At 60.6% G+C, this 53,684-nt stretch carries 61 protein-coding genes and 1 pseudogene; 34 read left to right on the top strand and 28 right to left on the bottom strand.

The window, feature by feature from the left end; all coding sequences use genetic code 11:
* Positions 1-696: 3-deoxy-7-phosphoheptulonate synthase (locus Q1V60_RS13255; protein ID WP_300631014.1), on the bottom strand; the 696-nt coding region annotated here is incomplete at its 3' end.
* A gap of 132 nt (positions 697-828) precedes the next feature.
* On the bottom strand, positions 829-1,263 hold the full coding sequence (locus Q1V60_RS13260) for a PilZ domain-containing protein (protein ID WP_300631016.1): 435 nt from the start codon (positions 1,261-1,263) through the stop codon (positions 829-831).
* Between Q1V60_RS13260 and Q1V60_RS13265 the strand changes: the two genes are divergently transcribed.
* From Q1V60_RS13265 to cysB, 5 genes are all read left to right on the top strand, one after another.
* A complete protein-coding gene (locus Q1V60_RS13265) occupies positions 1,262-1,648 on the top strand; it encodes a thioredoxin (RefSeq protein ID WP_300631018.1) in 387 nt (128 codons plus the stop codon). The genes Q1V60_RS13260 and Q1V60_RS13265 overlap by 2 nt on opposite strands.
* A complete protein-coding gene (locus tag Q1V60_RS13270; protein ID WP_300631020.1) occupies positions 1,645-2,607 on the top strand; it encodes a putative 2-dehydropantoate 2-reductase in 963 nt (320 codons plus the stop codon). Before Q1V60_RS13265 ends, Q1V60_RS13270 begins: the two co-directional genes overlap by 4 nt.
* A gap of 15 nt (positions 2,608-2,622) precedes the next feature.
* The gene (locus Q1V60_RS13275) at positions 2,623-3,540 is read left to right on the top strand and encodes a 5'-nucleotidase (protein WP_300631022.1); all 918 of its coding nucleotides are present in this window, start codon (positions 2,623-2,625) and stop codon (positions 3,538-3,540) included.
* Positions 3,541-3,606: 66 nt separating this feature from the next.
* Positions 3,607-4,113, top strand: coding sequence for a universal stress protein (locus Q1V60_RS13280; protein ID WP_300631024.1), 507 nt, complete (start codon positions 3,607-3,609; stop codon positions 4,111-4,113).
* A 96-nt stretch (positions 4,114-4,209) separates the two neighbouring features.
* On the top strand, positions 4,210-5,184 hold the full coding sequence (gene cysB, locus Q1V60_RS13285) for an HTH-type transcriptional regulator CysB (protein WP_300631026.1): 975 nt from the start codon (positions 4,210-4,212) through the stop codon (positions 5,182-5,184).
* A 104-nt stretch (positions 5,185-5,288) separates the two neighbouring features.
* Here the strand turns inward: cysB and Q1V60_RS13290 are convergent.
* The 3 genes and pseudogenes from Q1V60_RS13290 to Q1V60_RS13300 all read right to left on the bottom strand — a co-directional run.
* A pseudogene (locus Q1V60_RS13290) lies at positions 5,289-5,477 on the bottom strand (GreA/GreB family elongation factor); the annotation flags it as partial.
* 207 nt (positions 5,478-5,684) lie between these two features.
* Entirely contained in the window at positions 5,685-6,167 is a 483-nt protein-coding gene (locus Q1V60_RS13295) for a GreA/GreB family elongation factor (RefSeq protein ID WP_300631028.1), read from the bottom strand.
* 5 nt (positions 6,168-6,172) lie between these two features.
* Entirely contained in the window at positions 6,173-6,547 is a 375-nt protein-coding gene (locus Q1V60_RS13300) for a hypothetical protein (RefSeq protein WP_300631030.1), read from the bottom strand.
* Between the two features lie 133 nt (positions 6,548-6,680).
* On the opposite strand from Q1V60_RS13300, the gene earP reads away from it, so the two are divergent.
* Positions 6,681-7,814, top strand: coding sequence for an elongation factor P maturation arginine rhamnosyltransferase EarP (gene earP / locus Q1V60_RS13305; RefSeq protein ID WP_300631032.1), 1,134 nt, complete (start codon positions 6,681-6,683; stop codon positions 7,812-7,814).
* A gap of 49 nt (positions 7,815-7,863) precedes the next feature.
* A complete protein-coding gene (locus Q1V60_RS13310) occupies positions 7,864-8,436 on the top strand; it encodes an elongation factor P (protein ID WP_300631034.1) in 573 nt (190 codons plus the stop codon).
* A gap of 63 nt (positions 8,437-8,499) precedes the next feature.
* Here Q1V60_RS13310 and Q1V60_RS13315 read toward each other — a convergent pair whose 3' ends face one another.
* From Q1V60_RS13315 to Q1V60_RS13330, 4 genes are all read right to left on the bottom strand, one after another.
* Positions 8,500-9,516: an alpha/beta hydrolase gene (locus Q1V60_RS13315; RefSeq protein WP_300631036.1), complete on the bottom strand. Its 1,017-nt coding sequence runs from the start codon at positions 9,514-9,516 to the stop codon at positions 8,500-8,502.
* A 27-nt stretch (positions 9,517-9,543) separates the two neighbouring features.
* Positions 9,544-9,963, bottom strand: a complete 420-nt coding sequence (locus Q1V60_RS13320; RefSeq protein WP_300631038.1) for an organic hydroperoxide resistance protein — start codon at positions 9,961-9,963, stop codon at positions 9,544-9,546.
* Positions 9,964-10,214: 251 nt separating this feature from the next.
* Positions 10,215-10,667 carry a MarR family transcriptional regulator gene (locus tag Q1V60_RS13325; RefSeq protein WP_300631040.1) on the bottom strand — a complete coding sequence of 151 codons (453 nt, stop codon included), beginning with the start codon at positions 10,665-10,667 and terminating at the stop codon, positions 10,215-10,217.
* A 79-nt stretch (positions 10,668-10,746) separates the two neighbouring features.
* Positions 10,747-11,697 carry a LysR family transcriptional regulator gene (locus Q1V60_RS13330; RefSeq protein WP_300631042.1) on the bottom strand — a complete coding sequence of 317 codons (951 nt, stop codon included), beginning with the start codon at positions 11,695-11,697 and terminating at the stop codon, positions 10,747-10,749.
* 108 nt (positions 11,698-11,805) lie between these two features.
* Here Q1V60_RS13330 and Q1V60_RS13335 point away from each other — a divergent pair, with 108 nt between their 5' ends.
* On the top strand, positions 11,806-12,555 hold the full coding sequence (locus Q1V60_RS13335) for a sulfite exporter TauE/SafE family protein (RefSeq protein WP_300631044.1): 750 nt from the start codon (positions 11,806-11,808) through the stop codon (positions 12,553-12,555).
* Here the strand turns inward: Q1V60_RS13335 and Q1V60_RS13340 are convergent.
* Positions 12,545-13,426, bottom strand: a complete 882-nt coding sequence (locus Q1V60_RS13340; protein WP_300631046.1) for a LysR family transcriptional regulator — start codon at positions 13,424-13,426, stop codon at positions 12,545-12,547. The genes Q1V60_RS13335 and Q1V60_RS13340 overlap by 11 nt on opposite strands.
* A gap of 70 nt (positions 13,427-13,496) precedes the next feature.
* Between Q1V60_RS13340 and Q1V60_RS13345 the strand changes: the two genes are divergently transcribed.
* Together Q1V60_RS13345 and Q1V60_RS13350 are read left to right on the top strand one after the other, a co-directional pair.
* Positions 13,497-13,703 carry a DUF1127 domain-containing protein gene (locus Q1V60_RS13345; protein WP_300631048.1) on the top strand — a complete coding sequence of 69 codons (207 nt, stop codon included), beginning with the start codon at positions 13,497-13,499 and terminating at the stop codon, positions 13,701-13,703.
* 45 nt (positions 13,704-13,748) lie between these two features.
* The gene (locus tag Q1V60_RS13350) at positions 13,749-14,981 is read left to right on the top strand and encodes a winged helix-turn-helix domain-containing protein (protein ID WP_300631050.1); all 1,233 of its coding nucleotides are present in this window, start codon (positions 13,749-13,751) and stop codon (positions 14,979-14,981) included.
* Positions 14,982-15,108: 127 nt separating this feature from the next.
* Here Q1V60_RS13350 and Q1V60_RS13355 read toward each other — a convergent pair whose 3' ends face one another.
* The gene (locus tag Q1V60_RS13355; RefSeq protein ID WP_300631052.1) at positions 15,109-16,455 is read right to left on the bottom strand and encodes a class II 3-deoxy-7-phosphoheptulonate synthase; all 1,347 of its coding nucleotides are present in this window, start codon (positions 16,453-16,455) and stop codon (positions 15,109-15,111) included.
* 125 nt (positions 16,456-16,580) lie between these two features.
* Between Q1V60_RS13355 and Q1V60_RS13360 the strand changes: the two genes are divergently transcribed.
* Positions 16,581-17,336 (top strand): spermidine synthase, encoded by a 756-nt coding sequence (locus Q1V60_RS13360; protein WP_300631054.1) that lies wholly within the window; start codon positions 16,581-16,583, stop codon positions 17,334-17,336.
* On the opposite strand, the gene Q1V60_RS13365 is transcribed toward Q1V60_RS13360, so the two are convergent.
* The gene (locus Q1V60_RS13365; protein WP_300631056.1) at positions 17,311-17,523 is read right to left on the bottom strand and encodes a hypothetical protein; all 213 of its coding nucleotides are present in this window, start codon (positions 17,521-17,523) and stop codon (positions 17,311-17,313) included. The two genes, Q1V60_RS13360 and Q1V60_RS13365, sit on opposite strands and share 26 nt — an antisense overlap.
* Before the next feature lie 422 nt (positions 17,524-17,945).
* Between Q1V60_RS13365 and Q1V60_RS13370 the strand changes: the two genes are divergently transcribed.
* Positions 17,946-19,619 (top strand): DEAD/DEAH box helicase, encoded by a 1,674-nt coding sequence (locus tag Q1V60_RS13370; protein WP_065872724.1) that lies wholly within the window; start codon positions 17,946-17,948, stop codon positions 19,617-19,619.
* A gap of 194 nt (positions 19,620-19,813) precedes the next feature.
* Here Q1V60_RS13370 and Q1V60_RS13375 read toward each other — a convergent pair whose 3' ends face one another.
* Positions 19,814-20,581 (bottom strand): class III extradiol ring-cleavage dioxygenase, encoded by a 768-nt coding sequence (locus tag Q1V60_RS13375; RefSeq protein WP_300631061.1) that lies wholly within the window; start codon positions 20,579-20,581, stop codon positions 19,814-19,816.
* A 102-nt stretch (positions 20,582-20,683) separates the two neighbouring features.
* Here Q1V60_RS13375 and Q1V60_RS13380 point away from each other — a divergent pair, with 102 nt between their 5' ends.
* The gene (locus Q1V60_RS13380; RefSeq protein ID WP_300631063.1) at positions 20,684-21,340 is read left to right on the top strand and encodes a thiopurine S-methyltransferase; all 657 of its coding nucleotides are present in this window, start codon (positions 20,684-20,686) and stop codon (positions 21,338-21,340) included.
* Between the two features lie 58 nt (positions 21,341-21,398).
* On the opposite strand, the gene htpX is transcribed toward Q1V60_RS13380, so the two are convergent.
* Both htpX and Q1V60_RS13390 read right to left on the bottom strand, forming a co-directional pair.
* A complete protein-coding gene (gene htpX, locus Q1V60_RS13385) occupies positions 21,399-22,286 on the bottom strand; it encodes a protease HtpX (RefSeq protein ID WP_065885152.1) in 888 nt (295 codons plus the stop codon).
* Between the two features lie 303 nt (positions 22,287-22,589).
* A complete protein-coding gene (locus Q1V60_RS13390) occupies positions 22,590-23,801 on the bottom strand; it encodes a pyridoxal phosphate-dependent aminotransferase (RefSeq protein WP_057722784.1) in 1,212 nt (403 codons plus the stop codon).
* Positions 23,802-24,003: 202 nt separating this feature from the next.
* Here Q1V60_RS13390 and msrB point away from each other — a divergent pair, with 202 nt between their 5' ends.
* The 3 genes from msrB (at position 24,004) to Q1V60_RS13405 (ending at position 25,511) form a co-directional block, all read left to right on the top strand.
* Positions 24,004-24,396 carry a peptide-methionine (R)-S-oxide reductase MsrB gene (gene msrB / locus Q1V60_RS13395; protein ID WP_300631068.1) on the top strand — a complete coding sequence of 131 codons (393 nt, stop codon included), beginning with the start codon at positions 24,004-24,006 and terminating at the stop codon, positions 24,394-24,396.
* 144 nt (positions 24,397-24,540) lie between these two features.
* Positions 24,541-25,026, top strand: a complete 486-nt coding sequence (locus Q1V60_RS13400) for a glutathione peroxidase (RefSeq protein ID WP_300631070.1) — start codon at positions 24,541-24,543, stop codon at positions 25,024-25,026.
* Complete coding sequence (locus Q1V60_RS13405) at positions 25,023-25,511, top strand: MarR family transcriptional regulator (protein ID WP_300631072.1); 489 nt, start codon at positions 25,023-25,025, stop codon at positions 25,509-25,511. Before Q1V60_RS13400 ends, Q1V60_RS13405 begins: the two co-directional genes overlap by 4 nt.
* On the opposite strand, the gene Q1V60_RS13410 is transcribed toward Q1V60_RS13405, so the two are convergent.
* Positions 25,465-27,774: a response regulator gene (locus Q1V60_RS13410; RefSeq protein WP_300631074.1), complete on the bottom strand. Its 2,310-nt coding sequence runs from the start codon at positions 27,772-27,774 to the stop codon at positions 25,465-25,467. The two genes, Q1V60_RS13405 and Q1V60_RS13410, sit on opposite strands and share 47 nt — an antisense overlap.
* A gap of 165 nt (positions 27,775-27,939) precedes the next feature.
* Between Q1V60_RS13410 and Q1V60_RS13415 the strand changes: the two genes are divergently transcribed.
* Together Q1V60_RS13415 and Q1V60_RS13420 are read left to right on the top strand one after the other, a co-directional pair.
* Positions 27,940-28,830 (top strand): ATP-binding protein, encoded by an 891-nt coding sequence (locus Q1V60_RS13415; protein ID WP_300631076.1) that lies wholly within the window; start codon positions 27,940-27,942, stop codon positions 28,828-28,830.
* Positions 28,827-29,309 (top strand): GAF domain-containing protein, encoded by a 483-nt coding sequence (locus Q1V60_RS13420; protein ID WP_300631078.1) that lies wholly within the window; start codon positions 28,827-28,829, stop codon positions 29,307-29,309. The genes Q1V60_RS13415 and Q1V60_RS13420 overlap by 4 nt, the downstream gene beginning before the upstream one ends.
* Positions 29,310-29,339: 30 nt before the next feature.
* Here the strand turns inward: Q1V60_RS13420 and Q1V60_RS13425 are convergent, their stop codons facing one another.
* From Q1V60_RS13425 to Q1V60_RS13455, 7 genes are all read right to left on the bottom strand, one after another.
* A complete protein-coding gene (locus tag Q1V60_RS13425) occupies positions 29,340-32,987 on the bottom strand; it encodes a transporter substrate-binding domain-containing protein (protein ID WP_300631080.1) in 3,648 nt (1,215 codons plus the stop codon).
* A gap of 8 nt (positions 32,988-32,995) precedes the next feature.
* A complete protein-coding gene (locus Q1V60_RS13430; protein WP_300631082.1) occupies positions 32,996-33,622 on the bottom strand; it encodes a response regulator transcription factor in 627 nt (208 codons plus the stop codon).
* Positions 33,623-33,871: 249 nt separating this feature from the next.
* Complete coding sequence (locus tag Q1V60_RS13435) at positions 33,872-34,273, bottom strand: response regulator (protein ID WP_300631084.1); 402 nt, start codon at positions 34,271-34,273, stop codon at positions 33,872-33,874.
* Between the two features lie 167 nt (positions 34,274-34,440).
* Positions 34,441-35,772, bottom strand: a complete 1,332-nt coding sequence (locus Q1V60_RS13440) for a deoxyguanosinetriphosphate triphosphohydrolase (protein ID WP_300631086.1) — start codon at positions 35,770-35,772, stop codon at positions 34,441-34,443.
* Positions 35,773-35,942: 170 nt separating this feature from the next.
* Complete coding sequence (locus tag Q1V60_RS13445) at positions 35,943-36,284, bottom strand: hypothetical protein (RefSeq protein WP_300631088.1); 342 nt, start codon at positions 36,282-36,284, stop codon at positions 35,943-35,945.
* Complete coding sequence (locus Q1V60_RS13450; protein ID WP_300631089.1) at positions 36,281-36,670, bottom strand: phage holin family protein; 390 nt, start codon at positions 36,668-36,670, stop codon at positions 36,281-36,283. Before Q1V60_RS13450 ends, Q1V60_RS13445 begins: the two co-directional genes overlap by 4 nt.
* A 4-nt stretch (positions 36,671-36,674) precedes the next feature.
* On the bottom strand, positions 36,675-36,989 hold the full coding sequence (locus Q1V60_RS13455) for a YqjD family protein (RefSeq protein ID WP_300631090.1): 315 nt from the start codon (positions 36,987-36,989) through the stop codon (positions 36,675-36,677).
* A 345-nt stretch (positions 36,990-37,334) separates the two neighbouring features.
* On the opposite strand from Q1V60_RS13455, the gene Q1V60_RS13460 reads away from it, so the two are divergent.
* The 4 genes from Q1V60_RS13460 to Q1V60_RS13475 all read left to right on the top strand — a co-directional run bounded on the left by Q1V60_RS13460 (position 37,335) and on the right by Q1V60_RS13475 (position 40,221).
* Positions 37,335-38,543 carry an ammonium transporter gene (locus tag Q1V60_RS13460; protein WP_300631091.1) on the top strand — a complete coding sequence of 403 codons (1,209 nt, stop codon included), beginning with the start codon at positions 37,335-37,337 and terminating at the stop codon, positions 38,541-38,543.
* Between the two features lie 67 nt (positions 38,544-38,610).
* Positions 38,611-38,847 carry a glutaredoxin family protein gene (locus Q1V60_RS13465; RefSeq protein ID WP_300631093.1) on the top strand — a complete coding sequence of 79 codons (237 nt, stop codon included), beginning with the start codon at positions 38,611-38,613 and terminating at the stop codon, positions 38,845-38,847.
* A gap of 74 nt (positions 38,848-38,921) precedes the next feature.
* Positions 38,922-39,257 (top strand): transcriptional regulator, encoded by a 336-nt coding sequence (locus tag Q1V60_RS13470; protein ID WP_300631095.1) that lies wholly within the window; start codon positions 38,922-38,924, stop codon positions 39,255-39,257.
* Positions 39,258-39,330: 73 nt separating this feature from the next.
* Positions 39,331-40,221 (top strand): pseudouridine synthase, encoded by an 891-nt coding sequence (locus Q1V60_RS13475; protein WP_300631097.1) that lies wholly within the window; start codon positions 39,331-39,333, stop codon positions 40,219-40,221.
* 53 nt (positions 40,222-40,274) lie between these two features.
* Here Q1V60_RS13475 and Q1V60_RS13480 read toward each other — a convergent pair whose 3' ends face one another.
* Both Q1V60_RS13480 and mobA read right to left on the bottom strand, forming a co-directional pair.
* Complete coding sequence (locus Q1V60_RS13480; RefSeq protein WP_300631099.1) at positions 40,275-40,496, bottom strand: YgdI/YgdR family lipoprotein; 222 nt, start codon at positions 40,494-40,496, stop codon at positions 40,275-40,277.
* A 79-nt stretch (positions 40,497-40,575) separates the two neighbouring features.
* Positions 40,576-41,178 carry a molybdenum cofactor guanylyltransferase MobA gene (gene mobA, locus Q1V60_RS13485; RefSeq protein WP_300631101.1) on the bottom strand — a complete coding sequence of 201 codons (603 nt, stop codon included), beginning with the start codon at positions 41,176-41,178 and terminating at the stop codon, positions 40,576-40,578.
* 76 nt (positions 41,179-41,254) lie between these two features.
* On the opposite strand from mobA, the gene moaB reads away from it, so the two are divergent.
* Complete coding sequence (gene moaB / locus Q1V60_RS13490) at positions 41,255-41,794, top strand: molybdenum cofactor biosynthesis protein B (RefSeq protein WP_056857153.1); 540 nt, start codon at positions 41,255-41,257, stop codon at positions 41,792-41,794.
* On the top strand, positions 41,778-43,004 hold the full coding sequence (glp, locus tag Q1V60_RS13495) for a gephyrin-like molybdotransferase Glp (protein WP_300631106.1): 1,227 nt from the start codon (positions 41,778-41,780) through the stop codon (positions 43,002-43,004). Before moaB ends, glp begins: the two co-directional genes overlap by 17 nt.
* A 162-nt stretch (positions 43,005-43,166) precedes the next feature.
* On the opposite strand, the gene Q1V60_RS13500 is transcribed toward glp, so the two are convergent.
* Both Q1V60_RS13500 and Q1V60_RS13505 read right to left on the bottom strand, forming a co-directional pair.
* A complete protein-coding gene (locus Q1V60_RS13500) occupies positions 43,167-43,496 on the bottom strand; it encodes an EscU/YscU/HrcU family type III secretion system export apparatus switch protein (protein WP_300631108.1) in 330 nt (109 codons plus the stop codon).
* Entirely contained in the window at positions 43,493-45,070 is a 1,578-nt protein-coding gene (locus Q1V60_RS13505; protein WP_300631110.1) for a flagellar hook-length control protein FliK, read from the bottom strand. Before Q1V60_RS13505 ends, Q1V60_RS13500 begins: the two co-directional genes overlap by 4 nt.
* Positions 45,071-45,269: 199 nt before the next feature.
* Here Q1V60_RS13505 and ccmA point away from each other — a divergent pair, with 199 nt between their 5' ends.
* The 10 genes from ccmA (at position 45,270) to Q1V60_RS13555 (ending at position 52,629) form a co-directional block, all read left to right on the top strand.
* A complete protein-coding gene (gene ccmA, locus Q1V60_RS13510) occupies positions 45,270-45,905 on the top strand; it encodes a cytochrome c biogenesis heme-transporting ATPase CcmA (RefSeq protein ID WP_300631112.1) in 636 nt (211 codons plus the stop codon).
* Entirely contained in the window at positions 45,902-46,570 is a 669-nt protein-coding gene (gene ccmB / locus Q1V60_RS13515; protein ID WP_300631114.1) for a heme exporter protein CcmB, read from the top strand. Before ccmA ends, ccmB begins: the two co-directional genes overlap by 4 nt.
* Positions 46,571-46,654: 84 nt before the next feature.
* Positions 46,655-47,410, top strand: a complete 756-nt coding sequence (locus tag Q1V60_RS13520; protein ID WP_300631116.1) for a heme ABC transporter permease — start codon at positions 46,655-46,657, stop codon at positions 47,408-47,410.
* Entirely contained in the window at positions 47,407-47,583 is a 177-nt protein-coding gene (gene ccmD, locus Q1V60_RS13525; RefSeq protein ID WP_300631118.1) for a heme exporter protein CcmD, read from the top strand. The genes Q1V60_RS13520 and ccmD overlap by 4 nt, the downstream gene beginning before the upstream one ends.
* On the top strand, positions 47,580-48,047 hold the full coding sequence (gene ccmE / locus Q1V60_RS13530) for a cytochrome c maturation protein CcmE (protein ID WP_300631120.1): 468 nt from the start codon (positions 47,580-47,582) through the stop codon (positions 48,045-48,047). Before ccmD ends, ccmE begins: the two co-directional genes overlap by 4 nt.
* Positions 48,048-48,050: 3 nt before the next feature.
* On the top strand, positions 48,051-50,036 hold the full coding sequence (locus tag Q1V60_RS13535; RefSeq protein ID WP_300631122.1) for a heme lyase CcmF/NrfE family subunit: 1,986 nt from the start codon (positions 48,051-48,053) through the stop codon (positions 50,034-50,036).
* On the top strand, positions 50,033-50,569 hold the full coding sequence (locus Q1V60_RS13540) for a DsbE family thiol:disulfide interchange protein (protein ID WP_300631124.1): 537 nt from the start codon (positions 50,033-50,035) through the stop codon (positions 50,567-50,569). Before Q1V60_RS13535 ends, Q1V60_RS13540 begins: the two co-directional genes overlap by 4 nt.
* Positions 50,566-51,039, top strand: a complete 474-nt coding sequence (locus Q1V60_RS13545; protein WP_300631126.1) for a cytochrome c-type biogenesis protein — start codon at positions 50,566-50,568, stop codon at positions 51,037-51,039. The genes Q1V60_RS13540 and Q1V60_RS13545 overlap by 4 nt, the downstream gene beginning before the upstream one ends.
* Positions 51,032-52,216: a c-type cytochrome biogenesis protein CcmI gene (gene ccmI / locus Q1V60_RS13550; protein ID WP_300631128.1), complete on the top strand. Its 1,185-nt coding sequence runs from the start codon at positions 51,032-51,034 to the stop codon at positions 52,214-52,216. The genes Q1V60_RS13545 and ccmI overlap by 8 nt, the downstream gene beginning before the upstream one ends.
* 17 nt (positions 52,217-52,233) lie before the next feature.
* Positions 52,234-52,629, top strand: coding sequence for a hypothetical protein (locus tag Q1V60_RS13555; RefSeq protein ID WP_300631130.1), 396 nt, complete (start codon positions 52,234-52,236; stop codon positions 52,627-52,629).
* A gap of 322 nt (positions 52,630-52,951) precedes the next feature.
* Here Q1V60_RS13555 and Q1V60_RS13560 read toward each other — a convergent pair whose 3' ends face one another.
* Positions 52,952-53,242, bottom strand: coding sequence for a DUF3077 domain-containing protein (locus Q1V60_RS13560; RefSeq protein ID WP_300631132.1), 291 nt, complete (start codon positions 53,240-53,242; stop codon positions 52,952-52,954).
* Between the last annotated feature and the right edge of the window lie 442 nt (positions 53,243-53,684).

The raw sequence follows: 53,684 nt of genomic DNA on the forward strand, positions 1-53,684 counted from the left end.
CACGTGACCGTAGGCGTTGCCTTTGGTCGTGACGATGGACACGCCGCCTTCCTGGTTGATGCCCAGGAAGCGGTGAGGGCTGGAAACCGATTGCAGTGCGTTGATCGCCACGGTCAGGCCGCCGTCGGTGCCGTTCTTGAAGCCCACGGCCGAGGACAGGCCGGACGCCATTTCGCGGTGCGTCTGGGACTCGGTGGTGCGGGCGCCGATGGCCGACCAGCTGATCAGGTCCTGCAGATACTGCGGGGAGATCGGGTCCAGCGCTTCGGTGGCGGTGGGCAGGCCCATTTCCGCCAGGTCCAGCAGCAGTTGACGGCCGATATGCAAGCCGTCCTGGATTTTGAACGAGTCATCCAGGTAGGGATCGTTGATCAAGCCTTTCCAGCCGACGGTTGTACGCGGCTTCTCGAAATAGACGCGCATCACCAGGTACAAGGTGTCGGACACTTCCGCCGCCAGCACCTTGAGGCGTTCGGCGTATTCGTGGGCGGCCTTGAGGTCGTGGATCGAGCAAGGCCCGATCACTACGAAGAGGCGGTGGTCGGTGCCGTCGAGAATGTCACGGATGACTTCGCGGCCCTTGGTGACGGTCTGCAGGGCAGCGTCGCTCAGAGGGATTTCGCGCTTGAGCTGATCGGGCGTGATCAGGGTCTCGTTGGATTCAACGTTAAGGTCATTGATCGGTAAATCAGCCATCGTGTTACTCGTCAGGGTCACGGGTGCCGGCCGCCAGCCATCCCCGTGCGGCGGAGCACAGCATGATTTGAATGCATGGGGGGAGGAACCTTAGCGCGTAACACGGGCCCGCGACAATGGGCAAAGCCCGCTTTAATCCAGCACGGGCCGCACGATTGCCTCATGGGAGAACTCGCCGGCGTGGCGCGATACCCAATCGCGGGCCAAGGCTTCGAGTTGCTGGGGTGTAGGCTCGGCGGTTTCGTGCAGGCGGCAGTAACGTTCGATCTGGCACACTTGCTCGCCCATGCGCGCGCCGAACAGGGCATGTTCATCGGTAAAACTGATGCCGATGCGATAGCCGGCCTCCACTTTGCGGCACCACGCGACATAGCCTGGATAGCGGGCGCTGGCGCCCAGGGAAGGTATATACAGGTCGACCGCCGTGCCGGCGCGCCAGGCACGCGGCCAGTTGCAGGCGATGCCACCGCGGCCGATAGTGCGCAGGCGTTGGCGGGGCAGGGCAGGAGAGGGACGTTGGATCAACTCGACAGCGATATCATCAGGGTGAGGTAAAAAACGACCCATGTACACGGACTCCGAACACCGTCCCAAGGACGGTAATGGCAGCAGTATAGTGAAGCAACTGGAATTGACCGACCTGGACATCGACCAGCAATTGCTGGGGTTGCCGGGGTATTCGCTGGTAGTGTTTACCAGTGTCGGTTGTTCCAGTTGCCGCTGGGCACGCCAGCAGTTGCCGGGCTGGCGCTTGCCGGTGGACCGGCTGTGTTGGGTGGATGCCGGGCACAACGGCGGCGCGGTCGAACGTTACCAGATCTTTCATTTGCCCGCGTTGTTCCTCGTGTGCGAGGGTCAATTCTACGGGCAATTACAGACACGGCTTACGCAACCTGACCTTATCGACGCCGTGAACCACGCACTGTCCCGCACTCCAGAGGATTTGCCATGACCGCAATTGCACACCCTTCGCCACGTATCGGCATCATTGGCACCGGCGCCATTGGCGGTTTCTACGGCCTGATGCTGGCGCGTGCCGGGTTCGATGTGCACTTTCTGTTGCGCAGCGAATACGCGGCAGTCAGCGAACGGGGGCTGCGCCTGAACAGTACCGTACATGGCAACCTGCACCTGCACCCGGTGCAGGCGTATGCCCAACCCGGCGATATGCCGCCCTGCGATTGGCTGTTGGTGGGAACCAAATCCACCGGCAATGCCGATCTGGCCCCGACCCTCGCCCAGGTTGCGGCGCCGGACGCCAAGGTGGTGCTGCTGCAAAATGGACTGGATGTGGAGGACAGTCTGCGCGAACACCTGCCGTCGTCGCTGCATTTGCTCGGTGGCCTGTGCTACATCGGCGTGCATCGCGCCGCGCCGGGCGTTGTCGAGCATCACGCGCTGGGGCGAGTCAATCTGGGTTATCACAGTGGCACGGCGGCCAACGATGAAGCGCGGCAGCAGGCGATTGTCGAGGAAGGGGCCGGGCTGTTTCATCAAGCGGGCATCGAATCCCAGGCCATGGCCAACGTGCATCAGGCCCGCTGGCATAAACTGGTGTGGAATGTGCCGTTCAATGGGCTCTCCGTGTTGCTGGGCACGGGGACCCGCGCGATGATGGCGGATGAGTCCAGCCGCGCGCTGATCCAGGCGCTGATGGCCGAAGTGATACAGGGCGCTTGCGCTTGCGGCCATGACATTGCCGCAAGCTACGCCGGGCAGATGTTCGCCATGACTGAAACCATGGACGACTATCTGCCCAGCATGTACCACGACCACGTGCATAAGCGCCCGTTGGAACTGGCGGCCATCTACGCCCGGCCATTGGCCGCCGCCAAAGCGGCCGGTTGCGAATTACCGCGCATGCAGGCGCTTTACCAGGCTTTGAGTTTTATTGATCGGCACAATCGCTGATTCGGGGGCAAGCACATGGTGAAGGGTTTGAGCGACAAACTGGTGCTGGCGATTTCATCGCGCGCCTTGTTCGATTTGAGCGAGAGCCACAAGGTCTACCTCGCCGAAGGGGTTGAGCCGTATCGCAAGTACCAGATCGAGCACGAAGAGGAAATCCTTGAGCCCGGCGATGCCTTCCCGCTGGTCAAGAAACTGCTGAGCCTTAACGCCAGTCTCGGGCGTGCCCGTGTCGAGGTGGTGTTGGTGTCGCGCAACAGTGCCGATACGGGCTTGCGGGTGTTCAATTCGATCCAGCATTACGGCCTGGATATTTCCCGCGCTGCTTTCGTCGGGGGGCGCAGTCCCTATCCGTATTTGGCTGCCTTTGGTTGCCATCTGTTTCTGTCGACCCATGCCGAGGATGTGCGCAGTGCCCTCGACGCCGGCTTTGCCGCGGCGACGATCTTGTCAGGTGGTGCACGCCGGGCATCGAGCGAGGAATTGCGAATCGCGTTCGACGGCGATGCGGTGCTGTTCTCCGACGAGTCCGAGCGCGTCTACCAGGCTGGCGGCCTTGAAGCGTTTCAGGCCAGTGAGCGAGAGTCGGCGCGCCAACCCTTACACGGTGGCCCGTTCAAAGGGTTCCTGGCGGCACTCAACCTGCTGCAACGTGAGTTCACCGATGAGGCGTGCCCGATTCGAACGGCACTGGTCACCGCGCGCTCGGCGCCGTCTCACGAGCGGGTCATCCGCACGTTGCGCGAATGGGATATCCGCCTGGATGAATCGCTGTTCCTGGGTGGCCTGGATAAATCCGCGTTTCTGGAAGCATTCGCCGCCGATGTGTTCTTCGATGACCAGGCCGGCCATTGTGAAAGAGCCAGGCAGGTGGTGGCCACCGGGCATGTGCCCCATGGCATCAGTAATGAGTTGAACATCCAGAGCGAGAGCTGAGCCGAACTCTTCAAGGCGCTGCTAAGCTCATTTAATCTCCGCCATCCTGGCAGTCCAGGGGGTTTTATGGTTCGTTCGATGCTGTACGCCACGGATCTTGGCCCGTATGCGCCGTATGTCATGCAGCATGCCTTGGCGTTGGCGCGAACGTTCAAGGCGGATTTGTATGTGGTTCATGTGGTGGAGCCCATCGGGCTGTTCGCTGAGTCGGTGTTGCAGAGCTACCTTGATGAAAAGGCCCTCAACGAATGGCAGAGCCGGGGGCTGACAACGCTTATGGCGACGATCGAGCAACGGGTGCTTGACAGCTTTCGCGAGGAACTGGGGGACGGGGAGCAGGACCTGAAGTTGATTCGTTCGGTACGGGTGATTCAGGGGGACCCATGCGAGGTGATTCTCGACCAACTGCATAAACTTTCCGTTGACCTGTTGATCGTAGGGAGTCAGAGCCATGCAAGCGCGGCGGCGACACCGCTTGGGCGCACCGCCGCACGGCTGCTGCAACTGGCGAACGTACCGGTTTATCTGGTGCCGTCGCTGCAACGTCAGAGCGGTGATGATACTGATCGGTAAAAACGATAAAAAGTTCTAGATTTATACATCTTACCTTTAATATAGTTATATACCGTCGCTGATACCCGTGGCGTCTATTTGCTTTGAGGGATTCATATGAAGCTTCAACAACTGCGCTACATCTGGGAAGTGGCGCACCACGACCTCAACGTTTCCGCTACTGCTCAAAGCCTTTACACCTCGCAACCCGGTATCAGCAAGCAGATCCGCCTGCTCGAAGACGAGCTGGGCGTTGAAGTGTTCGCGCGCAGCGGCAAACACTTGACCCGCGTAACCCCGGCGGGCGAACGCATCATCACCACCGCCGGTGAGATCCTGCGCAAGGTCGAGAGCATCAAGCAGATCGCCCAGGAATTCTCCAACGAGAAGAAGGGCACCCTGTCGATCGCCACCACTCACACCCAGGCACGCTACGCATTGCCGCCGGTGATCCGCGATTTCATCAAGCAATACCCAGACGTGGCGTTGCACATGCACCAGGGCTCGCCGATGCAGATCGCCGAGATGGCCGCTGATGGCACTGTCGATTTCGCCATCGCCACCGAAGCCCTGGAGCTGTTCGGTGATCTGGTCATGATGCCGTGCTACCGCTGGAACCGTTGCGTGGTCGTGCCTCAGGGGCACCCATTGGCCAAGCTGCCGAAGCTGACCCTCGAAGCCCTGGCGGAATACCCGATCGTCACCTACGTGTTTGGTTTTACCGGTCGCTCGAAGCTCGATGAAGCCTTCAGCCATCGCGGCCTCACGCCGAAAGTGGTGTTCACCGCGGCCGATGCCGACGTGATCAAGACTTACGTGCGCTTGGGCCTGGGCGTAGGGATCGTGGCCAAGATGGCGGTCGACACTCAACTCGATAAAGACCTGGTGGTGCTCGATGCCAGCGAGCTGTTCGAGTCCAGCGTGACCAAGATCGGCTTCCGTCGTGGCACGTTCCTGCGGGGGTTCATGTGCGATTTCATCGAGAAATTCGCACCCCATCTGACCCGCGAAGTGATGGCCAAGGCGGTCCAGTGCCACAACAAGCAAGAACTGGAAGAGCTGTTCGACGGTGTTGAACTGCCCGTCCACTGATCCGTGTGGCGAGGGAGCTTGCTCCCGCTCGGGTGCGCAGCGCCCGCAAGTTTTTCAGGGCCGCTGCGCAGCCCAGCGGGAGCAAGCTCCCTCGCCACAGTGATTTATCTGGCCTCGGTAACCGTGAAATGTTGCCGGGTGCCCGCCACCAGAATCTCTACTTCATCGTCGATACGCTTGCCCAGCAGGCTTTTGCCCAAGGGTGAGCGCGGGGTGAGGACGGTTACCGGTTGCCCGACCAAATCCACCTTCAACCCCGCTGCATCCGGCGCCAGGAACAGCCATTGCTGGCGATCGTTGCACCTGATCCGTGAAGTAATGGCCAAGGCGGTCCAGTGCCACAACAAGCAAGAACTGGAAGAGCCGTTCGACGGTGTTGAACTGCCCCTCCACTGATCCGTGTGGCAAGGGAGCTTGCTCCCGCTCGGGTGCGCAGCGCCCGCAAGTATTTCAGGGCCGCTTCGCAGCCCAGCGGGAGCAAGCTCACTCGCCACAGTGATTTATCTGGCCTCGGTAACCGTGAAATGTTGCCGGGCGCCCGCCACCAGAATCTCTACTTCATCGTCGATACGCTTGCCCAGCAGGCTTTTGCCCATGGGTGAGCGCGGGGTGATGACGGTTACCGGTTGCCCGACCACATCCACCTTCAACCCCGCTGCATCCGGCGCCAGGAACAGCCATTGCTGGCGATCGTTCTCGTCTTCCAGGCCCAGCAGCGTGCCGACTTCGATCCCGCGCCGATCATCGTAGGCGCGCAACTGCAGGTTCTGGCACAGGGCCAGCGACTGCTTAATCTCTTCGACCCGCCTGGCCTGGCCGGCCGCCAGGTAAGAAGCCTCCAGCCCCAGGGTGTCGTACTTGTTTTCTGCGATGTTCTCTTCGTGTGTCGCCGTCTCGTAGGCGGTCTGCGCGGCGCGTTGGGCGATGTCGAGGTCAGCGGTGAGTTTTTCCAGGATCAGCTGGAGAACGGCGTGTTTATTCATGATCTTCAGTCGCACAATTGCAGGACATTGGCTTTGGTCTTTTCACTCGGGGCGTTCTGGTCCTGTTGCAGCCAGAACTGGCATTTGGGGTTGGACAGGTTGCGCGCATTGCTTCGGGCCTGGTCCAGAGCCTGTTGCTGCTCCTGCTTGTGCAGGTTCTGTTGGTACTGCTCGAACATGCGGTTCGGCTCCTGCGGCTGCGGCGCAACGCTGGCCGGTGTGCCCAGCTGTTGAACCGCCTGGGCCACTGGCGCCAGGCTTTGTGCGAACAAGTAGCGCGATGCCAGCCAGGTGGTCAGCGCGATGGCGATAAACCCCAGCCACACGCCTGCGGCAATGGCAATGCAAAGCTTGAGCAGCGACAGCGGACGGTCAGGCATGACGGGCCTCCGGGTAGGCGTTGACGGCAGAGTGGCGATTGTCGCACAGCCACTGCACAGAATAATCGCGATCAAGCCTTCTGCACCGGCGTATTTATGCGGACAATCGAGCCTTTAAGCATTGGAGCCCGGAATGAAAGCCCGCTGGGATATTTTTTGCAGCGTCGTCGATAACTACGGCGACATTGGCGTGACCTGGCGACTGGCCCGGCAATTGGTAGCGGAGCACGCCTGTGATGTGCGCCTGTGGGTCGATGACCTGCGCGCCTTCGAGCGCATGTGCCCGCAGGTCGATGTAAGCCTGGAGCAGCAATGGCAAGAGGGCGTCGATGTGCGCCACTGGCCGCGCGAATGGTCGGCAACGCCCGCCGCTGATGTGGTGATTGCAGCGTTCGCTTGCCAACTGCCGGCTGACTACATGGAAGCCATGGCTGCGCGTGAACGAACGCCTTTGTGGATGAACCTGGATTACCTCAGCGCCGAGGACTGGGTGGTGGGCTGCCACCGCCTGCCGTCGGTGAAGTTCAAGGGAGTGCAGAAGTACTTCTTTTTTCCCGGCTTTCGCCCAGGCACTGGCGGGCTGTTGCGTGAGTCAGGGGTGCTGCAACAGCGTCAGGCTTTTCAGCAGGATCCCAATGCGCAGCGGCAATTTCTGCAAACCCTGGGCGTATATCCTGTTGCGGATGCGCGGCTGATCTCGCTGTTCGCTTACGAAAACACCGGGCTGAGCGGCTGGCTGGACGTATTGTCGACGGACGGGCGCGCCACTCATCTATTGGTGCCGGAAGGCCGCGTCCTGGGTGATGTGCAACGCTGGCTGGGCGAGGAGGGCTTGGCGGCGGGGGCCATTCATCAGCGCGGTGCCTTGACCGTGCAAGTGCTGCCGTTCGTGCGCCAGGCGCAGTACGACCAGTTGCTGTGGTGCTGTGAGCTCAATGCCGTGCGCGGAGAAGATTCGTTCGTGCGGGCCCAGTGGGCCGGGCGCCCGTTGCTGTGGCACATTTATCGTCAGGACGAAGACATTCACCTCGACAAGCTCGATGCGTTCCTTGAGCTGTACACCGCCGCGTTGTCACCGCCGGCCAAGGCGGCTCTGGTTGCGCTCTGGCAAGCCTGGAACACTGAGGGCGATGTGGGCCAACCGTGGAAAAGGCTGCTGGAGCACTGGCCGGAGCTCAACCAGCATGCGCAAAACTGGTGTCTGGAACAGGCCTTGCAGGCCGATCTTGCGACGGCGCTGGTAGAGTTTTATAAAAGTTGGATATGATACGCCACCTTGATTTTTGTAAATCCCATCCAAATTTCGGATATATGCAATGAAAACTGGTAAAGAACTGAAACCCGGTACAGTGATCCGTCTCGAAAACGACCCTTGGCTGGTTCAGAAAGCTGAGTTCACCAAGTCTGGTCGTAACAGCGCCATCATGAAGACCAAGCTGAAAAACCTGCTGACCGGTTACAAGACCGAGGTCGTCTACAGCGCCGATGACAAACTGGACGATGTGATCCTCGACCGCAAAGAAGCGACCCTGTCCTTCATCAGCGGCGACACCTACACGTTCATGGACACCACCGACTACACCATGTACGAGCTGAACGCTGAAGATATCGAAGCCGTTCTGCCATTCATCGAAGAAGGCATGGAAGACGTCTGCGAAGCTATTTTCTTCGAAGAGCGCCTGGTTTCCGTAGAGCTGCCGACCACTATCGTGCGTAAAGTTGCCTACACCGAAGGCTCCGCTCGCGGCGACACTTCGGGCAAGGTGATGAAGCCTGCCAAGCTGAGCAACGGTACCGAACTGCAAGTAGCCGATTTCATCGAAATCGACGACCTGATCGAGATCGACACCCGCGAAGGTGGTTCGTACAAAGGTCGCGCCAAGAAGTAATTCTTGCTGCGATACGAACTGAAAAGCCCGACCATGCGTCGGGCTTTTTTGTGCGTGCAGTGTTTACTTCAGGTGTTGCTTGAGTTCATCCGACGCTTGCAGCAGGGCAGAGCGTACAGCAGGCACCTGGCTGACCACGTTGAGCAGACCGTAGTCGTGGATCATGCCGTTGTAACGTACGGCAGTGACCGGCACACCGGCCTGATCGAGCTTGCGAGCGTAGGCTTCACCCTCGTCACGCAATACATCGGCACCGGCGGTTTGCACCATCGCAGGCGGCAAGCCCTTGAGTTGATCGGTGGTGGCCCGCAATGGCGAGGCGTAGATGTCGGCGCGCTGGTGGGCGTCGGTGGTGTAATTGTCCCAGAACCATTTCATCATGTTCCTGGTAAGGAAATGCCCTTCTGCGTACTGGTTGTAGGAACCCGTGTCGAAGTTGGCGTCGGTCACCGGCCACAGCAGCAACTGGAACTTGATCGCCGGCGTGCCCTTGTCCTTGGCCATCAGGCTGACCACCGCTGCCATGTTGCCGCCGACACTGTTGCCGGCGACCGCCAGGCGCGTGCCATCGACGTTGATTTCTTTACCGTGCTCCGCCACCCATTTTGTCGCGCCATACGCTTGGTTGATCGCCACTGGATAGTGCGCTTCCGGTGATGGCGTGTAGTTGACGAAGACCGCCACTGCCCCCGAACCCACCACCAGGTCCCGCACCAGGCGCTCATGGGTCGGGTAATCCCCCAGCACCCAGCCACCCCCGTGGAAGAACATGAACACCGGCAAAGTACCTTTGACCCCGGCCGGGCGCACAATGGTCAGGTCCAATGGCTGGCCATCGACCTGAATGGTCTTTTGGCTCACATCCGCCTTGGGCAGGGTCAACTTCACCCCGGCCTGGGCACCTGTCAGCACTGCGCGGGCTTGCTGGGGCGTCAATTGCTCAATCGGCTTGCCGGTGCCGGCGTTCAGCGCATCCAGGAACCCCTGGGTACTGTGCTCCACATCACCGCTAGCGGCGAAGGCGGTGCTGATGGACAGGGCAAGCAGGCTGCCGGTGAGTGCTTTGGCGAATGTGTTCATGTTCTTCTCCGATCAAGGCCGCGATGGTTAAACGGTGACGTGCAGACGCACATCCACGTTGCCACGGGTGGCGTTGGAGTACGGGCAGACCTGGTGAGCGGCCTCGACCAGGCTTTGCGCATCGTCCTGGGCCAGGCCTGGCAGGCTGATATGCAAGTCGATGTCCAGGCCGAAGCCGCCGGGGATCTGGCCGATGCCAACATGGGCGGTGATCGATGCGTCATCCGGAATTTTGCGTTTGGTCTGGCTGGCTACGAATTTCAGCGCGCCGATAAAGCAGGCCGAATACCCGGCCGCGAACAGTTGTTCAGGGTTGGTGGCTTGGCCGCCAGCACCGCCCAATTCCTTGGGGGTGGAGAGTTTAACGTCGAGGATATTGTCGCTGGAGACAGCGCGACCATCACGGCCGCCGGTGGCGGTGGCTACTGCGGTATAGAGTGTTTGCATGGTGTCGCCCTCTGAAATGTAGCGCTAAATGTTTGCGCGCTAAGTAGTTGGTGAGGTGAATGTATAGCGCTAATGTTTAGTGCGCAAGGTAAATTTATAAATATTTTTCGCTGAGGATTTTTGGATGCGCTAGAAACGCAATGTGGGAGCGGGCTGGATCGCGAAGGCAGTGTGGCAGTCACCTGATTCAGCGGCTGATACAGCGCATTCGCGAGCAAGCCTGCTCCCACATTTTTTTGCTTTATCGCTTGCTATACCGAGGTTTGCAGGTTGCTGCGCAGGGCAAGCAAATCCGCCTGCAGCTTGCGTAACTGCTCCAATTCCAGCCCGCTGGCGCCCAGGATGCAATGAGGAATCCCCATGGCCTTGTCCTGCAGCGCCCGTCCGGCATCGGTCAGTTCCACCACCACCACGCGCTCATCTTCGCGGCTGCGGGTGCGGCTCAACAGGCCTTCGGCTTCCAGGCGCTTGAGCAGGGGCGTCAGGGAGCCAGGATCGGTGAGCAGTCGATTGCTGATTTCACCGACGGTCAACCCGTCTTCTTCCCACAGCACCATCATGGCCAGGTACTGCGGATAGGTCAGGCCGAGGGCTTGAAGGAGCGGCTTGTAGACCTTGGTCATCAGCAGCGAGGTGGAATGCAGTGCGAAACACAACTGGTTATCCAGCATCAAGGATTCGCAGGGTGTAGGGTTCTTGCTCATGTCGGTGCCTCGAAAAGCCTGGATGAGCTGGAATCTAGCGGGCAAATCTTTAATGCGCCAGATAATTTTATCCGAGCGGTCAGACCATGCTGCTTTGCAGGGCCAGGTCCCAAGGTGGCACAGGGCCGAAACGGGACTTCAGGTATTCCAGCAGCAACCGGCTGCGGGCATTGGTTTGTTGCTCCAGGCGTAGCGCATAGATGCCGGCGGTTTCCGGGCTGGGCAAGCCGTTTTCACAAAACAGCGGCAAGAGTTCACCACGTACCAGATATTCGCTGGCCAGCCACGTCGGCAGGTGCGCAATACCAAGCCCTGCCAGGGCGCCGGAGAGCAGGGCCTCGGCGTTGTTGGCGCTCATGCGGATACGGCGAGGGCGGTAGATGGTGCGGCGCCCGTCCAGTTCGAAGCGCCAGGCGAACATCGGCGCCAACCCGTCCCAATCCAGGCCATCGTGTTCGCTCAACTCCCGCGGGTGCGTCGGCGTACCGCGGCTTTTCAGGTAGCCAGGGCTGGCGCAGGCAATGCGCACGATACTGGCGAGCGGCGTGGCGATCAGCCGGGTGTCGGCAATATGCCCGGCACGCAACACCAGGTCGACCTTGCCCAAATGCGCGCCCTGCATATCGACAAAACTGTCGATCAAATGCAGGTGCACATCCAGCCCTGGGTACACCTTCAGGAAATCGGCGATCACCGGCGCCAAGTGCCGTCGCCCGAAAGCCGCCGGTGCGTCCATGCGGATCAGGCCTTCCGGCGCATGGCTCAGGGACACGGCTTCGGCGCGAGCCAGCTGCAATTCACTGACAATCCGTCGCGCCCGCTCGGCAAAGGCCAAGCCGGCGGGGGTAGGTACCACGGCGTGGGTGCTTCGCTGGAACAGGCGGCTGCCGACCGAGTTTTCCAGGCTGTCGATTCGTCGCGCCACCGCCGAGGGAGTCAACGGATGGCGGCGCGCAGCGGCGGAAAAGCTGCCGGTTTCCAGTACATCGAGAAACAGGCTCAGTTGGTCGGTCAGCGTATTCGGATTCATCGGCCCATGCTTATGCGAGGTTGGCACAACCATTGTGCGTTGCTGTGCGTTTCCGTGCCAGAGCCGACTGCGTAGCATGCAAGGCTTGGGATTGCGGAGTAGCGAGCGGTGTGGGATTTAGTGATCTACCTGGTATTGGGTGCGGCCCTGGGCACAGTGGGCGGCTTGTTTGGCATTGGCGGCGGGCTGATTGCCATCCCCGTGCTGGGTGTGCTGTTCGGCCTGGATCAGCAGATCGCCCAAGGCACCGCGCTGGTCATGGTGGTGCCCAACGTGATGCTGGCCCTGTGGCGCTATCATCAGCGCAACCGCATTGAGCTGCGCCATGCCTTGCCGCTGGGTGTGATGGGCTTCAGCTTTGCCTGGCTGGGTTCGATCTGGGCGGTAGGGCTGGACGCCGAGACGATGCGGATTGGTTTCATCGTGTTTTTGGTGGTATTGGCAGCCTATAACCTGCTGCGCATGTTTACCCGTAACGCACCGCCGACTGCGCACATGCGCTACTCCTGGCCGTGGTTGGGCGTACTCGGCGCGGCGTCAGGGTCCATGGGCGGATTGTTTGGTGTCGGCGGCGCGGTGGTGGCCACGCCGGTGCTTACCAGTGTTTTCGGCACCAGCCAGGTAGTCGCCCAAGGCTTGTCCCTTGCGTTGGCGCTACCCAGCACCAGCGTGACGCTGGTCACTTACGCCTGGCACCGCGAAGTGGACTGGCTGATCGGCGTGCCTTTGGCGGTCGGCGGCCTGCTCAGTATCAGCTGGGGCGTGAAAGTCGCTCATGCGCTGCCCGAACGCGTGTTGCGTGGCCTGTTCTGCGGCTTTCTGGCGGTGTGCGCGGTGATGCTGACCTTTAAAGTCTGAACCCTTCATGGATGTATTCGGCCAGGCATTCGGTGATGGGCGAAGTCATTTGCGGGTTGCGCAGCAAGCGCAGGTGCATCGACGGCAAAGGTGGGAAGCCTTCGTCGCTGCCGAGTACGCGCAGGTCTTGGGGTACCAGGCTTTCCATGCTGATCATCGCCGCCAAGCCGGCACTGACTACCGCCAGGATCGCCGCGCCGTTGGAGCTGTGATAGGCCAGGCGATAATCGCGCCCGGACGCGTCCAACGCGGCCCGGGCCCATTGAGTGTAGACGCAGTCTTCGCCGGAAACCGCCAACGGCAGGGCGTCATGCTCGTCCACGCAGAAACACGGTGAGGCGGCCCACACAATGCGCTCAGTGCGCAAAAACTCACCGAGATCATTGCCGGGCTCGCGGCTGATGACGGTCAATGCCAGGTCTCGTCGTTGCATCAGCACCGTTGACGACTCGCAGTGCAGCTCGATCTGGATCAGCGGGTACGCTTTGGAGAACTGCTTGAGAATGCCCGGCAGGAAGCGCATTACGTAATCGTCCGGCGTGCCGATGCGCACCAACCCCACCATATGCGGCTCGCGCAGGGTGTTGAACACCTCGCTGTGCAATTTCAGAATGCGCCGCGCATACCCCAGCAACACTTGGCCCTCGGGCGTCAGCCGCACTTGGCGCCCATCGCGCTCGAACAGCTTGCGCTGCAGCACGTCCTCTTCCAGGCGTTTCATCTGCATGCTCACCGCCGATTGGGTGCGGTTGACCAACTCCCCGGCCCGAGTAAACCCGCCCTGATCGGCGATGGCGACGAAGGTGCGCAGCACTTCTGTGTCGATGCTCGGGTAAGTCGGCAATTGATCAATCTCCGAGATGTATTGCATAAGAAACATTCGTTGGATTGATCATAAGCCCAGGCACACACTGGCGTCATCCCCACTGGAGGACGAGAAGATGAAAGGTCAAAAAGAGTATGTGTTGGCGCCGAAGTGGCCGCTGTTCGGGCTTTTTCAGAGGGTTTCGCGTTGGCAGGCCTTGCACCGCGAACGCCGGATGCTGGCGGGCATGAGCGATGACGCGCTCAAGGATATCGGTCTCAACCGTATTGACGTGGAGCAGGAGATCCATCGGCATTTCTGGGAAGACCCGCTGCGAAAGTAACCCGCAATGCAGTAGGGTAGGACGCGCGCATTCAAGGAGCTAACCATGCCCGCCGTCGTCCTCTCCTTTTCCCTCAAGCAAGCACGACGCATGGCGCTGGCAGCCCAGGGGTTTTCCGGGCGCCAGCCGCCGGCACAGGTAAAAGCTGCGCACCTCAACCGTTTGATCGAGCGCCTCGGTGTGCTGCAGATCGACTCGGTCAACGCCGTGGTCCGGTCCCATTACCTGCCGCTGTTTTCTCGGCTGGGCAATTACTGCCCCCTGATTCTCGAGCAGGCCGCCTGGAGCCAGGGGCGACGGCGTTCGTTGTTTGAATATTGGGGGCACGAAGCCTCGTTGCTGCCCATGGCGATGTACCCCTTGATGCGCTGGCGCATGGAGCGGGCCAAACAGGGTCAGGGGATTTACGCGCAGATGGCGCGATTCGGGCGTGAGCGGCAGGATACTGTCCGGCGCGTTCTGCGGGCCGTCGAAGAGCAGGGCGCATTGGGCGCGGGCAGCCTGTCGACCCGTGAGGAGCGTGCCGGGCCCTGGTGGGATTGGAGCGAGGAGAAACATGCGCTGGAATGGTTGTTCGCTGCCGGCCTGGTCACTGTGGCGGGGCGGCGTGGGTTTGAACGCCTCTATGATTTGCCCGAACGGGTGCTCCCAGCCGAGATCCTTCAAGCCAACGTGGGCGAAGCCGAGGCCCAGCGGGGCTTGTTGTTGCACAGCGCAACTGCGTTAGGCGTGGCCACTGAAAAAGACCTGCGCGATTACTTCCGCCTCGATCCCGTCGACAGTCGCCAGCGCCTGGCCGAATTGGTCGAGGATGGGCGATTGCTGGGCTGCCAGGTGCAAGGCTGGAAGCATCTGGCATATTGCCTGCCGGAACCCAAGGTGCCACGCAACGTGCCGGCCAGCGCATTGCTGTCGCCCTTTGATTCGTTGATCTGGGAACGTGCCCGTACCGAGCGCCTGTTCGACTTCCGTTATCGGCTGGAAATTTACACCCCACAACACAAGCGCGTGTATGGCTACTACGTGCTGCCGTTTTTGCACAATGAGCGCATCGCTGCGCGCATTGATTTGCGCGCCGAGCGGGCCAACGGCTGCCTGGCCGTGCATGCGGTGCACGAGGAAGAGCCGGGCCTGGATGAACAAGGGATGTTGGCGCTGGCGCTTAATCTGCGGCAGATGGCCGACTGGTTGGGGCTGCAACAGATCCAGCTTAATTGCCAGCGGCCGAGTGCCGCGCGGTTACGGTTGGCGATGCTGCATGTGGATGCGGGTTTTTAGAGCGCCATCGGGCATCGGTATCTACACCACTCCGGGGCGGCGTTGAACTGTGGCGAGGGAGCTTGCTTGCATGGCGCCTGCCAGGCCGTCTCGCAGGCAAGCCAGCCCCCCACATTAGGCAACAACCTCAGCGCTTGACCTGTTTCAAGGTTTCGGCAATCAGAAACGCCAGTTCCAGCGACTGATCGGCGTTCATCCGCGGGTCGCAGTGGGTGTGATAGCGGTCCGACAAACCGTCCTCGGTGATCGGTCGTGCGCCACCGATGCATTCGGTGACGTTCTGCCCGGTCATCTCGATATGAATGCCGCCGGCGTAGCTGCCTTCTGCCTGGTGTACCTGGAAGAACTCCTTCACTTCGCCGAGGATCTGCGCAAAGTCGCGGGTCTTATAACCGCTGCTGGCCTTAATGGTGTTGCCATGCATGGGGTCGGAGCTCCACAGCACTTGCTTGCCTTCGCGCTGCACGGCGCGAATCAGCGCTGGCAGGTGGTCGCCGACCTTATTGGCGCCCATGCGTGCAATCAGGTTCAAGCGGCCAGGGTCGTTGTCCGGGTTAAGGATGTCGATCAGGCGGATCAGGTCGTCCGGGTTCATGCTCGGGCCGACCTTGACCCCGATCGGGTTGTTCACCCCGCGCAGAAACTCGACGTGGGCGCCATCCAGCTGACGGGTACGGTCGCCAATCCAGAGCATATGGGCCGAGCAGTCGTAGTAGTCGTTGGTCAGGCTGTCACGACGCACGAAGGCTTCTTCATAGTTGAGCAGCAACGCTTCGTGCGCGGTGAAGAAACTGGTCTCGCGCAGTTGCGGCGAATCGTCCATGCCGCAGGCACGCATGAAGGCCAGGGTCTCGTCAATGCGGTCGGCCAGTTGGCTGTACTTCTCGGCCAGCGCGGAGTTGGCAATAAAGTCCAGGTTCCACTTATGCACCTGGTGCAGGTCGGCAAAGCCGCCCTGGGCAAAGGCACGCAGCAGGTTGAGGGTGGCGGTGGACTGGTGGTAGCTCTGCAGCAGGCGGTCCGGGTCGGGCACGCGGCTCTTTTCGTCGAAGCCGATGCCATTGACGATATCGCCGCGGTAGGCGGGCAGAGTGATGCCGTTGATGGTTTCATCGTTGGACGAGCGCGGCTTGGCGAACTGGCCGGCCATGCGCCCGACTTTCACCACCGGGCAGCCAGCGGCGAAGGTCATGACGATCGCCATCTGCAGCAGCACTTTGAAAGTGTCGCGGATTTTTGCGGCGGAAAACTCGGCAAAGCTCTCGGCGCAGTCACCGCCTTGCAGCAGGAAGGCGCGCCCTTGGGTCACTTCGGCAAACTGACGACGCAATTCGCGGGCTTCCCCGGCGAACACCAGCGGCGGGTAACTGGCCAGGCTCTGTTCCACTTGCAGCAGGTGCGCGGCATCCGGGTACCGGGGTTGTTGCTGGATCGGCAGGGCACGCCAGCTGTCGGGGCTCCAGGGTTGGCTCATCATGCACTCGTTGGTTAGGTTGACGTAAGGGTGTCAATGTTAGCAGCAATTAGTGCGTGACCTGCTGCCGTCGCTTGGCCGACAATCGCGCACTTTGCCCTGCAGTAAACCCGTTAGGAGTAGTGATGAGCGAGGAGCGTGTCGAGCACCTGCTGGCCGAAGTCCATGATGATTTCGGCATGATTCGCGTGCTGGAAGTGGCCGATTACCGGTTCCTCGAATTTGGCGATGCCATCGAGCAAAGTTGCGTGTTCACTGCCGACCCGAGCTGGCTGGAGTACGACTACACCCGTGCCATGTTGATCGGTGCGTTGTGCCATGAGCAGCCGGAGAGTGCGCTGTTCCTCGGCCTGGGCGCCGGCACGCTGACCCAGGCATGTCTCAAGTTCCTGACGCTTGAGGACGTCGAAGCCATCGAGCTGCGCCCCGACGTACCGCGCCTGGCGATTGAATATCTGGGGCTGGACGATGATCCGCGCCTGTATATCCGAATCGGCGATGCCCTGGAGTTGCTCGGCAGCGCCGAACCGGCCGACCTGATCTTCGTCGACCTCTACACCGATGTGGGGCCTGGCGTCGGCCACCTGGCCTGGACTTTCCTCGAAAACTGCCAGAAGAAGCTCAACCCCGGCGGCTGGCTGGTGATCAACCAGTGGGCCACCGACGATGGCAAGCCGCTGGGCGCGGCGTTGTTGCGTGGGTTGTATCACCGGCATTACTGGGAACTGCCGGTGAAGGAGGGCAACGTGATTCTGCTGGTGCCTCCGGAGCTGGATCAGGAACTGGACCTGGACGCGCTTTCCATACGGGCTGAAGTGCTGGCGCCTCGTTTGGGGTATTCGTTGCAAGCGTTGATCAAGGCGATTCGGCCGGCCACATAGGCGCCTGTGCCGGCGCCATCGCGGCCAAGCCTGGGCGCTCGAGCGGGCAACGTGTCGCCTGTGGCCAGCGAGAAAGCTCCCTCGCCACGGTAAAGCGCTCCTTCTCAACTGTCGCTCGGTCCAGCCCCGGCAACAGGATATTGGCCTGGAGTTCACGGGTGACGCGGCGGGTGCCGGCTTGATTCATCGGGTGTGCCCCCTGACGTGGACAGGGTTTCAGACCAAAGGGCCGGCCTGGACAGGTGAACCGTTTAAGCGTGATGACCAACAGGGCCGGGCGTTTGAAAAACAGACCCTGGCGCACTTATCTGAAAAGGCTGTGACACAGGGCGTTTTATCGGTGCTTTGCGATAAAAAAAGCTCCCTTTTTCAGCTATTTCCGGTATAGTGCGCGCCGGCCTTTAACCGGGCCGCGTTTAGGTAGCGCAATTCCCCGAAGTCAGCTTCGGCTGCACGTCCGCACAGCGGACTCTTCCTTGACGAATCTTTTTCATTCATTCGTTTTCGCAAATCCCCGCCGACAAAGCAGCCAGGGCGACTCTTGAGTCTCAACACGGCATGCGCAGCTTTGGAGCATGGGTCTTTGCGGATGCACTTAGAGGCAGACCCATGACCCAGGAAACCGGCGGCTTCGCCGCTTTTAATCTTAATCCGAACATTCTCGCCGCTGTCATTGCGACTGGCTACGAAGAACCTTCGGCTATTCAGCAGCAATCGATCCCGATCATCATGGCCGGCCAGGACATGATTGGCCAAGCGCAAACCGGTACCGGTAAAACCGCCGCGTTCGCCCTGCCTATCCTGCACTGCATCGATCCTGCCAAGCGCGAACCGCAAGCCCTGATCCTGGCGCCAACCCGTGAGTTGGCGCTGCAAGTAGCAACCGCTTTCGAAACCTACGCCAAGCAAATGCCAGGTGTAACCGTTGTGGCCGTTTACGGCGGCGCGCCTATGGGCCCACAACTGAAAGCTATCCGTAACGGCGCACAGATTGTTGTCGCCACCCCGGGCCGTCTGTGCGACCACCTGCGTCGTGACGAGAAAGTCCTGTCGACCGTGAACCACCTGGTTCTCGACGAAGCCGACGAAATGTTGAAACTGGGCTTCATGGATGACCTGGAAGTCATCTTCAAGGCACTGCCACCGACCCGTCAGACCGTGCTGTTCTCGGCCACTCTGCCGCAGTCGATCCGTGCCATTGCCGAACGCCACCTGCGCGATCCGCAACACGTGAAGATCCAGACCAAGACCCAGACCGTTACCGCGATCGAACAGGCTCACCTGTTGGTTCACGCTGACCAGAAGACCTCGGCTGTATTGAGCCTGCTGGAAGTCGAAGACTTCGACGCGCTGATCATGTTCGTGCGCACCAAGCAAGCGACCCTGGACCTGGCCAGTGCCCTGGAAGCCAAAGGCTACAAAGCCGCTGCGCTGAACGGTGACATCGCCCAGAACCAACGTGAGCGCGTGATCGACTCCCTCAAGGATGGCCGTCTGGACATCGTTGTGGCGACCGACGTTGCTGCTCGTGGCCTCGACGTTCCACGTATCACCCACGTGTTCAACGTTGATATGCCTTACGATCCAGAGTCCTATGTTCACCGTATCGGCCGTACCGGCCGTGCCGGTCGCGAAGGTCGTGCACTGCTGCTGGTCACCCCGCGTGAGCGCCGCATGCTGCAAGTCATCGAGCGTGTAACCGGTCAGAAAGTTGCCGAAGTGCGTCTGCCGGATGCCCAGGCCGTTCTCGATGCCCGCATCAAGAAACTGACCAACAGCCTGTCGCCATTGGTTGCCGATGCTGAATCGACCCACGGCGAGCTGCTGGACCGCCTGACCGCCGATATCGGTTGCACCCCGCGTGCCCTGGCTGCAGCGTTGCTGCGCAAAGCCACCAACGGTCAGGCCCTGACCCTGGCTGCAATCGAGAAAGAACGCCCATTGGTACCGAACAACGCGCCACGCGGTGATCGTCCAGAGCGTACCGGCGACCGTCCAGACCGTGGTGATCGTGAGCGTCGTGCTCCGGTTCCATTGGCCGAAGGTCGTGCTCGTTGCCGTACTGCGCTGGGTGCGCGTGACGGTATCGCTGCCAAGAACCTGCTGGGCGCTATCCTCAACGAGGGTGGCCTGGCACGTGAAGCCATCGGTCGCATCCAGGTCCGTGACAGCTTCTCCCTGGTGGAGCTGCCGGAAGACGGTCTGGAAAAATTGCTGACCAAGCTGAAAGATACACGCGTTGCCGGCAAGCAGTTGAAGCTGCGTCGCTACCGCGAAGATTGATCTGCCTGCGGGCTGATTGATCGCACATAAAAAATCCCCGACTGGTTCGGGGATTTTTTTTGCCTGTCAGTGCTGGATCAACACTCGATCAACGTGTGGGAGCGGGCTTGCTCGCGAATGCGGCGTGTCAGTCAACTAATCTATTGATTGATCCAGCGCATTCGAGCAAGCCCGCTCCGCCATTTACAATCGCGTCAGCCAAATCGATAGATGTCCATTCCAAGGGCGCCCAGGGTGAAGCCCTGGTGCGCCACGCTGAAATCGCCTCCCGCGCTGCGTGCGAAGTACAGCGGCAACAAGTGCTCATCGCTTGGATGGCTGCGAACGGCATGGGGCGCCTGGCGGCGATAGTCGTGCAGGGCGGCTTCATCACGGGCAGCAAGCTTGTCCACCACCCAGTCGCGAAACTCGCGCGCCCATGGCTCGATGCTGTCCGGCCCGGCACGCCAGTCCAGTTCGCCCAGGTTATGGGTGATGCTGCCGGAACCGATCAACAATACACCTTGCTCACGCAGGCCAGCGAGTGCCTGCCCGACCCGGGTCTGCAGGGCTGGGCCCATGCGGCTGGGCAACGACACTTGCACCACCGGGATATCCGCCGCCGGGTACATCAGCGACAGTGGCACCCAGGCACCGTGGTCGAAGGGGCGGCGCTCGTCGACGCCCGCGTCCAAGCCATCGGCGTTAAGCAGTTCGACAATTTCTGCCGCCAGTCGTGGGGCGCCCGGCGCTGGGTACTGCACGGCAAACAGCTCGCGAGGGAAACCACCGAAGTCATGCCAGGTCTCGGGTGCGGCGCTGCCGCTGACCAGCAACCCCTGACTTTCCCAATGCGCCGATACCACCACAATCGCCTTCGGGCGGGGCAGCTCGGCGGCCAGGCGTTGCAACGCCGGGCCGCTGGCGCCGGGTTGCAGGGCGAGCATGGGCGAGCCGTGGGAGATAAACAGGCTGGGGAGCATAAGAGGGTTCCTGAGCGTTAACATAGGGCCATCTTTAATCAGATCATCGATCTAAATCTAATATAAGTTTTAGCGCGGTTTGATCGAATTTTCGGGTGGTTTATGGAACCTAAGTTTTGGCAGGAGCGTTGGGCGCGCAACCAGATCGGCTTTCATTTGCCCGAGGTTAACCCTTACCTGCAGCGGCATTGGTCGCAACTGGGAGTGGCGGGCGGGGCCAAGGTGCTGGTACCGCTGTGTGGTAAAAGCCTGGATCTGGTATGGCTGGCCAGTCAGGGCTATCGCGTGATGGGCGTGGAGTTGTCCGAGCAGGCGGTTGAAGCGTTCTTCAGCGAGCAGGGGCTGCTGCCGCAGGTCAGTCAACGTGACGGCTTCAAGGTGTACCAGACGAGCCTGATCGAAGTGTGGTGCGGGGATTTCTTTTCCCTCAACGCACAGGCAGTCGCTGATTGCAGCGCGTTGTATGACCGTGCAGCGTTGATCGCGTTGCCCCCGTTGATGCGGGCGCAATATACCGAACGCCTCAATGCCCTGCTGGCCCGTGGCTGCAAAGGCCTGTTGATTACGCTCGATTACGACCAGGTACAAAAGGCCGGGCCGCCGTTTGCGGTAGGCGATGATGAAGTGCGCGTGCTGTTCGGCGAACACTGGGCGTTGGACAGGCTCGAAGAGCAGGACATTTTGGGCGAAAGCTGGAAGTTTGTTCAGGCAGGCGTCACCCGCCTTGAAGAGCGGGTTTACCGGTTGACCAGGGCCTGAATCGCGCCCACAAAAAAAGGGGCGATCCAATCGCCCCTTTTCGGCTTGCCCAGTCGTATCAGCCGCGACGACGCAATGCGTCAATCCGCTCTTCCAGTGGTGGGTGGCTCATGAACATCCGCGCCAGACCCTGCTTGATGCCGCCGTTGATACCGAAGGCGGTCAGGCTGTCCGGCATATGCACCGGCAGGCCTTGTTCGGAGCGCAAGCGTTGCAGTGCGCCGATCATCGCGCTGGTGCCCGCCAGGCGTGCGCCGGCTTCGTCTGCGCGGAACTCACGTTTACGCGAGAACCACATCACGATGGCGCTTGCCAGGAAGCCCAGCACCAGTTCGGCGAAGATGGTCGCCACGAAGTAGGCGATACCGCGGCCTTCTTCGTTCTTGAAGATTACCTTGTCGACGAAGTTGCCGATGATCCGTGCAAAGAACATCACGAAGGTGTTCACCACGCCCTGTACCAGTGCGAGGGTGACCATGTCGCCGTTGGCCACGTGGCCGATCTCGTGCGCCAGCACCGCTTTGACTTCGTCCGGCGAAAACCGCTCCAGCAGGCCCTGGCTGACGGCTACCAGCGCGTCGTTCTTGTTCCAGCCGGTGGCAAAGGCGTTGGCCTCATAAGCGGGGAAAATCCCCACCTCGGGCATTTTGATGCCTGCTTCTTGTGACAACTGCTCCACGGTTTGCATCAGCCATTGTTCATGGCGAGTGCGTGGTTGAGTGATGATTTGGGTGCTGGTGCTCATTTTCGCCATCCACTTGGAGATGAACAGCGAGAACAGCGAGCCGGCAAAACCGAAGACCGCACAGAAAATCAGCAGCTGATTGAGGTTCAGATCAACCCCATTGGCCGCCATGAACCCATTGAAGCCAAAAAGGCTCAGGGTGACGCTGGCAATCAGTACGACTGCCAGGTTAGTGGCCAAGAACAGCAGGATGCGCATCATGGTTGTAGAGTTCTCCTCATGCTTAATATGTCGCTTACTGCGGGGTATATAAGGTGCGGCATGGGGTGATTCAACCGAGCGACTATTTCAAACTGTGTCCTACAGCAAGAATGTAGCGCGTTGAAGGGATTTTCCCACAACAATTGCCCTTGCCGGTTAGCCGTCAAGCCTGTCGCACCCCCGTCAACACTAGGGCAGGGCGGCTGGCACGGTGCTATCGCCGTGCTCAAGCCGCTAATACCAGAGAAGTGTTGCCAGATAATCGCTGTACGACCAAATGAAGGTCATACGGCATTATTTCCGTTACTGGCGATAGGACTTCAGGAAATTGCCGATGCGACCGATCGCCATATCCAGCTCATCCACGCGCGGCAAGGTCACCACGCGGAAGTGATCCGGCCACGGCCAGTTGAACGCGGTGCCTTGCACCACCAGAAGCTTTTCCGACAGCAGCAGGTCGAGGACGAACTTCTCGTCGTTGAGGATCGGGCAGACCTTCGGATCGATCCGCGGGAAAGCGTACAACGCTCCCATGGGTTTCACGCAGCTGACGCCCGGGATCGCGTTGAGCAACTCCCAGGTGCGGTTACGTTGCTCCAGCAGACGCCCTTGAGGCAGTACCAGGTCGTTGATGCTCTGGTAGCCGCCGAGGGCGGTCTGGATCGCGTGCTGGCTCGGCACATTGGCGCACAGGCGCATGTTGGCCAGCATGTCGATGCCTTCGATATAGCTCTGGGCGTTGTGCTTGGGCCCGGAAATGGCGATCCAGCCGGAGCGGAACCCCGCCACGCGGTAGGACTTGGACAGACCGTTGAAGGTCAGGCACAGCAAGTCGGGCGCCAGGGAAGCGGTGCACACGTGAACGGCGTCATCGTAGAGGATCTTGTCGTAGATCTCGTCGGAGAACACCACAAGGTTGTGTTGGCGCGCCAGTTCGAGCATGCCCAGCAGCACTTCCTTGGAGTACACGGCGCCTGTGGGGTTGTTCGGGTTGATGATCACCAGGGCCTTGGTGTTCGGGGTGATCTTGGCCTTGATATCGGCAAGGTCAGGGAACCAGTCGGCCCCTTCGTCGCACAGATAGTGCACCGGGTGGCCGCCCGCCAAGGTCACGGCAGCGGTCCACAACGGGTAATCCGGAGCCGGCACCAGCACTTCGTCGCCGTTGTTGAGCAAGGCCTGCAGGGACATCACAATCAGTTCGGACACGCCATTGCCCAGGTAGATGTCTTCGATACCGACACCTTCCACCTGCTTCTGCTGGTAATACTGCATCACCGCCTTACGCGCGCTGAACAGGCCCTTGGAGTCGCTGTAGCCTTGGGCCGTGGGCAGGTTGCGGATCACGTCCTGGAGGATTTCGTCCGGCGCTTCGAAACCAAAGGGCGCCGGGTTGCCGATGTTCAGCTTGAGGATGCGATGGCCTTCCTCTTCCAGGCGTTTGGCGTGCTTGAGCACCGGGCCGCGAATGTCGTAGCAGACGTTGGCGAGCTTGTTCGATTTGCTGACCTGCATGGCGATGTGATCCTGAAAATGAACGATCCAGACGGCGTGTGCACTACCGTACTGTGAATCCTGCGCGGCCCGCACCTTTAAATACGTTTGAATGCCGGTGGCGCGGGTGCCAGACTGGCGTTTTGAAGAGGCGCAATCATACGTGCCGCCTGATCCATGGAAAAGACACAGATCAGGGTTTTTCAGTTGCCGAGGTGTACCAATGGAAAAGCTGCAGAAAACCGTTGATGAATGGAAAGCCATGCTCGATCCGGAGCAGTACAACGTGTGCCGCCTCAAGGGGACCGAGCGACCGTTCAGCGGCAAATATAACGACATCAAGACCGATGGCGTGTACCACTGCGTTTGCTGCAATGAACCGTTGTTCGATTCCAGGGCCAAGTTTGACTCGGGCTGCGGCTGGCCCAGCTTTTATGAGCCGATTGCCGACAGTGCGATGGTCGAGATCCGGGATGTCAGCCACGGCATGATCCGCACCGAAGTTACCTGTGCCAAATGCGACGCGCACCTGGGGCATGTGTTCCCGGACGGCCCTCCACCGACCGGCTTGCGCTATTGCATCAACTCGGTGTGCCTGGACCTGGTGCCGCGCTAGGTCCGATGCGGGAGGGGGCAGGTCCCTCCCGCAGCTGCACGCGCCGCAAAAGACTGATCGCCTGTCATCATTGTGATCAATTCAATTGCACACAATTGAATTGATCGCTACGTTCCCTGTTTCCCCTTTAACAGAGAAACTGCCATGAGCGACGACCTGCTGAGCATCCCTTGCACCACCATCCGGGGTGAGCAAAAGACCTTGGCCGATTTCGCCGGCAAGGCCATTCTGGTGGTCAACACTGCCAGCAAGTGCGGATTCACCCCGCAGTACAAAGGCCTGGAGCACCTCTGGCAGCAATACAAGGACCAGGGCCTGGTGGTGCTGGGCTTTCCGTGCAATCAGTTCGGCAAGCAGGAGCCGGGCAACGAAGGCGCGATAGCCGAGTTCTGTGAGTTGAACTTCGGCGTCAGTTTTCCCTTGTTCAAAAAAATCGACGTCAATGGCAGCGATGCCCACCCGTTGTTCGTGCAGCTGAAAAAACAGGCGCCGGGACTGCTGGGTTCGAAGAATATCAAGTGGAATTTCACCAAGTTCCTCATCGGGCGTGACGGTAAGCAGGTCAAGCGTTTTGCACCCACCACCAAGCCTCAGGACCTGAGCCAAGAGATCGAAGCGCTGCTCAAATGAGTGATGCCATCGTATCCCTGGCGCTGGACGACCAGTTGTGTTTCAAACTCTACGCGGCGTCACGCGCCATGACCCGCGCTTACAAGCCGATGCTCGACTCATTGGGCCTGACCTATCCGCAATATGTGGTGATGCTGGTGTTATGGGAATGGCATCACACGCCTGTAGCGCTGCCGACGGTCAAGGCCTTGGGCGAGCGGCTGATGTTGGATTCAGGCACGCTGACGCCATTGCTCAAGCGCCTTGAGCAGTTGGGCCTGGTCGGGCGCCGGCGCAGTTCCCGGGATGAGCGTGAAGTGCACTTGAGCCTGAGCGAGGTCGGCGTGCAGCTGCGCGACCTGGCCCACGCGTTGAAAGCCCGTTTGCTGTGCGACAGCGGCGTCGAGCTGAATCAGGCCAATGCCTTGCGCGACGGGCTCGACCAATTGCTGGCGCAAGTCAGAGTTTTGTCGCCTCAGGCACCCAGAGGTCAAGCAGGCCCTTGAGCTCTTCACGGCGAAACGGCTTGGCCAGGTAGTCATTCATCCCCGCTGCACGGCAACGCTCACGTTCTTCGGACAGGGCGTTAGCGGTCAAGGCGACGATCGGCAGGTCCGGCCAGCGACCGCTCTGGCGAATCTGCCGGCTGGCCTCGTAGCCATTCATGACGGGCATGTTGCAGTCCATCAACACCAGATCGAAACGCTGGTCCTCAAGACACTTGAGGGCTTCGCCGCCATGGGCGGCCACAACCACCTCGCAGCCGAGCTTGCTGAGCATGCCCTTGGCCACCAGTTGATTGACCGGGTTGTCCTCCACCAGCAGGATGCGCGCGCGATGGCTGAGGGGCGCGGCGTCGACTTGGACCGGGTCCGGGATCGGTTGCGTGTCGCTGCGCAAATTACGCTGCAGGATCTGGTATAGCGCGTTACGGCTCAACGGGCGAGCTTGTTGCTGCAGCGGTGCCAGGGCCGCGACTTCTTCGCCGGGCATGAAATTGCCATAGGCGGTCACTACCAGAATCGGCGCGGTAATGCCCGGCCTCAGGCGGAACAGGCACTCCGGGCAGTCGGTGATCAACAGGTCGGGCTGCTGTCCGCTCAGGTCGTCTTCCATGGAGTAGCAACGCGGCGTTAAACCCCAATGGGGCAGCAGGTTCGTGAGCAATTCTCCCAGGCCGCTGCTTTGGTTGGTAATGACGATCACATCCCCCGCCAATGGTATTTGAGCTACCACCGGCAGGTGGGGGGGCAACGGTAGGTCGACGCAGAACTGGCTGCCGAAGCCGACCTCCGAACTGATGCTCATGCGGCCCTGCATGGCTTCGCACAGGTTATGGGTCAACGCGAGCCCCAGGCCCGTGCCGCCAAATTGGCGCGTGATACCGGCGCCGGCCTGGGTAAACGGCTGGAAAATCTTGACCTGGGCATCCTGGGCAATGCCGATACCGGTATCACAGACTTCAATGCGTACCCCGTCGCCGTGTTGGCTCAGGCGCACATCCACGCGGCCGAAACGGGTGAACTTCAAGGCATTGGACAGCAGGTTGCTGACGATTTGCCGTACCCGCGTCGAGTCGCCAATCACTTGGGCAGGAAACAGCGGGTCGATCAGGCAGGTCAGTTCCACGCTGGGCGCGGCGTTTTGCGACAACAGGTTGGCGGTATCCTCCACCAGTGAGCCGAGGTCGAACGGGATACGCTCAAGCTCCAGTTGACCCGCGTCGAACTTGGACAGGTCGAGGATATCGTTGAGCAACTCCACCAGGACCTTGCCGGAGTCGTGGGCGATGGACAGCTGCTGGCGCTGCTCGGCGTTGAGCGTGCTGTCCAGCGACAGGGCAATCATGCCCAGCAGGCCATTGAGCGGGGTGCGGATTTCATGGCTCATATTGGCCAAAAACGCCGCGCGAGCCTGGGCCATGTTCAGGGCGGTCAATCGCGCAGCTTCCAGCTCATCATTGAACTGGCTCAGGCGTTGGTTGCTGGTCTTGAGCTCAAGGGTGCGCGCAGAAACGATGTCTTCCAGTTGGCCCAGATATTCGGTGAGGCGATCTTCGGCATGGCGACGCTGCTGAATTTCGGTTTCCATGTTTTCGAATTGCTGGTTGGCAACGTTGACCAACACGCCGATTTCGTCATGCTCATGCCCCGGGGGGCAGTCCAGGCGCGCCTGTTTGCGCGTGCTCAACGCTCGAATGATGCGCACCAGCGGCTGGGTGAGCATGACGTAGAACAAGCCCAGCAAGATCCCGGTCAGCAGCAGGCTGCGAACAAAGCCGTTGAGCAAAGTGACCTCGGCGCGGCGCAGGAAGCGGCTGCCGAACGCGTAGGTATCTACATCAAGACGCAGCACGCCAAGGGAATCGTTGGGCATATGGCTGAGGTACAGGCGGTCTTCAAATTGGCGGTTGGCGCCAAACAGAAAATCACTGACAGGCCGATAATGGCTTTCCTTGCGCGGCCGGTCGACGTCGGCCAGCACCACACCGTTGTTGTCGATCAACTGTGCGCGGACGATGGCGGGGGAGTGCAGCAGGCCGAGGGTCAGTTCCTGGGCGAGTTCGGCATCAATGTTATAGGCGATGCGCGAGGCAGGATTATGGCTGATTTCGATCAGCGAGCGTATTTCACGGTTGATGGATGCGTCTTCACTGGCATAATCAATGCCGATTTGGATAAAACTGAGCAAGGTTCCCAAGACGAAACCTACCAGCACAGTCAATCTGGCTTGTTTATAAGACAAGCGGTGGGCGAACTTGATATCCATCGAGTGTTGAACCACTTCACGTTCCCTTCGCCCGGCAAGCATAGCTGAACATCCACCAGCGCTGACTTGCCCGGCATGAATCGATTTTCTTGACGCAGCCTTGTGCGGTCTGCCACAGGGTTGCCAATACGCCATCTTTTACAAGAACTTGCCAGAGGAATAGATGTGGATTCTCGATTGACTGCCTTTCTTGAGCGGGCTGACGCAGTGCTGGCGCGCCTCGAACCTTTGTTACCCGCCCCGCGCCAGGCCATTGACTGGAACCATTGCCTGGCCGCCCGCTGGCAACGCGAAGGCCGCACAGGCTTCCTGTTGCCGCTGGAAGTCAGCCTGGACATGCGCTTGTCGGACCTGATCGGCGTCGACAAGCAACGTGAACAGCTGGCCCGCAACACCCAACAGTTTCTCGACGGCTTGCCTGCCAACCATGCGCTGCTCTGGGGTTCGCGTGGCACCGGAAAATCATCCATGGTACGCGCTCTGCTCGCCCAGCATGCCAAGGCCGGCCTGCGTCTGATCGAAATCGAACGTGACCATCTGGCCGACCTGCCGCGCGTGGTCGAGCAACTGCTCAAGCTGCCACAGCGTTTTATCCTGTTCTGCGACGACCTGTCGTTCGAGGCGGGTGAAGGCGACTACCGGGTACTCAAGAGTGTACTGGATGGCTCCCTGGAGCAGGCGCCGGAAAACGTATTGCTGTATGCCACCTCCAACCGTCGTCATCTGGTTCCGGAGAACCAGAGTGACAACGACAATTGGAAGCGCGTGGATGGCGAACTGCACCCGAGCGAGGCGGTAGAGGACAAGATCGCATTGTCCGACCGTTTTGGCTTGTGGCTGTCGTTCTACCCGTTCACCCAGGAACACTTCCTGAATGTGGTGGAGCACTGGATCGGCGAGTTGGCAAGCAAGGCCGGCCTGCAGTGGCAACGCGATGAACAACTCGACATTCTCGCCGTGCGCTGGGCCACCGGGCGCGGCAACCGCAATGGCCGCTGCGCCTATCAATTCGCCCGTTATTGGGTGGGTCTCAAACTGCTGGAACGTCAACCATGATCGATTTGCAACAGGCCGGCACCGGCCTCGATGGCTATACCCTGCTCTGCGCGCAACTGGAGTCGCTGCTGGCGGATGAACGGGATTTCATCGCCAACAGCGCGCAATTCTCCGCGTTTCTGTTCAATCAGTTGGACGACCTGAACTGGGCGGGTTTCTACCTTAATCGCAACGAGGAGCTGGTTCTTGGCCCGTTCCAGGGCCAGATTGCCTGCGTGCGGATCCCGTTCGGTCGTGGTGTGTGTGGTGCCGCCGCGGCGTCCCGGCAAACCCAGCGAGTGGAAGACGTGCATGCGTTTGCCGGGCACATTGCCTGTGACAGCGCCTCGAACAGTGAATTGGTGGTGCCGCTGGTCAAGAACGGCCAATTGATTGGCGTCCTCGACCTCGACAGCCCATCACTGGCGCGTTTTACGCCTGAGGATCAGGTGGGTATCGAACAACTGGCGGCTATTTTCCTGCGCTTGACCGACTGCTGAGCCAGCGAGGCGGGGGCGAGCCCCTGCCTCCTATTGGCTGTCCAGGTCATGCAGTTGAACTTGCAGCGCCCGTTCAAGCTCAAGCATGAGCTTTTCCAGGGATTTGATACCCGTCTCGATCACCCGCCGATCATCGTCGCGAGAGCAGGCTTGCTCCAGTGCTTCGCATTGCCCGGCCAAGGCATTGGCTTGAACGATGCGTGCGGCGCCCTTGATCTTGTGGGCCTGTTCGATGATGTCCGTCGATGAAGCCTTGCGATCCAGCAGCGCGACGAGTGCCTGACGATCATGAAGGCTGCTGGTGAGCAGCTCCTCAAGCAAGCGTCGGCTCAATTGCGGATCCCCTCCCGTCAGCGCGTCCAGGCATCCCAGGTCCAGCCGCTGGCTCGTGGGTTGCGCAGTGATCTGCGCCAGTTGCCGCTCCAGCACCGTGAGACTGATAGGTTTGAACAGGCAGTCATCCATCCCTGCATCCATGCAGCGCTGTCGTTCTTCCGGTTGTGCATTGGCGGTAAACCCCAGCACCACGCAGGGCGCCAACTGTTCGCGTTGCTCGTATTCACGGATGGAACGGCTCAACTCGTAGCCGTTCATGATGGGCATATTGCAGTCGGCGATCACCAGGTCGAACTGTTCCTGGCGCCAGGCCTGGAACCCCGCCGCACCGTGCTCGGCGGCGGTGAATTGATGGCCCAGGTAGCCCAGTTGCTGGCACATCAACAGGCGGTTCGCCGGATGGTCGTCTACCACCAGCACATTAAGCACCGGGGTAGAGACCGGCTTCGCTGGCGTATGCTCACCCTGGGTCGTGATCGGCTGCAGGCGCGGCATTTTCAGGTTGACGTGCACCTGGGTGCCGACCATCGGCACGCTGCTCAGGCTCAACTGGCCGCCCATCATTGCGCAGAGGCTGCGGCAGATCACCAGGCCCAGGCCGGCGCCGCTTCTGGCCAGGTGCCCGGAATTGTCGGCCTGGGCAAACGGCTCGAACAGCCGCAACTGGTCGTCCCGGCTGATGCCGATACCGGTGTCTTCAACCACCAGTTTCACTTCGACCTGTTCTTGTTCTTGGTCCTGTGCCTGGGCCGGTTGCACCTCCACTTTTATTTTCACCTGCCCATGTGCGGTGAACTTGATCGCGTTGCTCACGAGATTGGACAGCACTTGCTTGAAGCGCAGCGGGTCTATGAGGACTTCGATGTCGCTCAGGTCGGGCTTGAACTCCAACAGCAGGCTGAGGGTTTTCTGGCGTGCAAGGCCGTCAAACACACGCACCACGGATTCAATCACCTCTCGCAGATTGACGCGCTCCGGGGCCAGGCTGAGACGGCCGGACTCGATGCGGGCGATGTCGAGAATGTCGCCTATCAGCTCCAGTAGATCCTTGGCCGAGTTGTACGCCACTTCTATCGCCGGACGGTCCAGATGCCCTTGGTCGGCGCGCTTGAGCGTCAGTTCGAGCATGCCGATCACGGCGTTCATCGGGGTGCGGATCTCGTGGCTCATGGTGGCAAGGAACGTGCTTTTGGCGCGGTTGGCCTCGTCGGCACGTTCTTTGGCGGCGCGCAATTCATCAAACAACTGGCGCCGGTCGCTGATGTCGATCCAGCCGCCGATGATGCCCTGGACTTCGCCGGTGGAATCGCGGTAGGGCAGGATCCAGTGGTAGATCGTCAGCTTCCTCTGGTGGATATGCAGGGTGCGGTCCAGAATCAGTGGGTTGCCCTCAGCCACCACCCGCAGGTAGTCGGCGTGGTACTGCGCTGCTTCGGGCGCCAGGGCCATGCTCATCTGGGTCACGCTCTTGCCGATCACATCCTCCCGCTTGACGTCGAATGTCTGCAGATAGCTGTCGTTGCAGGTTTGCAGCAAGCCATTGCGGTCGCGTACATAGATGGGGTGTGGCGTTTCGTTGACCAGCGCGCGCATGAACTCGAACTGATCGTTGAGGGCGCGCTCGGCCATCTTTCGCTGCCTGATCTGGCGGCGCATGTAGGCGTTCCAGGTCAGGGAAACCAGGAGCAGCAAGCCGGTACCGATGACGATCCTGGCAATCAGTTGATTGTAATTGCGCCAGTAGCTGTCGGACGCGACCGTGTAGCCACGCCAGCGGCTGTTGATCACGCCCATTTCATCCGGGGCGATACTGAGCAGCGCTTTGTCGAGGATCGAACTCAATTCGGTGGCGTGGCGGGATGTGGCCAGCGCGAACGTTGCCGGTGCCGTGCCGATACTGGTGGTGATCTGCAGCTTGTCCTGGAAAACTTTCGAGGACAGGAAATAGTTGGCGATCAACAGCGTGTTCACAGCGCCATCCACTTGCCCTTGTGCAAGCAACTCGGAGGCCCTGAAGGTATCGCCGGTCTCCACCAGCTGAATCTGGGGGAAATCCTTGCGAAGGGTATCGGCCAGCGGGGTGCCTCGGGTCACCGCCAGGCGCTTGCCCGTCATCTGCTCCAGGTTCAAGGGCGCTCCTGGCTCTTTGCGGGTCAACAGCACATAAGAGTTTTCCAGGTAAGGCCGGCTGAAACTCAGCTGCGCCTCTCGTTGGTTACTCGGCACGATGGCCCCGATAATGTCGACGTTCTGCGTGGTGACCTGTTTGATCATATCGTCGACTTCACGGCCGCGCTGAACCTCGAAACGCAAGCCGGTACGCAATCGAATAAGTTCAAGAAGGTCGGCGGTGATACCGCGAAAATTGCCCTCCGTATCGAAGAAGGTGAGGGGGGCAAAGGTTTCATTCACGATGACCTTCACTACCGGGTGCGCCTTCAGCCAACGTTCTTCGCGCGGGGTCAATTGCAGTTTCTTGTCGGTCAACAAGATATCGCTGCCCGCGCTCCAACGCTTGGCGATGCTATCGCGTTCGTTGATGGGCACAGAGGCCAGCACTGTGTCGACAATGCTCAAGAGAATGAGGTTGTCGCGGCGCAGGGCAAAGCTGAAGCCATAGGCTTCATGCTTGCCGAAATTGGCCATGCGGACGTTTTTGAGGTAGCCCTTGTTAATCATGAAGTGGGTGGAAATCGTGTCGCCAAGAAATACATCCGCCTGGTCGAACGCCACTGCATTCAGGGCATTTTGATAAGAGGGGTAGGTGCGGATATCCGCGTTGGGGTACAGCTTCTCCACTTCATCGAACGGCAGGTAATGATAGACGAGGCTCAAGCGCAGCCCTTCCAGGCCATCGCCGAGACTGCGGGTTTCCCCCTCGCGGGTGACCAGTACCGGCTGGTCCACCGCGTAAGGGGCCGACAGCGCGAGATTGGGGTTTGCGGCCTCGAAGCCGTTGGAGGAACCCAGCAAATCGATGTCGCCGGCTTCAAGGGCTTGAATGGCGGACAACCGGGAAGGGTAGCGAAGGACCCTGACCGGTATGGCGAGTGCCTTGGCCAGCAGGCCTGCATAGTCTGCGGTAAGGCCTTCGTAATCGCGGCCGCTGGAGGTGAGGTCGAACGGCGGGTAGTCAGGCGCGGCGGTACCCAGTACCAGTTCGCGCTTGTACTGCAGCCACTGGCGCTGAGTCCTGTCCAGGTGGTTATCGAGTTGGACGATTCCCGCGCGACTCAATAGGGTGAGGTGTTGCGGATTGGTGGAAGATTCCGCAAGCACGGCAGTGCTGAAGTACAAGCCGGCACTTAATATAATTAAATAGTCCTTGATACGGCTGGGCATCCGCTTTCTCACACTAGCGCGTTTCGTTTTGCCATCTCAATGAGCTCGACTAAAGATTGGGCTTTTAGTTTTTGCATTAACCGCTTTTTATAAGTGCTGACCGTTTTATTACTCAAGAACATACCCTTGGCTATTTCTTTGTTAGTGCGGCCTTGTGCAAAAAGTTGTAAAACCATGAGTTCCCGGTCGTTAACGGTTTTAAAGAGTTCCAGCTCCTGGGTGTCCACACCTTCCGTTCCACTTGTATTCAATGCCTGGCTGGGGAAATAGTTGTAACCGGATAGTACTGCGCGAATAGCGCTCAGTAGTTCGCTCAGGTCCCCTTCCTTGCAGACGTAACCGTCCGCGCCCGAGCGCATGCAGCGCGTGGCAAACAGGGTTGGGCACTGGGCCGTGAGGACCAGGGTTTTCATGGAAGTGTTCATGGCGTTGAATCGGCAGAGTACTTCGAGGCCGTCAAGTTTCGGGATGCTGATATCCAGAATTACCAGGTCCGGCAGGCATTCGCGAACCATTTGTATGGCGTCGCACCCGTTATCTGTTTCTCCAATGACTTTGTAACCTTCGTGTTCCAGTAACATTCTGATAGCAAGTCGTATAACGGGGTGGTCATCGATAATAAAAACGGTGTTCATAATCACATTCCATGCAGGTGCAAATAAAGCGGTTACATTAGCTCAGATGAAGAGGCAGCAGCATGAAGCGTGGGGGGGGCAAGCACAAAACAGGATGTTTCCTACATCAAAAAAGGTAGAGGCCTACAAGCCGCTAGGTAATCGTGACACTGAGTGTGGGTGATCTCAGGGCAGCTGGCGTGGCCAGCGATCACAGGGATTTTGCGACGGCTCTTACGTTATTTTTCGCAATCGGTAAGGTTTAAAGTCCTACATTGATAAGAAGCAAGTCGAGGTCATTAAACATTCAAGTTCATCTTTGTTTAACGGTTTTGGCAAGCAGCCAAGTAGTGGGAGGTTTCGCTGCGCAGCTTGTGTGGTCAGTTTGAGCAGTTCCGCCGTCGGTAGCCCGCTCAATAGAATCGCGCTGGTAATAAAGTGACCACGGCTGGCGATTTCAACCAACTCAAGACCGGGCAGGTCTGGTAGGCATTGGTCGCATAACATCAAGTCGAACGGGGATTCGGACTGGGTCATTGTGCGTATGGCCTGTTCGGCATTTTCGACGGGGGTGAGTTGGTGGAAGCCGAAGCTTCTGAGCAAGCATTGGGTGGCCAGGAGTTGAAAGGGATGATCCTCCACCAAAAGAATACGAAGGGGATGTCTGGGCATAAGGAGCACACAGTGAGTCAAGCGTCGATGGGAGCGTAGGAAACGCTCGTCTGGTCCGCGATGGCGTGCGTGATTATTCCTCGGGAATATGTACGAATTCGATCAGGCCGCTCTGTTCCCATCGTAGGGCAATTCCTTTCAGGGAACAGGGCGACGTGATCGAGCCGTTATTGAGGGCTGGAGCGCCCGGTCATCTCCCGCGCCATCTCGGTGGCGTAGCTGTCGGTCATGCCAGCGATAAAATCGATCATGCGCAGGAACGAGGCGTGTAACGGCCAGGCCGGGTCCGGCGCGCTGTTGCCGAGCAAGTCGAGAATGCGCCGGTTCTTGAACGATGGCGTACGCCCGCCGTGTTGCTCCAAGGCAGCACCGCAAAAGGCGTTCAGCAGAATCTCCAGAGTGGTGTAGGCGCCGATTTCATGCAGGGTCTTGCGTTTGTCCTGGAAGATTTTCTTGCGCGCCATGTCCTTGGCATCCAGTACGCAACGCTTTGCCGGACCGTGCATGTGCTCAACCAGATCCCCAGGCAGGGTGCCGGCAAGCAGGGCGTCCTGTTGTTCGACGAATGCGCGCGCCGCTGCATTGGTCAGATGCTCGATGGCCTTGCCACGCAGGATCGCCAGCTTGCGGCGACGGGAGTCCGACGCGCCCAACTGTCGATACGTCTGCGGCAGGTCATCACCCACCAGGTCGAGCAGCAGTGACTCGACTTCGGCGTACTGCAGCAACTCCATCTCCAGGCCATCTTCCAGGTCGATCAACGCGTAGCAGATGTCGTCGGCGGCCTCCATCAAGTACACCAATGGGTGGCGGGCCCAGCGTTGGTCCTCCAATTGAGGCAGGCCGAGTTTATGGGCGATCTGTTCCAGAATCGGCAACTCACTCTGGTAGCAGCCGAACTTGTGTTTTTTGTAGCCCAACGCGTCCGCGTGGCGGGCGGTCCAGGGGTACTTGAGGTAAGTGCCCAGGGTGGCGTAGGTCAGCCGCGTGCCGCCGTCGAATTGATGGTATTCCAGCTGGGTCAATACCCGGAAACCCTGGGCATTGCCTTCGAAGTTGAGGAAGTCATTGCGCTCGGCGTTGCTCATGTCGTCCAGCCAACCGCGCCCGGCGGCCTGCTGGAACCAGTGGCGGATAGCGTCTTCGCCGGAGTGCCCAAATGGCGGATTGCCGATATCGTGCGCCAGGCAGGCCGACTGCACGACCATGCCCAAGTCGCTTGGATCACACCAGTCGGGCAGGGCGCTTCGCAATGTTTCACCGACGCGCATGCCAAGGGAGCGACCCACACAGCTGACTTCCAGCGAGTGGGTCAGGCGCGTGTGAATATGGTCATTGCTCGAAACGGGGTGCACTTGGGTCTTGCGGCCCAGACGACGGAAAGCGCCGGAGAAAATAATGCGGTCATGGTCTTTGTGAAAAGGACTGCGCCCCAGTTCTTCAGGGCTGTGCAGGGGCTTGCCAAGACGTTCGCGGGTCAGCAGGGTGGGCCAATCCAAGGCAGGTACTCTCCGTACGGTGAATGACACCTGCAGCTTCCCGTTTCCGCGCTCGCGGTTCAAGCGGAAATCTTCAGGTCGATGTGTCGACAGGAACAGACACGGCGGCCCGACCGCTGTTGCACAATTGTGCCGGGGTCAGGCCGTCGTGTTCAGCCGGCGAGCGGGGATTATCTTTTGCGAGAAGCGCCTTGCATGGCCAGTTTGATCAGGGGGATCAACCCGGCCCCCAGTCGCACCAGACGCGTCACGTTGCTGATACTGCCGCCCTTGGCGCCCTTGCCGGTAAAGAACCCCATCAGTGTCACCGCCGCCACGCCCCACAGCGGCGCGTGCTTGATGCCCAGGCTGTCCTGCCAGTTGTGACGCAGGTCGCGCACTTTATGCAGGGGTGACATCAGTTGCTGGGACTCATGACGGATTTCCTGACGGTGCATTTCCATGCGCAGGCGGATCAACGCCTTGCGCATTTCCCGACGGGTCGTGTTTTGAGGGATTTCAGGCAGGCTCATGGCAACAGGCGCTCCCGATCATTGGCCAACTCTTCGAGGGTGGCGTGGAACGGCGTGGATTCATCGAACACCGCCGCTTTCAAGCGTACCCCGCAAAACGCTGCGGCCAGGGTGTAAAACACGCACAGACAAATAATGCCGGTCAGGCGGTAACCGGTGTCCCATACCAGGATCATCACCAGTGTCGATAACCCCACCAGCAGCAGCAGGGCAAACACTAACGCCAGGCCGGCAAACAGCAGCAGGCTGACAGTGCGCGCCTTCTGTTCCTGTAACTCGATGCCAAACAGTTCGACGTGGCTGTGCAACAAGCCGAGCACGGCTGCGCCCAGACGACGGGAGGTGGTACCTGCGCCCTTTGACGAGCTGGATTCGTCGATAGACATGATATTAGCGCCTGGTAGCCAGCAGACCGATCAAAAAGCCCACGCCGGCAGCGATGCCGACGGACTGCCAAGGGTTGGCCTGCACGTAATCTTCCGTCGCAGTCATTGCCGCCTGGCCGCGCTCGCGCAGGGAGTCTTCGGTCAGTTGCAACGTTTCGCGGGCCTTGAGCAGACTTTCATGGATCTTGGTGCGCAGCTCATCGGCCTGGTCACCGGCCAGGATGGCGGTGTCGTCCAGCAACCTTTCGGTATCGCTGACTAGGGTCTGAAAATCCGCCATCAGTATTTCTTGAGCAGTCTTTGCTGTTTTGCCGGCCATGTTGATCTCCGTGTGTGGCGTTCTGTACGTGTGGTTTCGAGTCGCGGGGTTCGCCGAAGGTTCAGTGCAATTGTCTGGTACAGCTTTTGCTTTGCCTTGGTGCGCCTGCCCTTGGGCCTGCGCTGAATCCGGGCGGTCGAGGCGCAAGCCTTGGAAAACCTTACCCTAATTAACTGAAACTCGCGCAAATACCCTGTCGGGACTCGCCGGTTGTGTTGATCGCCGCGCTAAAGCGGTTCACGCCCTCTCAAAGAAGGGCGGTGCCTTTGGTGCCAATTTAGTGCGAGCAATCCTGGCTTGAACCGCTTTGGTGCTTTTTGCCTTACTGCAGGCCTGCCAACCTCCATGGAAAATTTGCAAAGCGCGGTGGACACGCTTGTCCATAGCTCCAACACCCTGTTCATTCTGATTGGCGCGGTCATGGTCCTGGCTATGCACGCCGGTTTCGCCTTTCTGGAAGTCGGAACGGTGCGCCAGAAGAACCAAGTCAACGCATTGTCGAAAATCCTCAGCGATTTCGCGATCTCCACCCTGGCTTATTTCTTTATAGGCTATTGGATCTCCTATGGCGTCAGCTTCATGCACCCGGCGGCGGTGATCAGCGCCGATCATGGCTACGGCCTGGTGAAATTTTTCTTCCTGCTGACCTTTGCGGCGGCGATCCCGGCGATCATTTCAGGGGGGATTGCCGAGCGTGCGAAATTCGCGCCTCAGCTGTGTGCAACGGCCTTGATCGTGGCATTCATCTACCCCTTCTTCGAAGGCATGGTATGGAACGGCAACTTCGGGCTGCAAGACTGGCTGTTCGCGACCTTTGGCGCCCGCTTTCACGACTTCGCCGGGTCGGTGGTGGTCCATGCCATGGGCGGCTGGCTGGCGTTGGCGGCGGTGCTCTTGCTCGGCCCGCGCAACGGACGTTACCGCGACGGGCGCCTGGTGGCGTTTGCCCCCTCGAGCATTCCGTTCCTGGCGCTGGGTTCGTGGATACTGATCGTGGGCTGGTTCGGTTTTAACGTGATGAGCGCGCAAACACTTGATGGCGTCAGCGGTCTGGTGGCGGTCAACTCGTTGATGGCGATGGTGGGTGGCACCGTCGCCGCGCTGGTGATCGGCCGCAATGACCCCGGCTTTCTGCACAACGGCCCGCTGGCCGGGCTGGTGGCGATCTGTGCCGGTTCCGACCTGATGCATCCGGTGGGCGCGCTGGTGACCGGCGTGGTCGCGGGAGGGCTGTTTGTGTGGTGCTTTATGGCCGCCCAGGACCGTTGGAAAATCGATGACGTGCTGGGTGTATGGCCGCTGCATGGCCTGTGTGGGGTATGGGGCGGCATTGCCTGCGGTCTCTTCGGGCAGACCGCACTGGGTGGGCTGGGCGGTGTGAGCCTGGTCAGTCAGTTGATCGGTACTGCCCTGGGCGTAGCCGTGGCGCTGGTCGGCGGCTTGCTGGTGTACGGCGTAATCAAGCTCGCTTCCGGGCTGCGCCTGAGCCAGGAAGAGGAGTATTACGGGGCGGACCTGTCGATCCACAAGATCGGCGCTGTCAGTCAGGATTGATCGGAGCGCGCTTGCCGGGCGGTGTTGGGCTTAGAATGGTGGCGTGTTTGCATACGAGTTCATTGCCATGCGTCCTGAATGCCAGCTGTTCGGCACCCTGGGTTGCCATCTGTGTGAAATTGCCGAGGCCGAAATCATGCCGCTCGTCGAGCACGGGTTACTCGTCGAGCTTGTGGATATCGCCGACCCCGATGACTTGACCGACGCCTACGGCCTGCGGATTCCGGTGCTCAGGCGGGTGGATACGGGGGCTGAATTGGATTGGCCGTTCGACACTGAGCAGATTGTGGCTTTTCTGCGCTGACGTTTATGCGATGGCGGGTTTCCCAATATTACGTTACTGTATGTTTGTACAGCGATTGAATAGAGGGAACGCCCGTGGTGAATGTCGAACAATTGAAAAGCAGCGTCAATAGCATGTCCGCCGACGTCGTGCGCGATGCGGTGAACGAGCTGCGCCTGGATGGCCTGGTCACGGAAGGCAAGACGCCCTTCAATAAAGTGCATTTCAATACCTGCTTTGCAGAAATCGAAGCGCTGTTCCAGCGTGCCGGTTATCACAAGCAGCTGGATGTGGTGGGTTATCAGGGCTTGCTCTACGCACTGTACGACCCGGGCCGGTGGGAGGCCGTGGACGTGCTGCGCTGGCTCAAGGAGTTTACCGAGGCGGCCAGCGCTTCGCCGGTTTTGCGCGCGCAATTGGCCAAGGCCTGAGATCTCTCCTAGGCTCAATCCCGCGCCATGCGGGATAATGCCCGCCTGTTTATTCCAGGCTTTGAGCATCGGCATGTCCACTTCCCGTTTTTCCCCTTCACAGCACCAAGCCAGCACCTTGTACCTGCCGTCTGGCCCGTGGGCGACGGTGCTCGATTGCCTGTGCGAACACTTCCCGGCGATCGCCCGTGAACACTGGCTGGACCGCATTGCCCGTGGCCGGGTGCTGGATATCAATGGCCACCCCATCAGTGCTGACCTGGCTTACAAGGAAGGCCTGTGCATCTATTACTTTCGTGAAGTGCCCAACGAAAAAGTGATCCCGGTACAAGAAACCATTCTGTACGCCGATGAACACCTGGTGGTAGCCGACAAGCCGCATTTTCTGCCGGTGACACCCGCCGGCGAGTACGTCGAACAAACGCTGTTGCGCCGTTTGATCCGGCGTCTGGACAACCCCGGCCTGGTGCCCCTGCACCGCATTGACCGGCATACCGCGGGGCTGGTGTTGTTCTCGGCCAACCCCGATAGCCGCGCGGCCTATCAGCAGCTGTTTCCCACGCGGCGAATCGATAAATTTTACGAAGCCATTGCCCCGGCCTTACCTGATCTGGCCTTTCCTCTGGTGCACAAGAGCCGGTTGGTGGACGGCGAGCCTTTCTTCCGTATGCAGGAAGGGCCCGGTGCCAGCAATACCGAAACGGCTGTTGAGGTGCGCGAGAAACACGGCAATTTATGGCGCTATGGCCTGTTCCCGGTCACCGGCAAGAAGCACCAACTGCGGGTACACATGACGGCGCTCGGGGCGAGTATCTGCAATGACCCGTTCTATCCCGATGTGATCAAGGACGCCGTGGACGACTACGCCAACCCGCTCAAGTTGCTGGCGCAAGGCGTGCGTTTCATCGACCCGGTCAGCGGCCAGCAACGCAATTTTCGCAGTGAAATCACGCTGGGCTGGTAAGCGCCGAAAACGACAAGGCCCGCGCGAGGCGGGCCTTGTGTGCAAGCGGTGGCTTACAGGTCTTTGACGGTACGAACCTGATCTTTGTTGATACGGGTGTGCTTGCCGTCAAGCTGCTGGAATTCGTAGAAACCCGAATCCTCATCGTATTTCGGGGTGTCGACGGCCTGGATTTCGCGACCGTCATTCAGGGTGATCACTGTAGGCGAGGCGCAACCGGCGAGGGTGGCGAGGCCCAGTGCAAGCATGAGAGCGGCGATGGTCCGTTGAGTCATGAGTTTGTCTCCGAGAAAATACTTTTAAAATGCTGACCTTGTGACGTGTGCAACGTCGGCAAAGTTCCTTTTGCAAGACTCATTCTGACACGCCAGGCCTTGGGTGCAACAGGTCCGGTGTATTGAGGTTGGCCAGGCGTGGGTCATCCGCAGGGCATTCCAGGCCCACGGCCCCCAGCTGCAGCAGGATTTTACGCGGGCTGCGTTCGCCCGCTTGCCAGGCCCGTTCCGCTTGGTCTTTCAGGGCGGTGGGGATGATGCAGAGCAAGGGTTCCCAAAATTCGCCATGACGTACCATCACCGGAACCTGTGGGTTGCGTTGCGCTAACCCATGCAAATCGGCCAGCAATCGCGCATCGATCTGCGGAACATCGCAGGGCAAGACCAACAGATGCTCGTGGCGTGCGGCGAACAGTCCCGCGCGTATGCCGGCCAGTGGCCCGGGAAAATCCGGGCTGTCGTCGCTCACCAGTTGGTCGGCATAAGGTGCATACCGTTCATGGTTGCGGTTACACGAGATGATCAGGTCGTCCGTGAGCGGCCGCACCAAGTGTTGCAGGTGCGCAATCAAGGGTTGCCCGCGCCATTGCAGCAGCCCTTTGTCCTGGCCACCCATGCGCTGGCCACGACCACCGGCCAACAACAAAATCGAGCAAGGCAGGCGTGAAGATTCAAGAGGCATAGTGGTTCCGCAGCGGCACGTAAACAGGGGCCTGTGATATAACACCGGGCTGTTCCTTCGACAACCGGACCGTGCCATGAAAGCCAAGGCTGATGCGCCCTTCGTACCTCTGAATATCGCTGTGTTGACCGTCAGCGACACCCGTACCCTGGACACCGACACGTCGGGCCAGGTCTTCGTCGACCGCCTGACTGCCGCCGGCCACAACCTGGCCGAACGTGTGCTGCTCAAGGACGATCTCTACAAAATTCGCGCCCAGGTCGCTCATTGGATCGCCGAGGATGTGGTTCAGGTCGTGCTGATCACCGGCGGCACCGGCTTCACCGGCCGCGACAGCACGCCCGAGGCGGTGAGTTGCCTGTTGGACAAGCAGGTCGATGGGTTTGGCGAACTGTTCCGCCAGATATCCGTAGCCGATATCGGCACTTCCACGGTTCAATCCCGCGCCCTGGCCGGCCTGGCCAATGGCACGCTGGTGTGCTGCCTGCCGGGCTCCACCAATGCCGTGCGTACCGGTTGGGACGGCATCCTGGCGGAACAGTTGGACAACCGTCACCGGCCGTGCAATTTCGTACCCCACCTGAAGCAGGCCGAGCCCTGTGAATCCCGTGGATAAGCCCGGCAAGACCGGCGCCTTGATGCCGGTGGAAACAGCCTTGCAGCGTTTGCTGGAAATGGCCGACGCCGCGCCGATCCGGGCGCGCGACGTCGTGCCACTGGCCGAATGCGATGGCCGTGTATTGGCACAAGAGCTGGTCTCCACCCTCGACCTGCCGCCCTGGCCCAACAGTGCCATGGACGGCTACGCCCTGCGCGTGGCGGACTGGGCCGGCAAGCCCTTGCCGGTCAGCCAACGTATTTTCGCCGGCATTGCGCCTGAGCCGCTGGTGCCCGGCACCTGTGCGCGCATCTTTACTGGCGCGCCGGTGCCCCAAGGCGCCGACTGCGTGGAAATGCAGGAAAACGCGGTCATTCACATTGATGAGCGCGTGAGTTTCAGCGAGCCGTTGCGCGCGGGCCAGAATATCCGCCCTCAAGGCCAGGAAACCACGGTCGGCGAGTTGGTGTTGTCCGCGGGCACGCGTCTGGGTCCCATCGAGTTGGGCCTGGCCGCCTCCCTCGGCCAGGACTGCTTGCCCGTGGTGCGCCGTGTGCGGGTGGCGGTGCTGTCGACCGGTGATGAACTGATCGAGCCTGGATTGCCACTGGGGCCGGGCCAGATCTACAACAGCAACCGCCGCGTGCTGTGCAGTTGGCTGACGCGAATGGGCTGTGAAGTGATCGATGCCGGCATCCTGCCGGACGACCTGGAACAGACCCGCACGCGGTTGGCCGATCTGGGCGGCGTCGACTTGATCCTGTCCACAGGCGGCGTGTCGGTGGGCGAGGCGGATTTCCTGGGCATTGCCCTGCGTGAAGAGGGTGAGCTGGCGCTGTGGAAACTGGCGATCAAACCGGGCAAGCCGCTGACCTTCGGGCATTTTCGTGGTGTGCCGGTGATCGGCTTGCCCGGTAACCCCGCGTCGACCCTGGTGACGTTCGCGTTGTTGGCTCGGCCTTACTTGCTGCGTCGTCAAGGTGTGGAGGATGTGCAACCACTGCGCTTCGAAGTGCCGGCCGGGTTCGTCTGGGCCAGGCCCGGTAACCGTCGCGAGTACCTGCGCGGGCGCATCGAGCAGGGCAAGGCGATCATCTACCACAACCAGAGCTCCGGCGTGCTGCGCAGCGCGGCGTGGGCTGAAGGGTTTGTAGAAGTGCTGGAAGGGACCACCTTGGCCGTCGGCGACCGGGTCACTTTCATTCCCTTGAGCGAAGTCCTGAACTGACCGTTCTAAAAACGGTGGGAACTGGCTAGCTGCGATAGCCACAGGTATCTACACAAGATTGGGGTGTAACACTGACCTGTGGCGAGGGAGCTTGCTCCCGCTGCGGCCGGGCGGCCCACCCATAGCTAACGGATGCCCCGCGCCCTCATGTGCCTGTGAGCATCAGTAATCGTCACCGCGCTCAGTCACATCCCGCTCAACCGGCCCCGCATCGGGGTCATAGCCCACCGGGAACTTGCCTTTCAATGTCCAGGCAAACGCGATGATTTCGGCGATGGTGCGGTACAGCTCCTCTGGAATACTGTCTCCCAGTTCCATACGCGCCAGCAGCTTCACCAGCTCGGCGTTTTCATAGATGGGCACTTCATTTTCCCGCGCCAGCTTGAGGATGGCCTCAGCCAGGGCCTCGTCGCCCTTGGCGGTCAGGGTGGGCGCTTGTTGGCCGTCGTACTTGAGGGCAATCGCCTGGCGGGGAGGGGTTGCGTTCTTCATGCGGTTTCATCCACCCAGCGTTGTTCCAGTCCGGTTTTTGGCCCGCGCGGCGGGGTGCCGAGGTGGCAATTCAGGTCGCCGACGTCGAGCCCTGACGCAACCAGGCGCTCGCGCAGGCTGCCCAAGTGGTTTTCGATCAGGCTGGCGGTGAAGGCGCGGGTCGCCCACAACTGGCTGGAGAGTTTGCCCTGTGTCAGCTGTGCCTGTACCTGCAACGGCCCCAAAGGCTCCATATCGAACGCCAGCTCCACGCGCCAAAGCATGTGCTTGGGGTCTTTGCGGTCTTTGCGTTCGGGCTGCTCCTTGTCCGGCGCCGGCTCCTCGCGCTGGAACTTCACCTGCAGCGGTACGATGTCCTGCAGGTTGCGCATGGGGATTTCCAGTTGCCAGGTGGTTTGCAGGCGACCGTCGGCGGTAGTGCCGGTTTGTTCCAGGCTCGACAGCTGATGGCTCTGTAATCGAGCGATCGCCCCGGCGGCCAGGCGCAGGAGGTTTTCCAGGTCGCCTTCGCCTTCCAGTTTGGCCATGAGCCGCTCGGGCAGCGGGAAGCTCGCGGGCGTCTGACGCGCACCGACCTGGCCGAGGGTGCCTAACGGGCTGCGCACGAAGTTCGGCAACACCTGGGCCAGCGTATTGGCGGCAAGGATGGCATTCAGGTTGGTGCTGGCGGGCAGGGCGGGCAGCAGGTCCGCGACCAGGCGCAACAGCGCTCCCTTCATGTCCAGCGGTGGTATTTGCGGGTTCTGCCCGGCGAGTAACTTGGCTTCCAGAAATGCCCCGCTGTTCTGCACCAGCTGCGACAACACCTTGGGGTTGCTGACTTGCGCCAGGTCGGGCAAAGCCGCCAGTAAACGCTCGGCCGCCGCACGCAGGTCGGCGGAGGTGCTGTCGCCACGCGGCAGGTTTTGCAAAGCGCTGAACACCGCGTCCAGCGAACCTTGGCGACTTTGCTGGGTCGAGAGTTGCTGCGCGACGGCCAATTGGTCCTTCAGCCCGCTCAACGGCACAAAGCTCAGCGTTTGCGTGTCCTGCACCACCGCGCTGAGCAAGCTGCCAACCCTTAACGGTTGAGGGCTTTCCACGGTGAGGGTCGCGCTGACCATGGCGGTATTGAGCACGCTCACCAGCGAGCGATAGACCGCCGGCTGCGCGGTGCCCTGAGGCAGCATCTGGGTGGTCAGTACCTTGGCTTGCAGCAGCGTGCCCACCGGCATTTGTGTGGTGTCGATGCGGGTGAGGGCAGCGACATTGGCACTCAACGCCTGCTGCAGCGAGAGGGTCAGGTTACCCGCCGGCGTCTGGCCCACGGCCACGTTGCTGCCCAACGGCAACGGCTGGGCGCTGCTGGCTTGCACCAGCGTCTGGCGGCCGCCATCGAGCGTCAATTTCAACAGTAGTTGAAACGCTTCGCCGCCTTGTTTAAGCGCGATCACCTCGGCGTTTACGGTTTTTCCGGGCGCGATCAACCCGGTCTGCGGCTCCAGCAGCTTGAGCAGCTCACCGGCCGCCTGCACCGGGGCAGGGCCCGGCGTCGCGGTTGCAGGCAGGGTAGGAAGGTTGATCTCACCGGTCATCGTGCGTGTCGTCTCTGGGGAAATTGCCCTCTTTAGAGTAGGGCATCGCATGTATAATGCCGCCCGTCTGCAAAGAGAGCGTTAAAAACCTCACAACTATTTGATCCAGCTCTCTAAAATCGGTCGCCAAAGCCGTTATTGTGCATTTCTTTATAACGGCCGCTGCACCGCCGACTTGAACCGTAAAGGCCCGCGATCTTTGACCAGCCCTCTTCTTGAAGCCGTAGCGCTCTCCTGTGAACGCGACCTGCGCCTGCTGTTCGAGCACCTCGACCTGCGCCTGGCGGGCGGCGACATGGTGCAGGTCAGCGGCCCCAACGGCAGCGGCAAGACCAGCCTGTTGCGCTTGCTGGCCGGGCTGATGCAGCCGACAGCCGGGGTGGTGCGCCTCAACGGCAAGCCCCTCGCCGAGCAACGCACGGAACTGGCGCGCAGCCTCGTGTGGATCGGCCACGCCGCCGGTATCAAGGACGTGCTCACCGCAGAAGAAAACCTCAGCTGGCTCAGCGCGCTGCATCACCGCGCCAGTCGCGACGCTATTTGGCAGGCCCTGGCCGCCGTGGGCCTGAAGGGGTTTGAAGACGTTCCCTGTCACACCCTGTCCGCCGGCCAACAGCGCCGCGTGGCCCTGGCGCGTTTGTACCTGCCGGGCCCGCCGTTGTGGATTCTCGACGAACCCTTTACCGCGCTCGATAAACACGGTGTCGCCCAGCTTGAAGAGCACTTGGCGATGCACTGTGAGCAGGGCGGTACGGTGCTGCTCACCACCCACCACACCCTGACGCGCCTGCCCGCGGGTTACCGCGAGCTGGACCTGGGACGGTGGGCGGCATGAGCGTATTCGCCCTGTTGGTCGCCCGCGAAGCACGGCTGTTGTGCCGTCGCCCGGCAGAACTGGCCAACCCGTTGGTGTTCTTTGCCATCGTGATTGCCTTGTTCCCCTTGGCGGTCGGTCCCGAGACTAAACTGTTGCAAACCTTGTCTCCGGGACTGGTGTGGGTAGCGGCGCTTTTATCCGTGCTGCTCTCGCTGGACGGGTTGTTTCGCAGTGATTTCGAAGACGGTTCCCTGGAACAGTGGGTCCTTTCGTCGCACCCTTTGCCACTTCTGGTGCTGGCCAAAGTGCTGGCACACTGGGCTTTTTCCGGCCTCGCGCTAGTCTTGCTTTCACCGCTGCTGGCGCTGATGCTGGGCTTGCCCATCGAATGCTTGCCGGTGTTGCTCCTGTCCTTGTTGCTCGGTACGCCGGTGCTCAGCCTGTTGGGGGCGGTGGGCGCAGCGTTGACCGTCGGTTTGAAGCGCGGTGGCCTGTTACTGGCCCTGCTGATTCTGCCTTTGTATATCCCGGTTTTGATCCTCGGCAGCGGCGCTTTGCAGGCTGCGCTGATGGGTATGCCGGTGACCGGTTACCTCCTGTGGCTTGGCAGCCTGGCCGCCCTGGCGGTAACCCTGACACCCTTTGCCATAGCGGCCGGCCTGAAAATCAGCGTCGGTGAATAATGAGGTCTGGTCAGGCTTAACACGCTTGGCCAGTAAAGACCCTACGCTTCTTGCCGCGACAAGAAGCAACCGTGAGAAACAGCAATGAACTGGACCTGGTTTCACAAGCTCGGCTCGCCCAAATGGTTTTATGGCATCAGCGGCAAGCTGCTGCCGTGGTTGAGCGTCGCCGCCGTATTGCTGATCGGCATCGGCCTGGTCTGGGGCCTGGCCTTCGCGCCGCCGGACTATCAGCAAGGCAACAGCTTTCGCATCATCTATATCCACGTGCCCGCCGCCATGCTGGCGCAGTCCTGCTACGTGATGCTGGCGGTGTGCGGCATCGTCGGGCTGGTCTGGAAGATGAAACTTGCCGACGTGGCCCTGCAATGCGCCGCGCCCATCGGTGCGTGGATGACCGCCGTGGCGCTGGTCACCGGCGCGATCTGGGGCAAACCCACCTGGGGTTCGTGGTGGGCGTGGGATGCGCGACTCACCTCCATGTTGATCCTGCTGTTCCTGTACTTCGGCCTGATCGCCCTGGGCAATGCGATCAGCAATCGTGACAGCGCCGCCAAGGCCTGCGCGGTGCTGGCGATTGTCGGCGTGATCAACATCCCGATCATCAAATACTCAGTGCAGTGGTGGAACACCCTGCACCAGGGCGCCACCTTCACCCTCACTGAAAAGCCGGCGATGCCGGTGCAAATGTGGGCGCCGTTGCTGCTGATGGTGCTGGGCTTCTACTGCTTCTTCGGCGCCGTGCTGGTGCTGCGCATGCGCCTTGAAGTGCTCAAGCGTGAAGCGCGGGCCAGTTGGGTCAAGGCCGAAATTCAAGCCAGCCTGGGAGCGCACGCATGAGTTTTGCGTCATTCAGCGATTTTCTCGCCATGGGCCGCCACGGCCTGTATGTCTGGACAGCCTATGGCATCTGCCTGACGGTGCTGGCCCTCAACGTCGCCGTGCCGCTCCTGGCGCGCAAGCGTTACCTGCAACAAGAGGCGCGTCGTCTGCGCCGGGAGACCGATAAGTGAATCCGTTGCGCAGAAAACGTCTGTTGATCATCCTTGCCATCCTGGCCGGCGTCGGCCTCGCCGTGGGCCTGGCCTTGAGTGCCCTGCAGCAGAACATCAACCTGTTCTACACCCCGACCCAGATCGCCAATGGCGAAGCGCCTGTCGATACGCGGATTCGCGCCGGCGGCATGGTGGAGAAGGGCTCCTTGAAGCGTTCCGGCGACTCTCTGGACGTGAGCTTCGTCGTCACCGACTTCAGCAAATCCGTAACTATCACCTACCGTGGCATTCTCCCGGACCTGTTCCGCGAAGGCCAGGGCATCGTCGCCCTGGGCAAACTCAACGCCAATGGCGTGGTGGTGGCCGATGAAGTGCTGGCCAAGCACGATGAAAAATACATGCCGCCGGAAGTCACCAAAGCGTTGAAAGACAGCGGCCAACCCGCGCCTGGCGCAATTTCAACGCCTGCCAAGGAGGGCTAAGCGATGACGTCTGCACTGTTTATTCCAGAGCTGGGCCAGTTGGCGATGATCCTCGCCCTGTGCTTCGCTATCGTCCAGGCCGTGGTGCCCTTGCTCGGTGCCTGGCGCGGCGACCGCCTGTGGATGAGCCTGGCGCAGCCGGCCGCGTGGGGCCAGTTCGCGTTCCTGCTGTTCGCCTTCGGTTGCCTGACCTACGCCTTCATGACCGACGACTTTTCCGTCGCCTACGTCGCCAACAACTCCAACAGCGCGCTGCCCTGGTACTACAAGTTCAGCGCCGTGTGGGGCGCCCACGAAGGGTCGTTGCTGTTGTGGGCGTTGATCCTCGGCGGCTGGACCTTCGCCGTGTCGGTGTTCTCGCGCCAGTTGCCACAAGTGATGCTGGCGCGGGTGCTGGCGGTGATGGGCATGATCAGCATCGGTTTCCTGCTGTTCCTGATCATGACGTCGAACCCGTTCAGCCGCATCCTGCCGCAAATCCCCGTAGACGGGCATGACCTCAACCCACTGCTGCAAGACATCGGCCTGATCGTGCACCCGCCGATGCTGTACATGGGTTACGTCGGCTTCTCCGTGGCCTTCGCCTTCGCTATCGCCGCTTTGCTCGGTGGGCGCCTCGACGCGGCCTGGGCGCGCTGGTCGCGACCATGGACCATCGTCGCCTGGGCCTTCCTGGGTATCGGCATCACGCTGGGTTCGTGGTGGGCCTACTACGAACTCGGCTGGGGCGGCTGGTGGTTCTGGGACCCGGTGGAAAACGCTTCCTTCATGCCGTGGCTGGTCGGCACCGCGCTGATTCACTCGCTGGCCGTCACCGAAAAACGTGGCGTGTTCAAGAGCTGGACCGTGCTGCTGGCCATCGCGGCATTTTCCCTCAGCCTGCTCGGTACGTTCCTCGTGCGCTCGGGCGTGCTGACGTCGGTGCATGCGTTTGCTTCGGACCCTGCGCGCGGCGTGTTCATCCTGATCTTCCTGCTGTTTGTGGTCGGTGGTTCGCTCACGCTGTTCGCCCTGCGCGCGCCGGTGGTCAAGAGCCAGGTCGGGTTTAACCTGTGGTCGCGGGAAACCTTGCTGCTCGGTAACAACCTGGTACTGGTGGTGGCCGCGTCGATGATCCTGCTCGGCACCCTGTACCCCTTGGTGCTGGACGCCCTGAGCGGTGCCAAGCTGTCCGTCGGCCCGCCGTACTTCAACGCATTGTTCATTCCGTTGATGGGCCTGTTGATGGTGGTGATGGGCATCGGTGTGCTGGTGCGCTGGAAAGACACCCCGGTGAAATGGCTGGCCGGCATGCTGATGCCGGTGTTGCTGGGCAGTGTGGCCCTGGCCGTGATCGCCGGGGTTGCCTACGGCGACTTCAACTGGGCGGTGCTCGCCACCTTCCTGCTCGCTGGCTGGGTGTTGCTGGCCGGCGTGCGTGACATCGCCGACAAGACCCGCCACAAAGGCCTGATCAAAGGCCTGCCGACATTGACCCGCAGCTACTGGGGCATGCAGGTCGCCCATATCGGCATCGCCATTTGCGCCTTGGGCGTGGTGCTCTCGAGCCAGAACAGCGCCGAGCGCGACCTGCGCCTGGCCCCCGGCGAGTCCATGGACCTGGGCGGTTATCAGTTTATCTTCGAAGGGGCCAGGCACTTTGAAGGCCCCAACTTTACCTCCGACAAAGGCACCGTACGCGTGGTGCGCAACGGTAAGGAAATCGCCGTGCTGCACCCGGAAAAACGCTTGTACACCGTGCAAAGCTCGATGATGACCGAAGCCGGCATCGACGCAGGTTTCACCCGTGATCTCTACGTGGCCCTCGGTGAACCACTGGGCGACGGCGCCTGGGCGGTGCGCGTGCATGTGAAACCGTTCGTGCGCTGGATCTGGTTTGGCGGTTTGTTGACAGGCTTCGGTGGTTTGCTCGCAGCGCTGGACCGCCGGTATCGGGTCAAGGTCAAGAGCCGGGTGCGTGAAGCCCTCGGCATGGGAGCGGCAGTATGAAGCGTTGGTTGATGGTATTGCCGCTGGCAGCGTTCCTGGTGGTGGCGGTGTTCCTCTATCGCGGCTTGTACCTGGACCCGGCCGAGTTGCCGTCGGCCATGATCGGCAAGCCGTTCCCGGAATTTTCGCTGCCCAACGTGCAGGGCGACAGAGCCCTGACGCGCGCCGACTTGCTGGGCAAACCGGCGCTGGTCAACGTGTGGGGCACCTGGTGCATCTCCTGCCGCGTCGAACACCCGGTACTGAACAAATTAGCCGAGAAAGGGGTGGTGATCTACGGCATCAACTACAAGGACGACAATGCAGCAGCCTTGAAGTGGTTGGCCGAATTCCACAACCCCTACCAACTGGATATTCGCGACGAGGACGGCAATCTCGGCCTGAACCTTGGCGTGTACGGCGCTCCTGAAACCTTCTTCATCGATGCCAAGGGCGTGATCCGTGACAAGTACGTGGGCGTGATCGACGAAGGGGTGTGGCGCGAGCAATTGGCGGCCAAATACCAGGCCCTGGTCGATGAGGCCAAGCCATGAAGCGCCTGTTAGCTGCGGCGGTCCTGACACTGGGGCTGGCCGGGGTGGCCCACGCCGCCATCGACACCTATGAATTTGCCAACGACGGTGACCGCGAGCGTTTTCGCGAGCTGACCAAGGAACTGCGCTGCCCCAAATGCCAGAACCAGGACATCGCCGACTCCAACGCGCCCATCGCCGCCGACTTGCGCAAGGAAATCTTCCGCATGCTGGGGGAGGGCAAGGACAACCAGCAGATCATCGACTTCATGGTCGACCGCTACGGTGATTTCGTGCGCTACAAACCGGCCCTTACCGGCAAGACCGCGCTGCTCTGGTTCGGCCCCGCCGGGCTGTTGCTGGCTGGCGTGGTGGTCATGGCCGTGATTGTGCGCCGCCGCCGCGCCGCGCCCGCCGATGGCTCCGACGAGCTGTCCCCTGAAGAGCGTAAACGCCTCGCCCAATTGCTGGACACCAAGACTGATGATTGATTTCTGGCTCGCAGCCGGCCTGCTGCTGTTGATTGCCCTGAGTTTCCTGTTGATCCCTGTGCTGCGTGGCCGTCGTGCCCAGCGTGAAGAGGATCGCACCGCGCTGAACGTGGCGCTGTACCAGGAACGCGTCGCCGAACTGCAAGTGCAGCAGGACGAAGGCGTACTGAATGCCGCGCAACTCGACACCGGCCGCGCCGAAGCGGCGCGTGAGTTGCTGGCCGATACCGAGGGCGTGGAAAAGCCCCGCGAATCACGCCTGGGTAAACCGCTGCCACTGCTCGCCGCCGTGCTGGTCCCGGTGCTGGGCCTTGGCCTGTATCTGCACTTCGGCGCCAGCGACAAAGTCGAACTGACCCGCGAATTCTCCCAGCCACCGGTGTCCATGCAAGACATGACCCGGCGCCTGGAACGCGCCGCCGCGGCCCAGCCGGATTCGGCCGAAGGTCTGTACTTTCTCGGTCGTGCGTATATGGCGCAGGACCGTCCCTTGGATGCCGCCAGGGTCTTCGAACGCACCGTGGCCCTGGCCGGTCGCCAGCCCGAGCTGCTCGGCCAGTGGGCCCAGGCGCAGTATTTTGCCGACAACAAACAGTGGTCACCCAAGATTCAGGCGCTGACCGACGAAGCCTTGAAGCTCGATCCAAAGGAAGTCACCAGCCTCGGCCTGCTCGGTATCGCCGCATTCGAAGGCCAGCGCTACCAGGAGGCTATCGATTACTGGAATCGTCTGCTGGCGCAACTGCCACCCGAAGACAATTCCCGTGTTGCGCTGCAAGGCGGTATTGATCGTGCTGCGGAAAAGCTCAAAGAAAGCGGCGGCACTGTCGCGCAAAAGGCCGTGCTGAAAGTGCGCGTGGACCTGTCTGCCGAGGTCAAAGCCAAGGCCCTGCCAGGCGACAGCGTGTTCATCTTTGCCCGCGCCGTCGGCGGCCCGCCTGCACCGCTCGCGGCCAAGCGCGTCACGGTTGCCGAACTGCCGGTCACCGTTGAACTGGGTGATGCCGACGCGATGATGCCGCAGTTGAAACTGTCCAACTTCCCTGAAGTCCAACTGGTTGCGCGCATATCCCGGGCAGGTCTTCCGACCACCGGCGAGTGGATCGGCCGCAGCCAACCCCTGGCCAGCAGCACCACTGCGCTGCAGCAACTGACCATCGACAGTCCGGATAAGTAATTCGAGGAAAAACGCCCATGACCGCATTTGCACGTATGACCCTGCTCAGCCTCGTATTAGGCCTGAGTGCCTGTGCGGTCCACCGGCCACCTCCAGGGCCCACCGGCCCGACCATCCCACCGTCGGGCCCGTCGACCCAGCCCAGCACCAAACCCTCCGGCCCGGTCACCCCGCCGCCAAAGCCGCTGCCGAGCAAATCGCCGACCTTCGCCCCACCACCAGGCGCCGCCAGCCACTGGGACGGCAAGATGCAGGTTTACGTGCTCGACGACCAGCCCGACACCTTCTACCGCCAGCGCACCTATTACCGCTGGAGCAACGGCTGGAGCCGCTCCATCAGCCCCAATGGGCCATGGGAAGAAACCAACGTGCAGGGCGTACCGCCTGGGTTGAGCAAGCAGTACGCGCAATGACAAAAGGCGACCCGAGGGTCGCCTTTTTAATGGCCTTGGTTAATGGCCTTGAAATGTATTCCCAAAACACTGGAGATCAAATGAGGGAGCGGGCTTGTTCGCGAATGCGGTGAATCATTCCGAGCATCTTTGGCTGACACGCCGCATTCGCGAGCAAGCCCGCTCCCACAGGGGATCACCGCATTATCAGACGACAGGGCACGGCCGAATCACCGCATTATCAGGCGACAGGGCACTGCCGGTTCACCGCATTATCAGGCGCCAGGGCACGGCCGGTTCACCGCCTTATCAGACGACAGGGCACGGCCGGTTCAACGCCTTATCAGGCGACAGGGCACTGCCGGTTCAACGCTTCATCCACCAACAGGTGCGCAATTTCCATCATCTGCACGACCGCCAGCACCTGCTTGCGGCCTGTGCCATCCAGATGCTCGGCGCAGTCGTACGCACAGACAGTGGCCGATTCCAGCATCTCGCTGGCATTGCTCAACGCCGCTTCGGCACTGAGGCCGGAGCGGAAAGTGAAGATGAGGTTGGGCGGGGTTTGTGAGATGTCATCCGAGCCGGGTGATGGGGGATTTGGCGTAATTTTTTTCGTGCGGTCAATCTCCATTCAGTTGGAGCTCACCACATCCGCGACCAAGCAGAAGGGTGGCGAACTGTACGCAGGATGGTCGACCAGAGAATGGAAACCCGCCAGGGCCCTAAGCCCTCCCGCGCACAGCTCGCCATAACGCGAACACAACAATGCCGCTTGCGCGGCGCGGTGCGCCATTCTGACCCAGGCGACCAAGCCTGATCGCTGATGAGCAGCGACTGCGAGGGGCTAACGGTGCCTTATAACAACTGCCAACCACGCAGGTCGTAGGAAGTTCCTGTCTGGAACCCGCATTGCGCCGCATGACCCGTGGCGAGGGAGCTTGCTCCCGCTGGGCTGCGCAGCAGTCCCAATTCAGTCACCCTCGGTTGACCTGAAGGGCCGCGCCAGCCGGTTGTGGGGCCTCTTCGCAGCCCAGCGGGCAGCGCATCCATCTACATCTGTCATGGCCCACGCT

The organism is Pseudomonas sp. (assembly GCF_030147005.1).
Taxonomy (GTDB): Bacteria; Pseudomonadota; Gammaproteobacteria; order Pseudomonadales; family Pseudomonadaceae; genus Aquipseudomonas.

Excerpts from the sequence above, each read along its gene's own strand:
- Q1V60_RS13265 (WP_300631018.1), top strand. The coding sequence starts at position 1,262 with ATGTACACGGACTCCGAACACCGTCCCAAGGACGGTAATGGCAGCAGT.
- Q1V60_RS13260 (WP_300631016.1), bottom strand. The coding sequence starts at position 1,263 with ATGGGTCGTTTTTTACCTCACCCTGATGATATCGCTGTCGAGTTGATC.
- Q1V60_RS13270 (WP_300631020.1), top strand. The coding sequence starts at position 1,645 with ATGACCGCAATTGCACACCCTTCGCCACGTATCGGCATCATTGGCACC.
- Q1V60_RS13275 (WP_300631022.1), top strand. The coding sequence starts at position 2,623 with ATGGTGAAGGGTTTGAGCGACAAACTGGTGCTGGCGATTTCATCGCGC.
- Q1V60_RS13280 (WP_300631024.1), top strand. The coding sequence starts at position 3,607 with ATGGTTCGTTCGATGCTGTACGCCACGGATCTTGGCCCGTATGCGCCG.
- cysB (WP_300631026.1), top strand. The coding sequence starts at position 4,210 with ATGAAGCTTCAACAACTGCGCTACATCTGGGAAGTGGCGCACCACGAC.
- Q1V60_RS13295 (WP_300631028.1), bottom strand. The coding sequence starts at position 6,167 with ATGAATAAACACGCCGTTCTCCAGCTGATCCTGGAAAAACTCACCGCT.
- Q1V60_RS13300 (WP_300631030.1), bottom strand. The coding sequence starts at position 6,547 with ATGCCTGACCGTCCGCTGTCGCTGCTCAAGCTTTGCATTGCCATTGCC.
- earP (WP_300631032.1), top strand. The coding sequence starts at position 6,681 with ATGAAAGCCCGCTGGGATATTTTTTGCAGCGTCGTCGATAACTACGGC.
- Q1V60_RS13310 (WP_300631034.1), top strand. The coding sequence starts at position 7,864 with ATGAAAACTGGTAAAGAACTGAAACCCGGTACAGTGATCCGTCTCGAA.
- Q1V60_RS13315 (WP_300631036.1), bottom strand. The coding sequence starts at position 9,516 with ATGAACACATTCGCCAAAGCACTCACCGGCAGCCTGCTTGCCCTGTCC.
- Q1V60_RS13320 (WP_300631038.1), bottom strand. The coding sequence starts at position 9,963 with ATGCAAACACTCTATACCGCAGTAGCCACCGCCACCGGCGGCCGTGAT.
- Q1V60_RS13325 (WP_300631040.1), bottom strand. The coding sequence starts at position 10,667 with ATGAGCAAGAACCCTACACCCTGCGAATCCTTGATGCTGGATAACCAG.
- Q1V60_RS13330 (WP_300631042.1), bottom strand. The coding sequence starts at position 11,697 with ATGAATCCGAATACGCTGACCGACCAACTGAGCCTGTTTCTCGATGTA.
- Q1V60_RS13340 (WP_300631046.1), bottom strand. The coding sequence starts at position 13,426 with ATGCAATACATCTCGGAGATTGATCAATTGCCGACTTACCCGAGCATC.
- Q1V60_RS13345 (WP_300631048.1), top strand. The coding sequence starts at position 13,497 with ATGAAAGGTCAAAAAGAGTATGTGTTGGCGCCGAAGTGGCCGCTGTTC.
- Q1V60_RS13350 (WP_300631050.1), top strand. The coding sequence starts at position 13,749 with ATGCCCGCCGTCGTCCTCTCCTTTTCCCTCAAGCAAGCACGACGCATG.
- Q1V60_RS13355 (WP_300631052.1), bottom strand. The coding sequence starts at position 16,455 with ATGAGCCAACCCTGGAGCCCCGACAGCTGGCGTGCCCTGCCGATCCAG.
- Q1V60_RS13360 (WP_300631054.1), top strand. The coding sequence starts at position 16,581 with ATGAGCGAGGAGCGTGTCGAGCACCTGCTGGCCGAAGTCCATGATGAT.
- Q1V60_RS13365 (WP_300631056.1), bottom strand. The coding sequence starts at position 17,523 with ATGAATCAAGCCGGCACCCGCCGCGTCACCCGTGAACTCCAGGCCAAT.
- Q1V60_RS13370 (WP_065872724.1), top strand. The coding sequence starts at position 17,946 with ATGACCCAGGAAACCGGCGGCTTCGCCGCTTTTAATCTTAATCCGAAC.
- Q1V60_RS13375 (WP_300631061.1), bottom strand. The coding sequence starts at position 20,581 with ATGCTCCCCAGCCTGTTTATCTCCCACGGCTCGCCCATGCTCGCCCTG.
- Q1V60_RS13380 (WP_300631063.1), top strand. The coding sequence starts at position 20,684 with ATGGAACCTAAGTTTTGGCAGGAGCGTTGGGCGCGCAACCAGATCGGC.
- htpX (WP_065885152.1), bottom strand. The coding sequence starts at position 22,286 with ATGATGCGCATCCTGCTGTTCTTGGCCACTAACCTGGCAGTCGTACTG.
- Q1V60_RS13390 (WP_057722784.1), bottom strand. The coding sequence starts at position 23,801 with ATGCAGGTCAGCAAATCGAACAAGCTCGCCAACGTCTGCTACGACATT.
- msrB (WP_300631068.1), top strand. The coding sequence starts at position 24,004 with ATGGAAAAGCTGCAGAAAACCGTTGATGAATGGAAAGCCATGCTCGAT.
- Q1V60_RS13400 (WP_300631070.1), top strand. The coding sequence starts at position 24,541 with ATGAGCGACGACCTGCTGAGCATCCCTTGCACCACCATCCGGGGTGAG.
- Q1V60_RS13405 (WP_300631072.1), top strand. The coding sequence starts at position 25,023 with ATGAGTGATGCCATCGTATCCCTGGCGCTGGACGACCAGTTGTGTTTC.
- Q1V60_RS13410 (WP_300631074.1), bottom strand. The coding sequence starts at position 27,774 with ATGGATATCAAGTTCGCCCACCGCTTGTCTTATAAACAAGCCAGATTG.
- Q1V60_RS13420 (WP_300631078.1), top strand. The coding sequence starts at position 28,827 with ATGATCGATTTGCAACAGGCCGGCACCGGCCTCGATGGCTATACCCTG.
- Q1V60_RS13425 (WP_300631080.1), bottom strand. The coding sequence starts at position 32,987 with ATGCCCAGCCGTATCAAGGACTATTTAATTATATTAAGTGCCGGCTTG.
- Q1V60_RS13430 (WP_300631082.1), bottom strand. The coding sequence starts at position 33,622 with ATGAACACCGTTTTTATTATCGATGACCACCCCGTTATACGACTTGCT.
- Q1V60_RS13435 (WP_300631084.1), bottom strand. The coding sequence starts at position 34,273 with ATGCCCAGACATCCCCTTCGTATTCTTTTGGTGGAGGATCATCCCTTT.
- Q1V60_RS13445 (WP_300631088.1), bottom strand. The coding sequence starts at position 36,284 with ATGAGCCTGCCTGAAATCCCTCAAAACACGACCCGTCGGGAAATGCGC.
- Q1V60_RS13450 (WP_300631089.1), bottom strand. The coding sequence starts at position 36,670 with ATGTCTATCGACGAATCCAGCTCGTCAAAGGGCGCAGGTACCACCTCC.
- Q1V60_RS13455 (WP_300631090.1), bottom strand. The coding sequence starts at position 36,989 with ATGGCCGGCAAAACAGCAAAGACTGCTCAAGAAATACTGATGGCGGAT.
- Q1V60_RS13460 (WP_300631091.1), top strand. The coding sequence starts at position 37,335 with ATGGAAAATTTGCAAAGCGCGGTGGACACGCTTGTCCATAGCTCCAAC.
- Q1V60_RS13465 (WP_300631093.1), top strand. The coding sequence starts at position 38,611 with ATGCGTCCTGAATGCCAGCTGTTCGGCACCCTGGGTTGCCATCTGTGT.
- Q1V60_RS13475 (WP_300631097.1), top strand. The coding sequence starts at position 39,331 with ATGTCCACTTCCCGTTTTTCCCCTTCACAGCACCAAGCCAGCACCTTG.
- Q1V60_RS13480 (WP_300631099.1), bottom strand. The coding sequence starts at position 40,496 with ATGACTCAACGGACCATCGCCGCTCTCATGCTTGCACTGGGCCTCGCC.
- mobA (WP_300631101.1), bottom strand. The coding sequence starts at position 41,178 with ATGCCTCTTGAATCTTCACGCCTGCCTTGCTCGATTTTGTTGTTGGCC.
- moaB (WP_056857153.1), top strand. The coding sequence starts at position 41,255 with ATGAAAGCCAAGGCTGATGCGCCCTTCGTACCTCTGAATATCGCTGTG.
- Q1V60_RS13500 (WP_300631108.1), bottom strand. The coding sequence starts at position 43,496 with ATGAAGAACGCAACCCCTCCCCGCCAGGCGATTGCCCTCAAGTACGAC.
- Q1V60_RS13505 (WP_300631110.1), bottom strand. The coding sequence starts at position 45,070 with ATGACCGGTGAGATCAACCTTCCTACCCTGCCTGCAACCGCGACGCCG.
- ccmB (WP_300631114.1), top strand. The coding sequence starts at position 45,902 with ATGAGCGTATTCGCCCTGTTGGTCGCCCGCGAAGCACGGCTGTTGTGC.
- Q1V60_RS13520 (WP_300631116.1), top strand. The coding sequence starts at position 46,655 with ATGAACTGGACCTGGTTTCACAAGCTCGGCTCGCCCAAATGGTTTTAT.
- ccmD (WP_300631118.1), top strand. The coding sequence starts at position 47,407 with ATGAGTTTTGCGTCATTCAGCGATTTTCTCGCCATGGGCCGCCACGGC.
- Q1V60_RS13535 (WP_300631122.1), top strand. The coding sequence starts at position 48,051 with ATGACGTCTGCACTGTTTATTCCAGAGCTGGGCCAGTTGGCGATGATC.
- Q1V60_RS13540 (WP_300631124.1), top strand. The coding sequence starts at position 50,033 with ATGAAGCGTTGGTTGATGGTATTGCCGCTGGCAGCGTTCCTGGTGGTG.
- Q1V60_RS13545 (WP_300631126.1), top strand. The coding sequence starts at position 50,566 with ATGAAGCGCCTGTTAGCTGCGGCGGTCCTGACACTGGGGCTGGCCGGG.
- ccmI (WP_300631128.1), top strand. The coding sequence starts at position 51,032 with ATGATTGATTTCTGGCTCGCAGCCGGCCTGCTGCTGTTGATTGCCCTG.
- Q1V60_RS13555 (WP_300631130.1), top strand. The coding sequence starts at position 52,234 with ATGACCGCATTTGCACGTATGACCCTGCTCAGCCTCGTATTAGGCCTG.
- Q1V60_RS13560 (WP_300631132.1), bottom strand. The coding sequence starts at position 53,242 with ATGGAGATTGACCGCACGAAAAAAATTACGCCAAATCCCCCATCACCC.